Source organism: Escherichia sp. 93.0816 (genome assembly GCF_013368855.2).
GTDB classification, from domain to species: Bacteria; Pseudomonadota; Gammaproteobacteria; order Enterobacterales; family Enterobacteriaceae; genus Escherichia; species Escherichia ruysiae.
Map to the genome: position 1 here is coordinate 1 of NZ_JABWNC020000027.1, position 44,920 is coordinate 44,920.

Here is a 44,920-nt window from a genome sequence, read left to right on the forward strand (position 1 = left end):
GATTTATAGATATAAAGAAGTGATGTGAAAAATAATAACCGGACTTAGCCGGTTATTAACCTTATAGATTTATTGAACAGACTCTACAGCCTTACGATTGGTGTCAAATAGCGCATCAACGAACTGTGCCGATGACTCGCTAGATTCGCAATCCAACATTGCCCGTTCTTCATTTGCCACTTTCTTACACAGTTCCACATTCTCACCTATCGCTTTTCCTGCTTTTACGGCTGCCGAAAATTGATACATGCAAACTGATACATTCTGAGACGTTGAGCACACGTCATTCATCAGCGACTGAATGACAGGCTTATAGTCCATTGCATTTGCCGCAACTGAGCAAAGTAAAAATAATGGTGGTAACAATATCGATTTCATAACTCAAAAAGGCAAAATTCGTTCAACCCAATCGAACAAAACAACTATTTTTCTACCGTTCTCGACACGTAGTGTAACCTGACAAGCATCTGCGCCTGCTGACACCCCCTCAATTTCACGGCCATCCGCCATGTACACCCTTATAGATTTGTTTGCTTTGTAGGCTTGGTTGCAAATTGCAAAAAAATCGCGGCGTGATGGCCGATTATCGACATAATCAGGGTGAACTGTTAGTCGACCTTTGAAATCGTGAGCGATACTGTCAACCACACCTGATTCAATTGTACTAATGCGTTCAAGTGGGAGCCTTATACGATTTTCTTTGTCAAAAGGGGCTGGGCAAAGGTCAACTTTGTTACGAGATGGCATGAGGCCATAAACGTACATGCAAAACGCCTGGCCATCTTCGAGAGTGACCCTTACAGGAATTTGTTCTCTGCGCCAGAACATCAGTAGTTTTTCAACGTTAGTGTAATCTCGCGGCCAGAGTTCAGCTTGGATACCGTAGGTAATATCTTTGGTTGTCATGTCATCACAGAGTTGTTGGCAGAATGTCGATGTCACCAGAATTGCTGGTGAACACCCTGAACGCTTTTGTGTCTCCATTCTTCAGAGTCGTTTCTCGCTCTTGACGAGCGGGGTTTAGAGCACATAAACCTGCACCTTCAAGAGATGCACCCACAATTAATTCTCCGGCATTTAAATGGAAAGTCGCTTTTTCGCCTGTAGCCAGTTTTGCGACAGTTTCGCCGTTGATGAAAATGGAAGCATCACATCCAGCTCCTACAAAACCTGTGTCTCTCATTACCACCAACGTAGCTGGCGCTGCGCTTTGATACTTGAACACTTTGGCCTGCGGTGCTGGTTTGGCGTCATGGATTGATATTGGGCGTGATTGGCACGCGGTAAGCATCAACACTGGTAACGTTAGTAGAGGGAGAAGCGAGTATTTCATGATAGTTTTAGAACAGAAAGTGAACAGTATGGGAGACTTCATCTTTGTCTCCCTAATTGATAGCGTGATTATTTTAATCTGCTTAATAGCGTTTCGAGATCTTCCTTTGTCATATTAGAGTTCTCATAGATACGCATGATTTTCTCACGAGTCTTAGCGGAAGCCCCGACAGAAGATATAACCTTGTCAAAGTCGGCCATTGTCAATTGTTCCAGAATGGTATTTATGACTTCAGCCTTAGACATTTTGATATTTTTTTCTTTTAGTTTCACTTGAAACTTTCCAAGTTTGTCATTGGCCTTATCAGACAATGCTACCTGACAATAAGTTGTTTTCTTTTCGCTCATAACTAATCTCGTTTCAGAACTCCAAAATCGAATGCTCCATCAATAGGCAATACACCTTCTGCAAAGCCAGGTGTGGTGTCGATGATGTGTTTTCGCTCATAAGAGTGAGACAACAGGTATTTGTTGCTAATGTCAATGAAATCAGTGATAAAACACACGTTTGCCTGATTTTTTTTGGCTCGTAAGCCACGACCGACACGCTGCCTCATTTCAACTTCTGCTTTCCCACCACCAGCAAGAATGACCGCACCAACGCTTGGCACATCAACACCGACATCCAGAATAGTCGAGCCTATTAAAACATCTATTTCTCCAGACGCTAAACTGTTCAGCTTTGCTTGCCTTGTCGCCTGGTTAGATTCCCCATAGATGAAGTCAACTCTAAGGCCGGACTCTTTCATCATTTCCATCAGGATTTGCCCGTGGCGTTTAAGACGAACCAGAGTCATACAATTGAGAGAATGTTGCTTATAGAGCAATGCTTCGCGAACAATGGCCTCGTTACGTCCCAAATTATACACGATCCCCAACTGATAAGCCTTTTGGTAGGCGGTGCTCATACCAACTCTAAAATTGAGGTGTTTGTTGGCAAGTTCGGCCTTGATTCTGGCCTCGTCTGGCTTGTAGGCAACTTTATGATAAAGGAAGTACGGCTTTGCCAGAATGCCTCGATCAATCAGGTACTTTTCTGTGACTTTAATTTCAATTCGCCCGGCCACCGCCATCAGGCGCATGTTGGCTTCCGTCGAATCCTTCATGAACGGCGTGGCTGTAAGCGCCAGACGATAGTCTGCGTTCACACATAATCTGGCGATGTCATAGAAATTTGAGCCTGAAGACTCATGCGCCTCTTCCAGAATAAGAAGAGAGACACTTGAAAGGAAGCGTTTCACCAACTCCCGACGTTTGAGGTGGTAGCTTTTCTTATCTGGTGTTGCATCGCGTGGTGGTTCTTCGAGGAAACTTGCAAGAGTTTGAACTGTAGCGACGTTGATATGTCGTGATACCTGGAACTCACCCGAGCCAATGACTCCAACCTTTTGGTCTTTTAACCACGGTTCGCCATTTTCGGCGCGGTAGTCGATGGATCTCTGGAAGTTTTCGGCCATTTGAAACATCAGAACAGAGCGGGTTGTTAAAAATAATGTCATTCGACCGATACGTGCAGCTGCTTTGCAGGCAACGTTAGATTTCCCGCCACCAGTAGCGATCTGCGCAATCATCATTCCCTCTCGAACCAGTGTTTCCACAGTCTGATCCTGATACGCATAATCAGGATTGTATGGGAATGGGTTAACCGCAGGATTTGGTTTACCAAGCGCCGGGGCTTTGTCTTTGCGGATATGAACACATTTGATGCCCGCCTTGTTCAAGTTCGCCGCTACAGGCTTGGCAAAGCCAGCAGGGAACGAGTTTTTACTCCAGTTGAACATCGTGCTTGTGCCCTTCCAGTCGCCAGTCTCGACTTCGTAGCTCAACATCTGTTGCACCATTTGCTTTACCTTGTCATCTGCGCCAGAAATAAGCGCATTAACTGCGTTAGATACAATCCGAACAGTCATAAACCTCTTTCCTTAGTGCCTTTTGTATGTTATTTGGCTATTATAATAAGTAAGTGATTACTTAGTGGATTGTAGCAATAAAATGGATGTAAAAATCACGATTTTGCAGGTTGATGTTGCCAACCTTCGCCCGAATACCTGGAACACCAATTCGGTTGGTGCGCAGAATTTTGAAAAACTGAAAGGTTCTATCGAAAAATTGGGCTTTTTTAAGCCAATTTTGGCTCGTGAACTTGAAGATGGATTTTTTGAAATCCTCGGCGGCGAACATCGCTGGCGTGCTGCTATTGAGCAAGGAATTTCAACGGTTCCGGTGCTTTCTGTGGGCAAAATTAGCGATGTCGTAGCTAAACAGATGTCACTGGTGGACAACGAGCGATACGGTGAAGACGACCAAATCGCATTGCAACGCTTCATTGAAGAAATTCAGTCAGAACTTGACTATCAACTGTCTGAAATCGCCCCGTATGACGACGAAATCTCGATGGTTTTAGCAAAAGAGGCGGCAATCGACCTTGAAGCACTGGAGGCGTTGTCTCGTGGTAGTGATGAGCCTGTCGATACCGACAAACGAGAGAAAACCGAACGTGTGGGTGCGGAACATCAGACCATGCGCTTCAAAGTAACTTTCGATGCGTCAGATCGTGTTGCAGAAACCATAAAAAACATCATCAAAGAGCAGGCTATTAACACCGGTAATGAAATGGAGAACGCTGGTGAGGCTCTGGTGTGGCTGGTCGACTACTACAAGGAGCGTATGTAATGACCAAAAAGTTTGAAATCGTATATCGCGACCCGGCAGATCTTATTCCCTATGAGATGAATGCCAAAAAGCATGATGAACAGCAGATCCGAGATCTGGCCGCAGCCATTAAAAAGCGCGGATTTGACCAGCCAATTACGGTCGATAAGAACGACGTAATTATTACTGGCCACGGCCGCCGTGAGGCTGCAATTTTTGCTGGACTTGAGCGCGTACCGGTTATTGTTCGCGATGATCTCAGTGATGACGAGGTTCGTGCGAAGCGCCTTGAAGATAACCGACTTGCCAGCATTGATTACGATGCAATTAAGCTACAGAAAGAGCTTGAGTCGCTTGTTCTGGACGATATCGAGGTTTTCGGCTTTGAAGAGCGTGAGTTGAATGTTCTCGTTGGCAGTATGACAGAAGAAATGGACACCGACTCGCTAGTTATCGATCTTGGCGAAGAAACTAAACGACAGAAGGATGAACACACCGAGATCAGTCGTGAAGTTGCAGCGGAAGAAGTACGTGTTGTCGACGTATTGGGCTTTAAAACGCTTCCTGCTGGCTCTGCCATTGTTGTTGGTGATTTGCTTGCCCACATGGAAGAAATGACGGGAGAAAGCGGGGTAGACGCATTTGTGGCATATGCGGAGAAGATCTCTTCCGGGGAGATGGCTGCATGAGCAAATACATCATCAACGTATCGTTTCAGACACGCGTAAATAAAACCACGCGCACGTTGGAAATCGCTGAGTCGTTCGGGCTTGGCCTGGACGAAAAAGAGTGGACGCTTTACGACAATCTGGAGCTGGAAGTGAAGCAGGGCGATGTGGTGTACATCACCGGCCAATCCGGTTCCGGCAAATCCGTTGTGCTGCGCGAGTTGCAACGACAGATGAAGGATGAAGGGCTGTCTGTAGCCTCCATCGATGATTTTACCTTCGATAATGAGGTTAACGTCATCGATCAGTTGGGCAAAACGACCAGCGATGCGCTTGGGTTGTTATCTATGGCTGGTCTGAACGATGCATATCTGTTTGTTCGCAAGCCTTCTGAAATGTCAGACGGTCAGAAATATCGTCTCAAGATTGCCAAACTGATTGAGTCAGGCGCTAAAGTGTGGGCTGCTGACGAGTTCGGTGCTGTTCTAGACCGTGTAACCGCTCAGGTTGTGGCATCTAACCTCCAGCGTGCCGCTCGAAAGGTTGGTGCGACGGTAATGGTGGCGACGACTCACGAAGACCTGAAGAACGCGCTGCGCCCGGATATGCAGATCACCAAGCACTACAAAGAACGCGTGAAGGTGGAATATCACAATGGTAGTCATGATGAGGTTCATTTATGACGGACATCATCATTAAACGCTACCGCCCTGAAGAGTTTCCGCGTCATCTGGACTTTCTGGAACGAATGACTGTCACAAAGGGAACTGTAGAGGACTGGCACGCTCTTAAGTCGCTTCACTACAAAACAGACGGCAAACCTTTCGCGCCAACTTACTATCGCTGCGAACTTGATGACCGTCTGGTGGGCGTCGTGGTTATGGCTTACCCGAAACTACTGCTGGCACCTCGCCACCGCATGTTTCCTAAGTTGAAACCAACCACTAATACCACCGTGGCTAACCAGTACTGGGGTCGGTACGTGAATAACAACTTTGCGGTGATCAGTCGCTCAGTTGTGGATACTCAGTATCGTGGCGTAGGCGTCTCTTATCGAATGATTAACCTGGTTAGCAGGATGCATGACCGGCCAATCATTGAGATCCAGTCCTCGATGAGCAAATACAATCCCTTCGCCATGAAAGCAGGGTTTAAGTTCATCCGCCCTGAGCGACCGAAGAGCTATGAAAGTGCACTGCGTGTATTCCAGCGCCATTTCCGTTCCGACCCGGGTGATAACGAGGCGATCGTCAAAGAGTTGTTCGCAATGAGCGAGTCTCGTCGTCGCCGTGCACTGCGTGATCTGGTGGCGGACTACCACAAGAACAGTTCCCTGGCAAAAGCTGGGCGGAATCGTGGCACGACGATTCAGGACATTGCCGACAGTCTGGTGGACGAGGCCAGCATTGTGAAGCTGCTCAAGGACATTCACAACCTGAGCTTTACGTCTCCGTTGTATGGTGTGTACCGAAACCCTGACTTTGGCCGTCGACTGCCTGACACGCTGCCACTGCTGGCATTCGACAAACAACCTTTGGATAAACCGTTAGAAATTGCTTTACCGGCATAAGGATTTGCCATGACGTTAACCGATAAACAAAAGGACATCATCAAAACGCTCAATCTCGGTTATGAGCGAGGTCATCTACTTGACCTGGACGAATTGCTTGAAGTTTTGCCGTACAAGACAACCAAGCAAAGTATCCAGTTCTCAATTCGCGCTCTGATAAAAAAGGGGCTGGTGGAGAAAGGGCATACGCGCCAACGCAGTGACAATCGCTATCACCGCCGAACTCTTGGGTTAACCACTTTAGGTCGAGCCAAAGCGAAGTTACTGGTGATGTAATCGGTCTGGGAGCTTATTTAAAGACCTGCATCTGTATATATAAATAATAAGTAACTTATTAAATATATACGGAAGCAGGCTTCGTAAGACATGCCAGACCTAATTAAACACCCCAGAAAACAAGTTGGTTAGCAGATGCAGTAAACAAGTTGTTTTAGAGCGCATGGACGCGCTCTGTGTGTTTTAGAGGGATCTATGACGGTCGAAAAAGACGAGGTAAAAACTCGCCTGACACCAGCGGAGTGGGCCGAAGCTGAAGCCAAATGGACGTCAGGCGAATATACACTCTCAAAGCTGGAGGAAGAGTACGGCATTCGTCGTGAAACACTCTCCAGACATTTCAAAAAGCGAGGATTAGAGAAAGGCGCGGACTCTGTTGGGAAGATGGTTCGTGAGTCTCTTAAATCTGACGCAGAGCTTCGCGCTAAAGCCCGTGCGGAAAAGATAGAAGAACGTCGTACACGTTATGACGGCTGGGCGTATGCGTTGGGGCAGATGGTGATGGTCGAAGTCACTACGGCCAAACGTGAGGGTAAGCCTTTAGGGGCGATTGAGGATTCTCTCAAGAGCTTACAGAGAGCCAGTAATACCCTTGCAAAATGCTTTGAAGTTTCGTCCAAATCATTGGGCATGGATCATGCGGAAAATGACGAGGAAGAAATTCCGAACCTGGTATTTGGTGAGCTTACGCCTTCCCAGGTGGCGAAATTACGTCAGGAAGACGACGAGCCTGAAATCATCGATGACGAATTGCTTGAGACGTTGGAAGAAGAAGCTCTAAGCGAATTTGATGCGACAGATGATGGAAGTGAAGGGGAGGACGAATAATGGCAATCCCGTCCTCGCTCAGTCTTGTGCAACTGCATTCTGGACAGATGAAAGTCTTCCAGTCTCCGCATCGATTTAAAGTTGTTTGTGCTGGTCGACGCTGGGGAAAATCCCGGTTGTCGATCTCCACTATTATTCGTGCGGCGGCAAAGGAAAAAAAGCAAAGGGTCTGGTATGTCGCTCCTACTTACCAGATGGCTCGCCAGATTTTGTGGGACGATCTACAGGAAGTTCTGCCTCGTAAGTGGGTTAGGAAAAAGAACGACACCACGATGACAATCGTGTTGAAGAACGGTTCGGAGATCGCCCTCAAAGGTGCTGATAAGCCTGACACTCTGCGCGGCGTAGCGTTGCATTTTGTAGTGCTTGATGAATTTCAGGATATGAAGGCTGACACCTGGTACAAGGTGTTACGACCTACTCTTTCATCGACACGCGGCGGTGCACTGATCATTGGTACGCCAAAAGGCTTCTCGGAATTTCACAAACTGTGGACTATAGGCCAGAACGTAGAGCTGCAAAGAAAGGGACAGTGGAAGAGCTGGCAGTTTGTAACTGCCGATTCTCCGTTTGTACCTACGGCGGAAATTGAAGCTGCTAAGAACGATATGGACCCCAAATCGTTCGCTCAGGAGTACCTGGCCAGCTTTGAGAACATGTCCGGGCGCGTTTACTACCCGTTCGATCGTAACGTGCATGTAAAACCGCTTCAGTTCAACCCTCGGTTGCCTATATGGGTAGGGCAGGACTTCAACATTGACCCGATGTCTTCCGTAATTTTGCAACCTCAGCCAAATGGTGAGCTATGGGCAATTGATGAATTGGTGCTCTTTTCCTCTAACACGGCAGAAGTTTGTGATGAGCTTGAGAGACGCTTCTGGCGCTGGAAATCACAGGTAACGGTATTTCCAGATCCGGCAGGTGCTTATCGCCAACATGCTCGTGGGGAGTCTGACGTAGACATATTCAAAGAGAAGGGATTCTTACGTGTCGATTATTCGAAAAAGCACCCGCCAATTGCGGATCGTGTTAATGCTGTTAACCGAATGCTGATGTCCGCATCTGGAGATATCCGGCTGTATATCGATCCGAAGTGCAAGCATTTGATTGATTCACTGGAAAAAGTCATCTACAAGCCTGGAACACGAGATATGGATAAGACAGGTGGCATTGAGCATAGTGCAGACGCATTGGGCTATCCAGTACATCGTAGGTATCCAGTCAAAAACCGTGTTATTCTTGGTGGTTCTCGGTAGGTAAGTAATTATCTAAGGTTATTCAAATGGAATTGAACGACAAACAAATTAAGGATCTGGTGGCGCGACGCCACCCGGAATACGAAAAGAAAAAAGAACATTGGGACTTCCTCGCCAGCACTTACGCTGGCGGGCGTGGTTGGTTTACAGACAATATCTTTCGTTACTTTAAAGAGGGAGATCAGGAGTTTAAGGAGCGTGTTGAGCGTGCCTATCGCTTCAACCACACTCGTGAGGTGGTAAACCTCATCAACAAATATCTCTTTAAAGAAGACATTCATAGAAATATCGAAGAGGCACCAGAGCAGATCCGCAATTTCTGGAAACGTGCGACTCGCCAGAATGCCTCTATTGACTCATTTATGGCCGCCATTGATTTGCAATCGTCAATCTACGGCCGTATCTGGGTTGTTGTTGATAGCACAATGAGTGGTGATGTTGAGTCAGTAGCTGACGAGAAAAAGAAAGATGCTCGTGCCTACGCCTACTGGATTTCACCTCAGCAAATGCTGGATGTGGCATGGGACGACGACGGGAATATGTTATGGGCGTTAATTGTGGAAGTCGCTCGCGATGACGCAGATCCTTTTACTTCTACAGGTCAGGAATACCAACGTTATCGTCTGTGGACACAAAACGAGTGGTATCTGTTCCGTGAGGAAGTGAAGAAGGGGGCTGGTGGAGCAGGTCGTCGTCAGGCAAAAGTTATTTTAGAGGACAGCGGCGCGCATAATCTCGGCGTAGTTCCTGTGTTTCCTGTTGATTGTATTGGAGAAAGTGAATCACCGTATTTCAGCCCATCGTTGATCGATGATATCGCTTATCTTGATCGTGCGGTTGCAAACTATCTGTCAAACCTTGATGCCATTATTCAGGATCAGACATTTAGCCAGTTGGCTATACCGGTACAGTCGCTTTTACCTGGTGATGAAAACCACACTAAAGTGCTTGAAATGGGCACAAAGCGAGTCTTCACCTACGATTCTGAAGGTGGAAACCAGCCGTTTTATCTGTCACCAGACCCGAAACAAGCTCAGATGATCATCACTACGATTAAGACGGTGATTAACGAAATCTACCATTCAGTTGGTGTAGCTGGTGAGCGAACGAAGCAGGACAACGCACAGGGAATCGATAATTCATCTGGTGCCGCAAAAATGTATGACTTCCAGCGTGTAAATAGCTTGCTTGTCACAAAAGCAGAGCGTCTGGAAAGGGCTGAACGCCAAATCATGCTACTGGTTGCGAAATGGATGGGGGTAGATCTGGACGAAGACCACTCTTTAATTGCGTATCCAGAAAGTTTCGATATTCGTGGCCTTACTGATGAATTTTCTGTTGCCGAGAAACTGTCATTACTTCAGGCACCGGACTCTGTACGTCGTCACCAGATGGAAATGCTTATTGAGAAGATTTTCCCGAACATTACTGAGGCGATGAAAAAGGAATTTGATAAAGATCTCTTGAATTTTCCTCCAAAAAATGATCTAAATACCCTTGAAAATAAGTCAGCACTTACTTATGATCGTGGTGCAGCCCAAGAAAGCGGGCAAGATCAACCCCGAGGGAATGGGGACTCATCTACTCAAGAGAACGAGTGATAAGTAACAAAAGGAATTTTTATGAATCTGTGGCAAATGCTTTTGGCCCGTCGTGGTCTGATGGATGTCGCTGAAGCGCATGAGCGTGGAGGCGCTGGCGGTGTAGCTGCTGATAATGAGCAGAGTACACAAGATCCTGACAAACAGGGTGAACAAAAAGAGCAGCCGAAGGGCGATGACGAATACGCTGGCATGACTCAGGAAGAGTTACTGGCCGAACTTCGTAAAACCAAGAAAGCTGGTGCTGAACTGCTGAAGGAGAACATGAAGCGCAAAGAGAAAGAGCGCACATTGGCCGATCAGCTTGCTCAGTACGGTGATATCGATCCGGCTCGTGCTCGCCAGCTTTTAGAAGCTGAACAGGCCGCAGAAAACGCACGTCGTGAGGCGGAGCAAGCTGAACTGGAGCGTCGTGGTGAGTTCGATGCTGTTAAAAAACAGATGATCGAAGCACACCAGGCAGAGCTGGCACAGCGTGACGAACGTTATGCAGCACTGGAAAGTGAAAACGCATCACTGAAATCTCAATTAGTCGAGATGACCGTGGGCGCTTCCTTCAGTAACTCTCTCTTCCTACGTGACAAAGTTCTGATGACCCCGGCAAAAGCCCGCGTGATCTACGGTTCTCATTTTGAAGTGGGTGAAGACGGTAGCGTAGTGGGTTATGACAAACCGGCAGGTCACAAAGAACGAGCTGTTCTGGTTGACGGTGAAGGTAAGCCGTTGCCGTTTGAATCCGCGATTGAACGCATTGTGCGGGCAGATCCGGAAGCTGACGCATTGATGCGTAGCGAAGCCAAGCAGGGTGTAGGCTCACATTCCAAATCGACCTACACAATATCCCAACCGAAGAACAAGTCGACTATGGATAAGTTGGCCTCCGGTCTGGGGAAAATTGGACTTAAGTAACATCTAAATCAAAGGGAATTGATAGATGCCATTACTGCGTGAAGAAGCTGAAAAGCTGTCTAACAACGAACTTGAACAGGGTGTGATCGAAACTATCATCGATCGCGATGACCTGTTTGCCATCCTGCCTTTTATGAAAATTAATTCAAAGGCATATCTGTACAACCGTGAAAAAACGCTGAGTGAAGCTACCTTCATCGACGTTAACGACACCATCCCTGAAGGTGCAGCAACCTTCGAAGAATGCGTTGCGAAACTGCGTATTCTGGCTGGTGACGTAGACGTTGATAAATTCCTGGCGACCACTATGGCCGACACCAACAACCAGTTGGCTATTCAGGTTCGTCAGAAAGTTAAAGGTCTGGCTCGTGCGTTCCGTCGCAACCTGATTTTGGGTGACTCCAGCTCCAACAACAAGGCGTTTGACGGCATTCCACGCCTGATGCACGCAGATCAGAAGATCGATATCGCCGGTGCATCTATGACTTTCTCTATGTTCGACGAACTGGTCGATGCGGTGAAAGATCTTGGTGCTGACTGCATCATGATGCGTTCAGAGCACCTGCGTGCTTACCGTGCGCTGCTGCGTACAGTAAACGTAGGTCCGTCTGAAATCATGATGGAGAACTTTGGTCGTCCGATGCTGTGTCATAACGGCGTTCCGTTCATCATCAACGACTTCATCCCGACCGATGCTGGCAAAGCAAGCATCTACTGCCTGCATCTGTCAGAAGAGAACGGCGTTACTGGTCTGTATGGCGGCGATAACGCAGGTATCGTTGTTGAAAACATTGGTACTGTACAGAACAAAGACGCAGTACGTACCCGTGTGAAGTGGTACTGCTCTCTGGCGAATAAGCATGATAAGGCTATCGCTGCACTGACCAATGTAAAAATTTAATCAGTGTAGTAGATAAGTAGTTATCTATGTTAAAGGGTGGGCTATACGCCCACCCTTTTTGTAGGAGCGAGAAATGCCAGAACAAAAGATGAAGATTACGGAAGAGGCATTTTCGGATTTTACGGGGCATATGTGCCGTGCCGGATTTACCAATTCTATCTCCGATGAACCTTTAACCGAGCGGCAACAAAGTCAGCTATCTGCTTGTTTGCAGGCGGTTCCCCTCTCCCAATCCGTAAACATAACCCCGGCTTCACCGTCAGTTTTGGTTGGGAAAACTGTTCAACTTAGTGCAGGTATTAGTATGGGTAAGAGTGCCAGTTCATTCACCTGGAAGTCAGCAAATGACCAAATTGCAACCGTTAACGGCACTGGATTAGTAACTGGCGTAGCACCAGGCAAAGTAAAAATTACTGCAACTGATCAGGAAACCCAGCTTTCCGCGTCAGTGGAAGTCACCGTAAATCCGGTAGCCGTTCAATCCGTAACGGTAACGCCAGACTCAACCTCTGTTGAGAAAGGGAAATCAGTCAGTCTGAAAGCGAATGTTCAGCCGTCAAATGCGACGAATAAGGCTGTTACCTGGTCTTCAAAAAATGAAGATAAGGCAACGGTAGACCAGAGCGGGAACGTTACTGGTGTAGAAGTTGGCACTGCGACGATTGAGATCGTTTCCCAAGATGGCAGCAAAAAGGCAACTGCAACGGTGGAAGTAACTGCGCCTGTTGTGGCTGTTACCGGCGTCGAAATCGACCCAAATAGCACAACCGTTGAGGCAAACAAAACTGTTCAGCTGACCGCAAATGTCGAGCCGGCAGGAGCAACAAATAAAACCGTTACTTGGGAATCCAAAAATACCGAGTTTGCAACGGTTGATAGCGAAACCGGTGTTGTAACTGGCGTTGCGGCTGGTACTGCCACAATCGAGGTTACTACCCAAGATGGTAGCCACAAAGCGACAGCGACCGTAGAAGTCACTGCTGCACAGGAATAATCAATATTGGGCGGCGAAAGCCGCCCATGTAGAGAGAATGCGTTATGAAACCAGCAAAAATTGTTTTATTAGAACCGCAATTTTCCGGTTATTCGGGAATGTTGTGCGGCGTTCAGTTCGAGAACGGGGTGTCCGTAGCGGAGTTGCCTTTTATCGATCAGCAAAGGATTTGTGCCTCAATGCGAGCATCAACAGTCGAAGGCAAAAATGTTTCTCCGTCTGCCGCATACAGTGATCGTGGCGAGTTGACCGCAGACCTGATTACCGAGCCAGCAGCACCTGACATTGTGCCAATGAAACGTGGGACACCAGATGAACCGGCTAAACAGATCCAGACTTTCACACGAGAAGAGTTGGAGTCAATTGCAGACAATGAAGGCATTGCCGGTCTACGTGTGATTGGTAATCAGGTTGGTGTCAAAGCGAAAGGAATTGTCGAGATGATTGAAGGCATCCTGAAAGCACAAGGCGGTGAGTAATGGCGCAGATCGACTCGTATCGTAGCGGTGAAGCTGTTTCCCTTTCATTTGCCTTCAACGTGCTGGATATCGAATCTGCTACCTACACAGTAAAGGACAGCACCGGGGCTATTCTCGTTGATGGCGAGCCGCTAGAAATTACCAGCGGTCAAATGTCGATTCCGGTTGTCGTGTCGGCTGAATATAACCAGCTCTCTGAGAAAGAACGCGATCTGCGGTACGTCATTGTGAAGGCTGTTGCATCGGGTCTGACGCATGAAGAGCGGCAAATGTATGTTCTGCTGAATAGTTTTGAACTGTCGATACCAGAACAGTCGTTTGCAACTGTCGCTGATGCTCAAATGCAGGCGATCGATATGCTGAATGGGGACACTTTGCTGTCGGATGGTGAAGGCTTAATGCGCAAGCGTCTCATTGAGGCTACCAGACGAATTAAAACTTTACCGTTCTCAATCCGCAAAATTCTACGTATCGACTTTGACCGATACGATCGCCCTCAAAATATGCTGAATGTGTATGACATTCCGTGGGGAGCAGATGGAGCGTACCGGCATGATTTAGTCGATTGGGAAAAGATGACGCAGGAGAAGTTTGAAGAGTTCCCTGACTACTTCAAAGAAGCGTTGATGCTTGCCGTTGTCAACGAAGCGTGTGAGATCGCAAATGGCAATGATGTTGCCGCAGCACGAGAGGATGGCATTTTGTCAGAGTCAATCGGTGAAACAACCAACATGTACCGTACCGGTAAAGCTGCAAACGTGCATGTGGCTCGCAGTACCTGGCGCTTGCTGGTCAGTTACATCAACAACCGTATGATTGTTCGCCGTGCGTAACGCCAGTCGCATTATTTACTTTTGGTCGAAAGGGTTTTTGGCCAGTAATGAGAGCGACCGACAACAACAGAGAGAGAGCATGAATATTTCGTGGCAAACAGAAATTGCGATCTACCGCTTTGGCGCAAAGAACGTTTACGGCGAGGCGCAATTACAATTCGTCAGGAAGACGAATGTCGGCGTGGTTAAGTTCGAACAGAGTAATGAGAAATCGTCAGTTCGTGCTGATAGCTCTGGTAGTCGTGGTAAGGCGAGTCTGGAGCTGTTTGATGCTGTGTTAGTTGTCCCTTTAGAAGCGGCTGTACAACTTGATGATGTGCTGATCCTTGAAGGTCAAAAATTAAAGGTGTCCAGTGTTCATCGCCGCTGGGGGCTACGAGGAAGACCTGGGCATCTTGAAGTGGGGGCGAATATATGGGTCTGAAATACGATGCGCATCAGTTCAAACGTGCGGGGAATAGACTCAATAACAGCCAGAAAGCATTTAAGCGATATCTTATTCGGGACATGGAAAAGCTGGCGCGTTTGGTTGAGCGTCTCAGCCGTGCAATGGCTCCGCTGGAAACCGGATCTCTGGAGACAGCCATCTTTGCCAGGGTGATTAAAGAAGGTTATTCAGGGCTGCGCATTGAGCTTTCTGTGTCTGGAGCAAAACCACGTCAGGGGCATCCGGGCGTAGAAGTCGGTGACTATGCTAAGTACATGGAGCTGGGTAAATACCGACTCGGTTATCTTTCTCGAATGAAGAACGTGACAAACCCACCAATTGCCGGTGTTAAACCTCGTGTTGGGCCACACTTTCTGGAAAGAGCGGTGGAAATTAGCGAGAAGCAGTTCTCAGAAGCGATTCTTGAGGCTGCCAGAAAAGCCGGATTTACGAGAGGTTAATGTGTTTATTGAAGCGTTTGCAAGTTTGATGCAGAAGGCAAAGATTGGCACGGTCGGGACTGACATTTTCTGTCACTACTTGCCTGCCAATGTGAAATCTGGCGTCCTGCTTATTAACCCAAATACCGGTATCAGCATCGATCATGAGCTACAGGGCTTTTATCACGAATCATTCACAATCATTGTGCGTGGTTCGTCAATTACTACGACGGTTGAGAAAGCCAATAAAATCATTGAGATGTTTCCAGTGGAGGAAACGGAATCTGGTGGTGTTTATTTTCGACTTGTACGACCGATGGCGATGCCAATCATTTATCCCAAAAATGATGGGGCATTAATAGAAGCAGGCATTCCTGTTGAATTTGCTGGCTATTTATTGAATTAACTCAATTAGTAAGTATATACTTACCATTAGCGCAATGAATGCGTAGAATTAACGGAAAAAGGAGTTTTCCATCAATGTCTAATACCCATGTAAAAAACATCAAACTTGGTGCCTGTAAGGTGTCGTTTGGTGGTGTGGATTTGGGTTACACCAAAGGTGGTGTTCAGGTTGAAGTAGCCACTGAAACGCTGAAAGTCACCGTCGATCAGTTGGGGCAGACCGTAATTTCCGAATTAGTTCAGGGGCGCAACATTACCATCACCGCGCCTCTGGCTGAGTCTGTACTCCAAAACATGGTTGACCTGATGCCTGGTTCTACTCTGAGCGAAGATGACAACTCTGTCACGATCACATCTGCACAGGGCGTTAACCTGATTGATGTGGCGAAGGAGCTGGTTCTGACTCCGCAGGACACCACCGACTATGTGTTGACCATCCCGAAAGCGGCAACCGCGGGCAACTTCACTATGACCTACCAGTCTGATGATGTTCGTGTGTTCTCTGTTCAGTTCAGCGCATACCCGGATGATGAAGGCGTTCTGGGCAAAATGAGCGGTCCTAAACCGGTAAAAACTGTGTCGATCTCACCGGAATCTCCAACCGTAAAAGCTGGAGAAACTGTGCAACTGACAGCCGAAATCACTCCAGCTGATGCCGCAGACAAAACCGGTGTTTGGGAATCCGAAGACCAGGAAAAGGCCACGGTAGATCAAACGGGTCTGGTACGTGGTGTGGCGCAGGGTTCTACAAATATCTCCTTCACCAGCAATAGCGGTGGTAAGAAGGCAACTAAATCAGTAACGATTAACCCCGCAGATTAATCAGTAATTAAGCAGAGGCTCAGGATGGGCCTCTCTTTTAAAAGGATTTTAACCAATGACCAAATTACTCGATCTAGATTCCATTCTGCCTCCGAAGAAAAGCATCAAATTTGGCGGTCAGGAATATCCCATCGTTGAAATGACGGTAGGTCTGTTCGTTTCCATCAAGCAGATGGAAGGCAAAGATCTCATGAACATGTCTCCTGTTGAGCAAGTGACAGCTTATGCAGATCTGGTTCGTAAGGTTATCCCTTCAGTACCTGACGAAGTTCTTGAAAAACTGACTGTTCCGCAACTCCAGCAGATCTTCACCTTCGCTATGGAAGTGATTGATGAAGAAAACGAAAAAGCGGCTGGCGAAGGGGCAAAGTAATTTCCCGCGATGAATCCGGGACAAGGACCGTCTCAATAGATCTCGGATTCTATTTCAGTCGTGTAGTTGCTCACTACGCCGTGTCGCCATTAGAGCTACTGAACGTTCCTCTCACGATGTTCTGGATGCTCAGTCGCAATATAGACCGTCTGCGTGCGGAAGAGGATGTCCGCAACTTACAAGTCGCTCGTGCGTCCCAGGCGGATGGCGAGGCTGTGAAGGCGTTCATGGAGGGTTTGCAACTCAGGATTGGAAGACCAGTCGTAACAGATAAAGTCTACGATCCAAGCCAGGATAAGGCAGACCCTGACGCCAAAGAGCAACTGATGCAAATATTTGGCAGAGGATGACAAGGGAATGTCACAAAACGTAGAGTTTATCCTGTCGCTGGAAGACAAACAGTTTACAGCGTCAATCGATCGTGCGGGGAAACTGCTTACTCGATTTGGTGAGCAGGTAACAAAGCCTGCTCAAAAAATCCAAACCTTTGAACGCTCTTTGGGTTCGGTCGCCCGTATCATTGGCGTTCTGGAAAGCAAGCTCGATTCTACGGCAGATAAACTACAGGATGTAGCTGCCGGTTTTGAGCTTGCTTCAGATGCTACGCGTAAAATGCGTGGCAACATCACCAGCCTCAATTCTGGTCTTAAAGCCCTGATTGAGCGCGTCGATACGACAACTTCTTCAGTAGATAAACTCACCGCGTCATTGCGTAAAGTGCAATCAGAGCTAAATGATTTCTCTGATTGGGCGACCTATGCAAGCAAAAGCGCAAGCCGCTTTGGTACGGAGGTCAAAGAAGCCTCTGTGTCCGTGAGTGGCATGAATACGCGCCTTAATACCACGACGAAGCGACTCAGTAATTGGGGTGTCACAACGAGTCAGGCTGCCGAGGGACTGAAAAAGGTTCGTGAGCAGATGGACGAAGTTATCGGACGTCAGCAACTGATTAGCAAGCCGGTACGCGTTCGTACATCTGGAAGTGGCGATGGTGGTAGCGGGCGGCGTAGCGGCGCTTCTGGCCATAGCGGTAAAAGTAACGAAGGAGGTATGTTCTCTGGCCTTCGTGGCAACATTTTCCTGCTTGGCGAGATCGGAGATGCAGCCAGAACGGTTACTGACATCATGTTTGGGTGGCAGAAGCCTATTGTTGAAGCTGCGGCCGAAATGGAACGTATGCGGGTGATGCTTCGAGGGTTGAATAAGGAGAAGTCCAACCCGGGCCAGGCTGCCGCTGATGATATGAAGTACATCGTAGACATGGCTCAAAATGCGCCGTTCGCGATGCAGGCGTTAACAGACTCCTTCGTGAAGTTTCGTTCTGCTGGCTTAGATCCAACCGATGGTTCTCTGAAGGCGCTGGTGGACTCCGTTGCTCGTTTTGGTGGTGATAGTGAGCTGTTGAAACGTGCGGCTGTGGCCGTTCAGCAGATGTCCGGTAAGGGCGTTGTGTCAATGGAAGAGCTACGTCAGCAATTAGGTGAAGCCGTTCCTAACGCGATGCAGGCAATGGCAGACGCCGCAGGCATCACTATGGGGGAACTGACTAAAGCCGTTGCCAGCGGTACGGTTGAGGCAAAACAGGCGTTGTCTCTGATGTTTGTTGGTCTGCGTGCGGAGAATGAGAACGCAGCGAAAGACATGATGCAAACCTACACAGGTGCGCTGGCGCAACTTCAGACGTCATTCACGTTATTTGCTGATCGGGTTGGTCAGGCCGGATATCTGGATTCTCTATCGAAGGGGATGAAAGAACTGGCTTCAATCATGAATAGCGCCGAAGGGATTTCGTTTGCCAATTCTTTAGGTTCGGGGTTAACAACGGCAATCGATGGGTTGCGTCAGCTTGCTCAATGGTTAGCAAAGAACCAAGAGCTGGTAATTAATCTCGGTAAGGTCGTGGCCGCGATGGTTGCGTTCAAACTGATGCGAGCAGGGATCATGGGGGTAGTTGGCGCTGGGAGCCAGATGGTTAGCACCTTTGCCACGATGGCGACCGCCATACAGACTCCATTTAACCTCGGCGCTACAGCAGTAACTCGATTCAATCGTGCGGCACGTATGGGGCTGGCTCCGATCCCCTCTCTTATTTTCGCCATCCGTGGGGCGATTACGGGGCTTAAAGGCGCTTTTGCTGGATTAACGGCGTTCATTGCAGCAAACCCTATAGGGGCAGCATTTACAGTTGCCACTGTAGCTGTTGCTGGCCTAATCACGTACATGACCATGCTCCGCAGCGAAACTTCAAAGGTCGTTGACGAGATTAGGAAAATACCAGAGGCGATGACGGCGGCCAAACGTGCACAAATGGCCGACCGCGCAGAAAAGCTCGAAAAGCAGATTCTTGCTGATCAACGAGCATTAAAAACTGGTGAGGGTGTTAATTACGTATCTAACTCTGCCGGTGTTATCACTCACAAAGAGTCGAAGGCTGACATCGAAGCACGCCTGAAAAAAAATCAGGAAGAGTATCAAAAGATAACCGGCACGATAGCTCTTGGTGACGGCGCTGTAGCAAAGCGTTTGGCTAAAGAGGCTGCCGAATCTCAGATTGAGAAAATTCGAGCGGAAAACCAGATTTTTGCGGCAACATTCGTGAAAGCCCGGCAGGAGGCTCTGGACAAGATCCAGAAAATCAATGATGACGGTTCACTTTCAGATGACGAAAAGAACAAGCTATTGGCACCGTTACGTGAAACGGTAAACAAAAGCTATCTGGAGCCTGCGCAAAAACTGGTTGATTCACTTTCTTCTCGTAAGAATGCCACCGAGAAGCAAATAGCGACTCTTAATGATCAGCTTGAAAAAGCCAAAAAGGATGGAAATACCGAGCAAATCCAGAAACTGCAAGGCAGTATCCGTGGTTATCAGGAGCATTTGGAAGCCGTTGCTCAGGAGCTGACTCAGGCAGAGTTCGAGAGAGATAACGCGGCCAAAACTGGTAAGGGCGTAATGTCAAACCAGGGGACTGTTCTTGGGTTAGGTACAACTGATAAAGCCGCTCAGAAGGCGCTGGCGCAATATATGCGAAACCAGATGGATTCTGCGACTTATCAACGTACTTTGCCTGACGGCACTCCGATGATGGACTTCGAAGGTAAGCCGATTATTGGGCCTAAACAACTCAAGACGCAGCTTAATTTGCAGAAAGCATCCAGCGCCAGCTCTCTGGAGAAAATGAGCGATGAAGAGCGTGCCGCAGCCATTGCTGCACTAACTAAAGCTCGTGAACAGGATGCAGCAGCTGCCGAGAAAGCAGCCCAACGATCAGCTAACGCCTCGCAGCGTGCGGCCAAGAAGGAACAGGCAGCGCAACAGAAACTGGCAGCCGGATACCAGAAGGCTCTGGACAAAGCCGATCAGCTTATGGGGCAAATGGGTGAAAGCTCTAAGGCTACGGTATCGTTTGATCAGTCTCTTCGCGATACAACGAAATCGCTGACAGATTTGGCTAATGCGGTTCCTAACGAGTTCATCACTCAAGAGATGATCGACAAGGCGAAAAAACGTCTTGAGGACCTCAAAAATGCGACACCTGAATATCGCGAGATGTTTAATCGCCGCAATGTTGAGCAGATGATCTCCACTTGGGCACCGGAGGCGGATTCCATTATTAGTGCTGGCTATACGCCGTCTCGCGAAGAGAAAGTTGCTGATTTCGAAGACACCTACAACCGCAATCTCAAAGCGTTGATAGAACTTCGTGATAAGGCGTCTGATCCTAAAGTCGTGGCGCTTTATACAAAGAAAATCAATCAACTGATTGCTGCTGGCAATACCGCGCTTATTAAAGAGACGGGGACTGCGACGCAGAAGTTGGCACTGGAATACGAAAACTTGGCAGAGCAGATCGAAAGCACCTGGACTGATTTGTTTAGTGGCTTAACTGATGTCCTGACTGATTTCGTTATTAACGGGAAGATGAGCTTCTCCAGCCTATCTCAGTCCATTTTGAAAGATATCACCAATATGGTCGTGAAGTCGCAAATCACGCTGCCTCTAATGAACATGTTGGGGATGGGAACCACCGCAGCTGGTAGTTCACAGAGTGGCAATTTGCTCACTGGAGTTGCTTCCGCCGTTGCCAATCAAGGGGTACGAATGGGCAACACTGTTAACGGCGACAAGTCGGTGGGAGAAGCCACGAAGGAGACGTCCAGTTCGGTAACTGGATTGGGGCAAACAACACAGCAGACCACCAGCGCAATTGGCACTGCAACAAATGCGATTGGTAGCTGGGTATCAGGGCTATTTGATAGCACCGAAGCCAAAGATGCTGAAACAAAAGCAGTGAAGGACTCCATCTTCTCGATGCAGAACCTCAGCTCTGTTACCGGCGCTCTGTCTGCCGCGTTTGCAATGCTTGGAGCTAATGCTTCCGGCTCTGGTAATAAGTGGTTGAATTTCGGCGCGACAGTTGCATCTGGTTTGGTTTCAGTATGGGCTGGTGGTGGATTCGATGGATTGATGTCCGGTTCTTCTGGCTCAACTTCCGGGTTCAACAATCTGACCAGTTCTGCTGCCGATGGCACGAATGGTATTCCTGCAATTCCGAAGTTTGCAAATGGTGGCATATTCGGAAAAGACGGCGTGATCCCGCTCCGGGCATACCAGAAAGGCGGTATCGCCAACTCACCTCAATTGGCGTTGTTTGGGGAAGGCGATATGAATGAGGCGTATGTTCCATTGCCTGATGGTCGAACAATCCCTGTAACGCTCAGTACCGATGGTATGAGTGGAGGAGGAAATGTTCTTTCTCCGGTATCAATTGAGATCAACGTCCATAGTGACGGTAGCACAACTGAATCCGGCGATACAGAAAGCATATGGAACAATGCCGCTCAACGGATGAAAGCAATCGCGCTTGAGACTATCGCTCAAGAGAAACGCCCTGGCGGATCACTCAACCCAAACACTCAACGTAACTAACTATCGACTGCCCCGACCGGGGCAGTCTCACAAGGATGTGAGATGGAAAGACAAACGTTTAATTGGTATCCAGATTACGAATCTGAAAAAAGCGTAAAACCGAATGTAACGGTACTTAATTTTGGTGATGACTACGAGCAGCGACAGGCTCAAGGTCTTAATCGTATTAAAGAAGAATGGTCGTTAACCTTTACCAGATCATACAACGAAATTAATGCAATCGATGACTTCCTGACTGAGCGAGCAGGCGTTGAGTCGTTCTATTGGGTTAATCCAAGAGGAAAACGGATTGTAGTTGTATGTGACAGTCATACGGTCAAGCGATATCAGGGGTACTGTGTCTTAACAGCTACATTCAGACAAGTATTTGAGGCTTAAGTATCTAGATAAGTAAGTACTAATTTACTATCATTGTGGCGCTGACAGGATGTTAGCGCCTACTTATTTCAAGGATGAAACAATGGGAATTAAAGCTGATATTCAGAGCTTATCTCCCTCTGCACTCATTGAGTTGTTCGTACTGGATATGTCGAACACAACTTCAGGGGGGAAGCTATTCTTCCACGCCGGAACAAACGAACTGATGCAACCGGTCGTCTGGCAAGGAGTGACATACGAGCCGTGGCCAATCAAAGCATCAGGCTTTGACAAAACTGGCCAGGGAACGTTGCCACGTCCAAAAATTCAGGTATCGAACTTTGCCGGAACTGTCTCTGCGGAAGTTCAGGCAAACGACGATCTTGTTGGCTGCCGCATTATTCGCAAGATGACGCTGGCTCGCTTCCTCGATGCCGTTAATTTTAAAGACGGCAACCCAACAGCAGATCCAAACCAACATTTCCCGGATGAAATGTGGTTTATCGAACAGAAAACTCTCGAAACTCATCAGGTTGTCGAGTTTGAATTGTCCAGTGTGTTCGATTTGATGGGGGTGCAACTGCCGTATCGTCAGATCATTAAAAACACCTGCCCGTGGAAATACCGAGGGCCAGAATGCGGCTATACCGGTCCATATTTCGACAAAAATAACCAGCAGACGTCTATGTCTGGTGCGGATTACTGCACAAAACGTTATGACGCCTGTAATGCGCGTCGGAATTATTTTGCCGACGGTGTGATCCATTTTGGCGGATTTATTGGAGCTACGCGGTATGGGTAATAAAGCAATCCCTGAGCTTGGCTCTGACGTTATGCAGCAAATCTATCTCTGCGCCATAAATCGCTACCCTAATGAAGCGTGTGGCTTTCTGGTTAGAACTAATGGCGACAAATATCGCTTTATGGAAGCGCGGAATGTTTCGGAGAACCCGCAGAACACTTTTGTAATGCACGTTGACGACATTATGGCGGCAGAGGATGCGGGTGATGTTATCGCAATCTGGCATTCACATACTGATGAATCAGCAGAAGCATCTGATGCCGATCGTGCAGGCTGCGAAGCGACGGAAGTTCCGTGGATGATTCTGGCTATTCGCAAGAATGTTGAGGGAGATGCCCCTTTCCATTTTAGCGAGATGAATGTGATCACACCTGATGGTTTCGAAATGCCATACCTGGGCAGACCGTATGTATTTGGCGTATTCGATTGCTGGATGTTGTGTCGGGACTATTTGAAGCGTGAGTTTAACGTCGAACTAAACCCGAATGCACACCTGCATATTCCATCGTGGTACACCGGCGATAACGACATTCTCGATCAGAACTACCGTAACGAGGGATTGGTGCGTCTTGCGCCCGGAACAGAGCCTCAACGTGGGGACATCTTCTTTATCCAATACGGGAAAATGCCCGACCACTGCGCGGTTTATATCGGCGATGGAATGATTCTTCATCACCAGATCGACCGCCTTAGTTGTCGTGCTTATTACGGCGGAATGTATCAGAAACATACGACGCATCACTTGCGTCACAGAGACTTGCTCAAGGGAGATGAGACGTGTCTGAGTTAGTTCATGTGCAGCTTGGCGGCCCTATGGCCAAACATTTTGGCCGCCACTGGCATCTAAAGGTGCGCAATACAAAACAGGCTCTGGATTTAATTGAGGCCAACAAGCCTGGGTTTAAAGCATGGATGAAGCGCAATATCAAAACCTATGACCGTTACCACATCCAGATCACCAATAAACAGGGCCACAAGTGGTCTGTTGACGAAAGTGAATATCAGATGATGGGGCAGTCTGACAACATTGCCAAAATCCGCATTACACCTGTTCCGCGAGGAAGCGGTGGATCTGCTTTTGGGTGGTTTCAGACGGTAGTAGGGGCCGCTTTGTTGGTTGTATCGGCGGTAGTGATGCCTGCTTTAGCACCTCTCGGTTTGTCACTGATGATGGGCGGCATATCACAAATCATATCGCCGCAAGCCACTAACGAAAGTGTGAGACAGGCAGATAACTCGAACTCTTATTATTTCGACGGCCCTCAAAATACAGAAAACCAGGGCAACCCAGTACAACTTATCTATGGCGAGGAAATTCTGGTTGGCTCACAGGTTGTGAGTTCTTCAATCACGATTGACCAGCTAATGTAAACAAGGATTTTTTGAACATGGAACAGTTCAAGAAGAAAAAGCTACCGCTGTTTATTGCCGGTGCGGGTGGTAAAAAAAGCAGCAAAAGCTCCAGCCGTACACCGGTTGAAGCCGACGATACCGTAAATTCTCGTGCAATGGCCGCTATCCTCGATCTTCTTGGGGAAGGGGTAATTGGCGGCTTAGTAAATGGCGCAAGATCTATTTTTATCGACGATCTGCCGATTGTAAATGAAGACGGTTCCTCCAACTTCAGCGGAATCACATGGGATTTTCGCGACGGTTCGCAAGACCAAACTCCAATGTCTGGCTTTGATTTCGTTGAAACGCCTAAATCCGTCAATATCCAGTTAAAAAAAACACATTATGTAACGGTTTCAATCGATAACGATGAAGCTGATCGGGTTCGTGTCATCATGAAGTTTCCTTCTTTGCGAAGCATAGATAAAAAAACTGGTGACACGAACGGTACAACCGTTGAGTACAAGTTCCAGATAGCAAATGGCGACTCAACATTTGTAGATGTGGTCGCGGAAGGTGAAAAAAGCGTTGGCATTAAGCTAACAGCAAAGAAGACCGGCGTTTATTACCGTAGCTACGAGCTGAAGCTGCCTAAGCCTGGACGCGCATACAAGGTTCGTGTAGTCCGTATTACCGATGATAACAGTAGCCAGTATCTCTATAACGATACATGGGTGGATTCAATCGGGGAAATTGTCGATACACCGATGAACTATCCAAACTCTGTTTTGGTTGGATTGAAGGTAAACTCTGAGCAATTCGGCAGCACCATGCCATCTCGCTCTTATCTGGTGCGTGGCCTAAAAATTCGAGTACCTTCAAACTATAACGAGTCCAGTAACACTTACGCTGGGGTATGGGATGGCACTTTTAAGCTGTTGTCTTCTTCGAACCCCGCGTGGATTCTCTTTGATTTGCTGACCAATGCTCGATATGGCCTTGGTCAGTATGTGTCGGAATCTATGATTGACCTTGGCCAGTTGTACCAGATTGGTCGATATTGTGACGAAGAGGTCGATGATGGCTTTGGTGGCAAAGAGAAACGCTTTGCAATCAATACGCAGATCACCAGTCGACAGGACGCATACCGACTAATTCAGGATATTGCTGGAGCATTCCGCGGCATGGTGTTTTGGGCTGGTGGGATGGTTAACATCATGCAGGATAGCCCATCAGATCCGGTAATGATGTTTACCAACTCTAACGTCAAAGATGGATTGTTTACCTATAAAGGTTCTGCGCGTAAAGATCGCCCATCCGTTGCGCTCGTAACCTACAACAACAAGGAGGACGGTTATAAGCAAAACATCGAGTACGTTGAAGATCAGGACGCAATGCGCCGTTATGGTGAGCGTAAGACAGAAGTCGTAGCATTTGGCTGTACAAGCCGAGGGCAGGCTCACCGAGTTGGTTTATGGCTTTTATATACCGCCAGAATGGAGTCGGATGTAATTACATTTACTGCCGGCTTAGACGCGTCATTTCTGATGCCTGGTGAAACCGTTCTGATTCAGAACAAATATCGCGCAGGCAAACGTAACTCAGGTCGAATTGTGGCGTTTACCAAAAACAGCGTCACACTCGATGCGCCTGTGTCGTTAGCCAAAGGCGGCTGCTTTATTCGAATACTGAATCAGGAAGGCAAAATCGTTGAACGCGATGTTCTTGAAACTGGCGAAAATATAACAAAAGTTACGTTTTCAAAAGCCCTGTCTTCGGCTGAAACGCCTGTTTTGAACGGCGTCTGGACTATTACAGAACCAGACCTCGAACCTATGCGCGTTCGCATCGTTAACATCGCGCAGGGGGAAACGCCGGGTAGCTTTGACATCACCGCTGTTGAGAACAATCCGTCTAAATATGAGGCGATCGACAATGGTGCAACGCTTATCCCGCAAAATACGACGGTATTGGACCCGACTTACTCCAAGCCGTCTAATTTGCAAATCACCGAAGGGACTTATCTCTCAAGCCCTGGCAACCTGTCAGTAAAACTGACTGCAACATGGGAAGGGAAATCTCCAGAGTATTGGATCAGTTGGCGACGTTCTGATGAAAACAATGTATCGAACTGGCAATCGGCGCGTGTAACCGAAGAGCAATACGAAATCGTTAATGTTGCGGAGAATGGACGCTACGACTTCCAGCTGTATGCGGTTTCATTCAACGGTAAAAAAACAGAGATTATCAGTACCGTTTATCAGGTGCTGGGCACAATGACACCGCCAGATGCCCCAACGTCATTAACGGCCGTTGGAGACTATCGTAATGTGATACTGAATTGGGTTAATCCAGATTCGGTAGACCTTGATCACATTAATGTTTACGCGTCCCAGACCAATAATCTGGATACGGCGAAACTGATCGCAGAGTCTGCAAGCACCACCTTTACACATGCTGGTCTTGGGGATAGCGAAACGTGGTATTACTGGGTTCGAGCATCGAACAAGCGAGGTATGTTAAGTCCTCCGAACTCAAACTTGGGTACAGAGGCGACAACTCGCGATGTACTGTCGTTCCTGACTGGCAAAATTACATCTTCCGAGCTTGGTCAGGCTCTGCTTGAGGACATCAACAGCAAAGCCTCTCAAGAAGCCGTTGACGAGTTAAATGAGCATATCAACCAGAGCGTCGAATCTTTGGAGGGGGCGGTAAACGACGTTAAGGAAGATATAGCTGAATTAGATAAGCAGTTCAGCGATAACCTCGCGGATTTTGAAATAAAATTCAACGAGCGTAGCGATGCTTTGGAGAACGCACAAACCGAGCTTAAAGGTGAGGTTTCGGCAACGATCGACAAGGTCAATGAAGCGTTTGAAAAAATTGATGCTACTGATGCTGCAATTGTTGAAATCGAAAATACCGTATCTGAACACGATAAAGCTCTCGCTAATACAGTCGAGGCAATAAAGGCTGCAAGAGATGAAGCGGCGGCTCTTATTGCTAAGGAAAGCGAGGCTCGTGTTGAAGGCGATGCTGCAAACGCTAAACAACTGGAAGTGTTGCAGTCAACGGTAGAGGAAAGCTCCGCTGCCGTTGAAGAAATGAAAAAGACGGTTGCAGAGGTCGATCGTGCAAGTGCAGAACTGACTACGAACATTGAGGCGTTAGCCAAAACAAATATTGACCTGGCTCTTCGTCAAGATGAAGACCAGCACAAGCAGATGGTCAATAACGCGAAGATCGCAACAACACAGAAAACCTTTGCTGATGATATGTCTGCAATGGCTACGAAGGTTGAAGAAATTCGCGTAGAAATTGGCGAAGACATTAAGGCCAGTATTCTGGAAGAGTCCACCGCGCGTGCCGATGGCGATGAAGCGTTAGCAAAGCGTGTCACTCAGCTGCAATCTAAGTTTGAAGGAGATATCAGCGCGGCGATTAGTACAGAACAGGAGGCTCGTACATCTGCCGATGAAGCTTTGACGAAACAAATAACTCAGCTTGAGTCGAAAGTAAGCAACGATATTGTCGCAGCCATTAAGGAAGAGCAAGAAGCCCGAGCAACGGAAGATTCGGCTCTGGCAAGCCAGATCACCCAACTTCAGGCAAAAGTTGATGATGATATTTCTGCTGCAATACGCAGTGAGCAGGAGGCTCGTGCGAGCGGAGACTCTGCGTTAGCTAAACAAATAAACCAGCTTCAAGCAAAGGTTGACGGTGATATATCCGCCGCCATCACTCAGGAGCAGGAGGCCAGAGCAAGTGCTGACGAGGCGCTCTCACGAGAAATTAACAGCCTGCGAGCACAGACCGGAACTGATATTGCCGCAGCGGTTGCTGTAGAGACAAAGGCAAGGACTGATGCCGATAGTGCATTGTCCACTCAGATTACGTCTCTTACAGCAAAAGCTAATGATCTCGAGGCATCTCTTGCCAGAGAAACAACGGCTCGTGCAGATGGTGATACCGCTTTAACAAAAGAGGTTTCAAGTTTAAAAGCACAGACTGCGAAAGATATTAGTGCGGCCGTTGCAGTTGAAACGCAGGCTCGAACTGATGCTGACTCGGCGTTGTCATCTCAGATCACCAAGCTGACCTCTCAATACAAAGAGGATATTAAAGCGGCTGTAGCAACCGAAACGAAAACGCGTACAGAGCAAGATGCTGCATTGGCGACTCAAATCACAAACTTAGAGTCTCAAACGGCAGCCAACATTTCCGCGGCGGTAACAACTGAAACGACAGCGAGAACGCAGGCAGATAATGCTCTGAGTGGGCGAATCGATACTCTGAAAGCAGAGGTGGATGGAAATACCGCGATAATTCAACAGCAGGCAACAGCTATTGCTGATACCAACAAAAAAGTATCAACCGCGTGGACGTTGAAAATGGAGACTTCAACGAGCGGAGGGCAGAAGTATGTTGCCGGTATTGCGCTTGGTATTGACACCACTGGGCTATCTCAGTTTTTGGTTCAGGCGGACAGGTTTGGTTTGGTCAACTCTGTTAACGGGAAGATCACAACGCCATTTGTTATCGAAAACAGTATCGCCTATATGAATGGAGCGTATATCAAGGATGGCACAATCACCAATGCAAAAGTAGGCGATCTGCAATCTACCAATTTTGTTAGCGGTAGATCTGGATGGCGGTTCGGCAAAAATGGAACGCTTGAGATCAACGGTAATAGCGGCGGCAATGGGCGATTGGTTATAAATGGTCAGCGGATTGACGTTTATGACGATAACAACGTCCTACGAGTAAGAATTGGCCGTCTGTGATGGTGGAAAAAAATTTTTATATCGGTAAAAATAGGTAAGTATTTACCTAATGGCGGGCAAGGATAGCCCGCCAAATCAAGGAGCATATTCAACATGTGGTACAGGGAAGGTACTATCACATTTACACAGGGTAGCAATACTCTGGTTGGGGCAGGGACAGCCTGGAACGTAACAGCTAATGGTGTGTTGCCGGGGATGATCGTCATTGGCCCCGACAATAAGCTGTATGAGATCAAGCGCGTAACCAGTGATACGAACATTGTTCTCTCAGAACCTTATACCGGCGAAACTCAGTCTGAAGTTCCGTGCCGAATCATTACGACCTATGAAGGCGACTTAACACAGTTTAGCGCGCGCTTTACTGCGCTAATGTCGCGTATGTCGGCTGATTCCAAGTCCATGCGCAGTTGGTTGACTGCGCTGGATGAGGTGACAATCGAGCGTGAAGACGGTACAGAAGTGACCGTTAAGCCGCTAATGCAGATCGTCAACGAGCACAACGAAAACGTTGAGTGGTATAAAAATAACACTGACGCGATTGATGCTGCTGGCGACAAAGCTCGTGAGGCGGCGGCCAGTGCTGCCGCAGCAGCAGAAAGCGCCAATACCGCTGGAGAAAAAGCCTCTCAAGCGTCTCAAAGTGCATCCGCTGCGGCATCCTCACAAAGTGCCGCAAGTGCGAGTGCAACTGCTGCGAAAAAATCTGAAACGAATGCCGCAGCGTCACAACAATCAGCAGCCACTTCTGCATCCACCGCGACCACGAAAGCGTCAGAAGCTGCCACCTCAGCCCGGGATGCGGCGGCCTCAAAAGAGGCAGCGAAATCATCAGAAACGAACGCATCCTTGAGCGCCAGTAGCGCAGCTTCCTCGGCAACGGCGGCAGGAAATTCCGCGAAGGCGGCAAAAACGTCCGAGACGAACGCCAGGTCTTCTGAGACGGCAGCGGGACAGAGCGCCTCAGCTGCGGCAGGCTCAAAAACAGCGGCTGCGTCGTCTGCCAGTGCCGCGTCAACAAGTGCCGGGCAGGCCTCAGCCAGTGCCACCGCCGCCGGAAAATCGGCAGAAAGCGCCGCATCATCCGCTTCAACAGCCACAACGAAGGCTGGCGAAGCCACTGAACAGGCCAGCTCAGCAGCGAGGTCTGCTTCCGCAGCGAAGACATCCGAAACGAACGCGAAAGCGTCGGAAACCAGCGCAGAATCCTCAAAAACGGCTGCCGCATCGTCCGCCAGTTCGGCGGCGTCATCGGCATCATCTGCGTCTGCTTCAAAAGATGAGGCGACCAGACAGGCGTCAGCAGCGAAGGGCAGTGCCACGACGGCATCCACGAAAGCAACAGAGGCGGCAGGCAGTGCGACGGCAGCATCTCAGAGCAAAACTGCTGCTGAATCCGCTGCGACCCGTGCGGAAGCTGCTGCTGATCGTGCTGAAGAGATTGCCGGTGCAGTTGCGATGGAAGACGCAAGCCTTACAACTAAAGGTGTTGTGAAACTTAGCAGTGCTGTCGACAGCACCAGTGAATCGCTGGCCGCAACGCCAAAAGCAGTTAAAGCAGCCAATGACAATGCGAATAGCAGGGTGCCATCTAACCGAAAAGTTAACGGTAAAGCACTGACTGCGGATATCACATTAACGCCGAAAGATATTGGTACTTTAAATTCAGTAACGATGTCTTTCTCTGGCGGGGCTGGGTGGTTCAAACTGGCTACGGTTACCATGCCACAAGCGAGTTCCATCGTTTACATCGCATTGATTGGTGGCGCTGGTTACAACGTCGGCTCCCCACATCAGGCAGGCATTTCAGAACTGGTTCTACGAGCAGGCAATGGAAACCCCAAAGGGATTACAGGTGCTTTGTGGAAGCGTACAGCTGTCGGATTAACGAATTTCGCCTGGATCAACACATCCGGCGATACATATGATATTTACGTTGAGATTGGCAATTATGCGACGAGTGTAAATATCCATTGGGATTGTACTGCAAATGCGACAGTTTCTATTTATACATCGCCAACATATTCAGCGAGTAAGCCTTCCAGCGTTACCGATGGTGTTGTTTATACGATGTATAGCACACATCAGAAACCGACGCCGTTAGATATTGGTGCACTGCCAACAACCGGAGGAACAGTTTCAGGTCCGTTGTCTGTTACTGGTGGGATCACCGGAACATTAAATGGTAATGCAAGTACAGCAACGAAATTGCAGACGGCAAGATCTATCGGTGGAGTTGGTTTCGACGGTTCTGCAAATATCAACCTTCCAGGTGTAAATACTACGGGTAATCAGAACACCACTGGTAATGCTGCAACTGCTACAAAACTTCAGACGGCAAGAACTATCGGCGGCGTGAGCTTTGATGGTACTGCGAATATTAATTTGCCAGGTGTTAATACGACTGGTAATCAGAATACAACGGGCAACGCGGCTACTGCTACGAAGTTGCAGACTGCGCGTACTATTAATGGGGTGTCGTTTGACGGCTCGGCAAATATTTCCTTGTCGCCAGCAAATATAGGTTGCCCGGCATCTCCTACTGGTTGGTTAACTACAGGAAGTAATGGCGGAGCAATAACAACAGCACAGTTAGTGACGTTATTGCAAAATAATGGAGCATTTAACACAAAGTCATGGATTGCTCGATGTGCGTGGGCCTATGCCAATAGTGCAACCATACCAAATAGTGAAACTGGTTGTGGCGTTATTCCATTGGCAGGAGCTGTTATAGAGGTATTTAATAACGGTAGTAGCTCAAACAATTATACGATCCGTATAACAACGGCCACAACGACGAGTGTCTCTGGTGCTCTCACTAATGCGGAGTTTATCTATGTATTTAATGGCACAGATTATTCTCCAGGATGGCGAAGAGTATATAACACGAAAAACAAACCAACAGCCTCTGATGTCGGTGCATTACCTCTTACCGGTGGTACATTATCTGGAGGTTTGACATCTTCTGGCGAGATCATTTCAAAATATGCAAATGGTTTCCGCATTGCTTACGGTAGCTTTGGGTTCTTTATCCGTAATGATGGATCGAACACATATTTCATGCTAACAGCATCAGGAGACACATTAGGTTCATGGAACGGTTTGCGACCTATTACAATTAATAATACCAGCGGTGCTGTATCAATTGGTAATGGACTAAATGTGACTGGTGGCGTAAATGGTAGTTTGAACGGTAATGCTTCAACAGCTACGAAGTTGCAAACAGCGAGAAACATCAATGGTGTTAAGTTTGATGGCTCAGGCGATATCAACATTAATACATTGGTATCTCGTGGCCGAGTTACGGCGTTAAGCGGTTCTGCTCAAGGTACTGCTGGCATTCAAATGTACGAGGCGTACAGCAATAGCTACCCGACCACGTATGGCAACGTATTGCACATGAAAGGTGCGAGTGCTGCTGGTGAGGGCGAGTTGCTTATTGGCTGGAGTGGTACGAGCGGTGCACATGCGCCGGTTTTCATTCGCTCCCGAAGAGATACCACTGATGCGGCATGGTCAGCGTGGGCGCAGGTATATACCGCTAAGGATTCAATACCTGGTGTGAATACAACCGGTAATCAGAACACTACTGGTAATGCTGCCACCGCCACAAAATTGCAGACAGCAAGGAAAATTGCTGGTGTGGCGTTTGATGGCTCTGCCGATATTACTTTGACTGCGGCTAACCTTAATGCCTATACGAAAACAGAGGTAACAAACCTTCTAAGTTCCTATGTGAAGAGCAGTGCTCTTCCAAGTATGACTGTGCGAACTTCCTCTGTTTCAGGTGGGGATATGGGCATGAGTTTGTCCACATTCATTAGCCACCTAAAATCAAATGGGGCGTTTAGCAAAAGTTATTGGATTGGCTTTGGCGATGCTATGGGATTCAATGCTGGCAGTATCAACAATATAACGGGATTTGGTGCTGTAGAATTAGCAGAATCTATAATCGAAGTTTTTAATCTACCTAACGGTGATTATACAATTCGTTTAACAACGTCACATAAAGCTGACTACGGTGGAGTTACAAACGCAATCCTCGTTTATCACTACCGTAGTAATAGAAGTCCGTCAGGTCAATGGCTGAAATTTGCAGGTACTGTTGGGGCAACAAGTAACTGATTTAGACATTATTTATATGGCTGTGAGGTTTAAAATGCGATCTCACAGCCGCAATCATAGGGATATATTAGTGAGTTACTAGATACGAATTTGAACAGTCGTTAAACGGTATATGCATAGGTAGGTAAGTATATACCTATAATTGAAAGGAGAAGTGTGATATAAATCCGCCATCCCGATTTGACTTTTCATGGAGGAAAACATGTCGAACGAGATGGCGGGCGTTACAACAGAGCAAGTTGAGCGTATTGCCGCGATCGTTGCTCGGGAGGTTGTTGGCAAATTAGGTAAAGAGCTACGTGAAGAAATTGGCCAGGAGGTCAATGATCAGCTGAAAACCTACTTTGGTGATATGACCCCGGCGCAACATAGTATTCAACACTCCAATCTGGACAAACTCCTTAACCGGTTAGATTCCATCTCAAGTGGGTTCTTTGGCGGCATTGTTTCTAAAATAACGTCGTTCATTATTACCGCACTGCTTTTGGGGTTAGCCGCGTATGGCGTAAAAAGTGGACTGCAATAACAGGAGATCAAGGATGAAGACTCCGAGAGGCATTCGTAATAATAACCCCGGTAATCTTGATAAAGGATCACCGTGGCAAGGTCTGGTTGCGAATCCAGACGAACCGCGCTTTTGCACGTTTAAAGACCCTGTTTGGGGGATTCGTGCGCTGGCGGTGACTCTAATTACCTACCACGATAAACGTCGCGCAAAAGACGGCACAAGTATCGATACCATTCGTGAAGTTATTGAACGCTGGGCACCGCCGAATGAAAACAATACTGACGCCTACATTAATGAGGTGTCTAAAGCCGTTGGTGTAACCGCAGACATGATCATCGATCTGCATGATTACGACATCCTTCGACCTTTGGTTGAGGCAATCATTCGCCACGAGAATGGCCGAGGCCCGCTAAAAACGCTGAACACCTGGTATGCGGCAGAAGTTATTGAGGAAGGTCTGCGTCGAGCTGGCGTTGTTAAGCCGGTGAAAACCGTGAAGGCTGTTCCTGTAACTAAAGAAACCGCAGGCGCAACTGTTACAGCAGGTATTGGTCTGGCGCAGCTGGCCGATGTTATGCCGCAGGTTTCCGCTGCTATGGATAAAGCACAAGGTCATATCTCTAGCGGGGATACAGTACGCATCATCTTCGGTATTGCCACTATTGTTGTGGCAGGATTCATTGCCTGGTCGCAGGTAAGAAAACACCAGAAAGGGATGGTCTAATATGCTAGGCAGCCTGATGACAAAGCTAAAAGTTGCTTTGATTACGCTGGCTGCCGTTCTTTTCGTTCTTGTCGGCGCTTACACGATGGGCGGGAATGCGGCGCGACGAGCAATGGAAGAGAAGGCAAAACAGGAAGACAGAAAACGACTTCAAAACACAGTGAAAGTGGTGAATGAGACGAGCAGTAAAATACGTCAGAAAGATGCTTCTGCCGTTCATCGTGAGTTGTATGATAAGTGGGTGCGTCATTAAACCACAAACAGCCAGCGTGTTGTTCTGCGATGGGGCTGAGCCTATCTATATCAGCAATAATGATGTAATGACTGAAGAAACCGAACGCCAAATCCTTTTTCACAATACGATGGGAGAGAGGGTTTGTGGTTGGTGATGTCGAAGTTCCCCTCAAATGAGGGGAACACATTATTCTTCGAACAATTTTTCGATAGATTTTGTAGGATAGAACAAAGAACGCTCGTTGTTACCAACCAGCTGGATAAAGCCTAAACTTTTATAAAACGCCTTGGCTTTGTCATTTAACGCCTCAACGAAAAGTCCATGAATGCCTACAGCAAGAGATGCATTGTACACAACGCGCATTGCATGTGTTACAAGCATTGAGCCAAATCCTTGACCTTGAAGGGACTTGTCCAAAGCCAGCCTACCCAAAGTAACACTTGGAACATTCCGATAAGGAACCTTCTTTTGTTTGCTTCTTGAAGGTAAGGACTCCTTTTCAAAACAACTACCTGACAAAGTGTAATATCCTAACACTTTTGGCCTTTCTTCTTGAGTGCAAAGCACATAAGCACGAAGAATTTTTCCCTCATGCTGCCTTTTTAAGTGGTTGGCTAAAAAGGCGTTTAGTGACTCTTCGCCGCAATCAAAACCGTTTAGATCATAATCTTTCTCTCCAGAGAAAATCTCTATCGTTGTATTGCTCACGAGTAAACTACTCCATGCTTTTCAGACGATCAGCAGCTCGTTTCAGCTTGTCGTTCGGTGCCGGAGGATTGCTTATAGCGTCCATAACCAGATTCCAGGATTCTTCATTCAGAACTAGTCTACGGTGTTGCTCTATAACTTTCACGGCACGTTCAGATGCACTGCTAACCATAAACTGAGTAATGCTCTGGTTAGACATTGCGGCAGCTTCCTCGATGATGCTTTTATCGTCATCGGTTAATCTCAAATCGATGCGCTGCTTTTTTAGTGCTGACATGTATTCCTCCTGATGGCCGTGATGTAGGAAGGCCATCAATCTCCTCTGTTCAAACTGAGTTTTCGACTCAAAAATTACTTTAAAAGGCTATAGCCCATTACGTGTGCATTATCAAATTGTGTACGGCATATCACCGTACTTGTAATATAGAGGTCATTGTTACTTTTTTCAACAGACAAATACAAGCTATGATTGCCAATTGTTAATCACAACCTACCATTTAACCTTTACACCGCAGCCGTAGGCATTTAGGCTATATCACATATAAGAAAACAAGTTGTTTCAGACGATAATTATATACGCAAAGGGAACTCTCCAATGACCAAGATCTTTGTGGTTGGCGGCACAAAGGGCGGGCCTGGCAAATCCACCGTTGCCCAGCAAATTGCCGTTTGCCTGAAAGTCAAAAAGAAGAAGAAGGTTTATATTACCGATATAGATATTCAGCGCACGACAACGAGCTGGTGTGAAGACCGTCGACAGAACGAAGACCTTGAGCTGATTCCTTTTGCATACGTTCAGGATGACATCATTAAGCACCTAAAATCGCTTCAGGGTAGAGCTGAGTTTGTAGTGGTAGATGCTGGTGGCTTCGACTCCGAAATTCAGCGACAAGCGATGCTGATGGCTGACGTTATCATTATCCCGCTGCGTCCTAAGCGTCGTGATTTGAAATCTTTACGTGACATCGATCCTATTATCGACAATGTTCGCAATGTAAACGATAAAGTGAAGGTCCGCGCGGTCATGAACCAGTGCCCGGCTTTGCCATCACAAGTGTCTCGCATTCTGGCGGCTAAAGAGATTGTTGAGACGTTTGGAATCGAGTCTGCGCCAGTCAATCTATATAACCGCAACGTCTATGATGATGCGGAAGAGTCTGGTCGTTCTATCTTTGAAATGACCGGTAGCGAGCGCGACAAAAAGGCGGAAGCCGAGTTTGAAGAATTTGTAGATTATCTGTTGAGTCTGGAGGAAGAAGAATAATGTCCATGAAAATGGGTGACCTAGCAAAGCGCAAAGAGCCTGATGCACCGGCTAAGAACACAACTCCTTTGCGCCAACCAGTCAGACCACAGGGACGCCCGACTCGTGGCAAAGAGAAAATTAAAAGCCGCACAATGTCACTGGAGGACGAATACTTCGAACTGCTGGAGATGATGAAGTTCATCCCTCGCTTCGAGAAGTTCACTCGTTCTGACGTGATTCGAGCAGCCATTTTCCATCTGGCAGAGAAGTCACCGCAGGAAATCGAGGACATCGTGAAATTGAATGAGGCGATCACCGCTGCCGATGTCACGATGCGTACCGATGAAATCAAACGAGAGTTGATGAAGAAAGGTTAAAAATCATGCATTGGCGCGTACATTGCGCCAATGCATAACTACAGTGTCAGCTTTATGCCGCGCTAACACTATGTTCAGTCCTAACCACCCCAACCTTCACAAAAGGGCTACCGTAGCTTGGTGGCTTCTTGATTAATTTGCCTACATACAGTTTTCTAATATGCTCATCGGCTATTCTGCCAACAAATTCATAACGTTTTGTGTCGGGGCCAAGAGCTATATCCCTTGTAAAGTACTGCTGAGAACCGGCTTTGACCCAGCATTCAATCTGATAAACTTCCATTATTAGCCCACCATATGTAGCGTAGGCATATTTGAGATTCTCGTCTCTTGGAACCTTTGCCCATACGCCACGCGTAGCTTCATATAATGCCAGAGCGGACATTCCTGACTTGTAGGTGCTGTTTAGCAGGAAGGCAAGACCGGCGTGCTCAGGAGCAATTTCAGTTTCCTCTTGCAGCACTAAGTGATGGTAGGCGTCCAGTGATATTCTGCCCATCATGGAACCACTTCCTCGTACCTTATTCGTAAGCTCTCCGACCCCCATAAGGTCGATGCATGTCGCCTCAACAAGTTTGGCTGTGGTTTCATCCATACCATGACGAAGAATATCTATGCCTAATTTTTTATTAGCCAAAAGTTCTTTGATCCGCATGGATTTGGGAGAGTCATCGGGATACTTGATGTGATCGAGACAACGAGTCGATTTGCCTTTTCCTATGTAAAACGGTCTTTTCATCTTGTCTTCTGTATCATAGAGACAGTAAACATAGTATTTAGCCTTATCCAATGATCTCGCGTATACCGATAAATCGTCCATTATTGCATCTCTTAGCTACTGACTAATGCGTTCTATTTTACACATAAGTTTTTAATCAATTTAACAGGCTCAAAGTGTAGAGCTTCTGGGCGTCTAAGACGACAAGTTATGCCTGCTTCTGTATATATAAATAATAAGTAACTTATTAAATATATACGGAAGCAGGTCTTTTAAAAGACACCACCAGAACAACTCCCTTCCGTTTCCACTTCCAAAAACTGCCACCAGTCGCTATCATCCGCTCATTGTGATAAGTAAGTAACTACCTACCAGGTGAGCCACATGAGCCAAATCTTTTTCGATACCATCGACAACGACCAGTACGACTTCATGACAGAGTGGAATACCGCTGTTATGGACAAGTGGGTCGCTGAAAACATTGGTTTGTCGCGCTGTAAAGACGAGGCTGAACTCTTCGAGACGAAGTGGTTTGATTACCGCGACATGCATCCTCTCATGGCCACCTGTCTTTTTACGGAGGCATACAAACGTCAGTACTCAAATATCATGCTGACGCACGGTCGCGAACACTTTGAAACAGCTCCGTTCACCACCGGGTTAAAACGCCTGCCTTATCAGGAGTTGTCGACTGCCAATAAAACGTCGCTATGGAAAGCACGCCAGTTTGCTGACCGCTATTGCTGCTCATACGACTACTTTATCTCCACCGTTCTTTCCGCAGCTGCACGACGTCTGTGGGACAAGCTGCCTCGCCCACAGCATTTGTGGCAGCCAGAACTGATTGAGATATTTGAAGAGAAATTAGCCAGACGCGCAACAACCCGTCTGGATGACTCTCTGGTTAGCTTTAAGCATATAGGAGACATGCAGTTCAACCCGATTCAGGAAAGCTATTTTGAGTGGATTCTGGAGCGTTTGCGCACCATCCCTCGCAGCAAGCGCATACGCGCAATTTTCTCCGCTATCTGGCTAATGGAAATCGTTCCAGAGCGCCTTATTTCCGACCACTTTCCAGAAGAACTGGAAGAAGCACGGCGGTTTATTGATCCCCTATCTAATTAACTAATACTAGAAAACAATTTGTTTAAAAAACAAAGGAAAGCACATGACCGAACTTTGCCATACAGGACGCGGGCTGTCCGAAGAGTTTGATGAAGATTTCCAGAACAGACTGACGGCATATTTTTGTCGTGATCACGAGTTTCTTACTCGTGCGGGAGATCTGGTTGTGCCTAGCCAATTTGCCAATGCGGCCAATGCCATATTGGTTAATATGGTTTCGGGCTATTACCGTATGTACAAGAGCGCGCCCTCTTCATCTGCAATTCTGGATATGCTTAAGCGTGCGAAACGCGATAAGACTATCCGTGAGGAACTATTCGCCGATGTTGTTGCTGCGTTTAAGCGCATTCTTGCAGAAAAATTGTCCGATACCTCGTACATGGTTGACCAGGTATCAACCTTCGCAAAAAGTGTAGCGTTTGATGATGCTCTGATTAAGGCTGCTGAACTGAAAGAGAAAGGCGACTTTCAGGGGGCGATGGCAATCATGGCCAAGGTTCAGCAGATTGGATCGAACGAAGCGACCGGAATCTATGACTACTACACCTCCGCAAGTGAGCGATTGAAAGCGCGTGAATATGAGGCTTCAGAGGAGTATGTACCAAACAGTATTACAACTGGACTCCCTCTTCTCGATAGGTTGCTGTACCAAAAAGGCTGGGCAAAGCGCGAAATGGTGCTCTTCATGGGGTTCGCTAAATCCGGTAAATCGACCGCAATGGGTGAGTTTTCCATAAACGCAACACTTGCTGGCTACAATGTTCTGTATCTCTCGCTGGAGGTTCACACCACCATTTTATCCGACCGTTTTGATGCAAGATTGTCGGAGACAGAAATGTCCAAGTTGGTGGAACGGCGCGATGAAGTTCATCGTAAGTTGGCAGAGTTGGGAGCCACTAAGGGGATTGGTAGTTTGTGGGTTGTTGAGCGTCCGTCAGGAAGTATGTCACCGGCAGATCTGGACCGTATGCTTAACAGTATGAAAGCCAATGGCATGGTGCCTGACATGGTTGTTGTCGACTACGCAGATTTGATGCGTGCCAGTTATGACCTTCGTGATGATCGCGCCAATATTCGTAGTATCTACACCGATTTACGTGCTCTTTATGACAAGCATAACGTTGCTGGGATCACGGCATCGCAGACAAACCGTGAAGGTGGCGCGTCAGAAGTTGCCACAATGATGCACGCCGCCGATAACATCGAAAAAGTACGTATTGCTGACCTGGTAATAACGATCAACAAAACCGAAGAAGAAGAAGCGAAAGGAGAGGCTCGTCTCTACTTTGCTGGTTCACGTAACCAGCAGGGAGGGATCAGCATTCGCGTTAAACAAAACCTCGAACAAATGCGCTTCATTGAGCGAATCTTAGACGTTACCTAAAAAATAAGCGTGGAGAACACCTCCACGCTTGATTCATTGGTGAAACAACTTTTCTTTTGCCAAACCACAAAAGAAAAACACATGAGCCTTTATGTTATATCAACATTTAGGTTGGTCACAATATTGCCTGTTAAAAGTGGAATTATCGTGAGCGAGCTGAAAGAGCTAATTACCGAATTAGATTTTGAACAATGGTTGGATACTGAAGGTATCGTTTATCGACGTGGAGGCGTGAGTACTCGCGGTCGTGAAGTGAATATCAAGGAGTGTCCGGTATGCGGCAGCTCCAACTGGAAGGTATATTTCAATCTGACCAGTGGCGTCGGTAAATGCTTCGCTGGTGATCATCCCGAAGAGATTCAGTTCAATAAGCTGGTCTTCCTCAAGCACTACAGCGGCAAATCACGACGACAGTTCGAGGAATATGTGCAGAACGCCCTTCTTTCCCAGGGGTGGGCACCAAAGAAAGAAGAGCTAGTGCTTGCAAGCACAGTCGAGTTAGAGGGGCCAGTTGCACTCCCTCGTCATTACGAGCTTCCTATAGATGGCCGTCTTCCAGACTATCTGGTTGAACGAAACATATCGCCTGAAATGGCAAAGTATTTTGACCTACGATACTGCGTCGAAGGCAAGCACGCCTATGTAGATCCGTATACAGATCAGGTTAAAGGACAGATATTCGATATGCGAATACTGATACCGGTTTACGATCTGGATGGGGTAATGAAGACATTTCAGGGACGAGACATTACCGGTACAGCAGAACGCCGCTACCTCTTTCCTATGCAACTTCCAGCTTCAGGTAAGTTTCTCTACAACGGCCATAATGCAGTCGGCAAACAGACTGTAGTTGTCTGTGAGGGGGCGTTCGATGTTATGGGGGTTAAACGAGCTATTTTTGACGAAGAAACATTACGTGATTACGTGGAACCAATAGGAACGTTCGGGATGCATCTATCTGGTAACACCACTCAGGATGCAGAAGATCAGTTAGGCGCGTTCCTGACGCTCAAGGCGCGTGGGTTACGTAATGTGATCATGATGTGGGATAGTGAAAAGCAAGCTATACGCAACACTATGGCCGCAGCCAGGCGACTGACCAGTATCGGTCTTAATGTCAAAGTTGCGTGTTTGGGTGAGGAAGGACTCGACCCGGGCGGTGCAACGCCAGAACAAATTATCAAAGCCTATTATCGGGCAAAACCGTATACCAAACAGTTGGAGTTGCAAAGCAAGGTTTTGGGCATTAAGGCGCTATCGTAACAAGTGCATCTAAAATAAGTAGATGATTACTTATCTTTCTGTAAGAATACTTTCATCTGTTAGCTAGGAGTTGGTATGAAAGACGAAATTCAGAAATTAGCCTGCGACATCATTGATAAAACTGGTTTAGAAATCAGCGAGAGCAATCGACTAGACATCATTGAAAAAGCGGTAAAAACAGCAATGGATCATATCGCCACTCGTTTGGTTGAGATCCCGCTACCAGGGCTACCTTATCTGAAAGTTGAGTTACACGTATGGGGTGAACCTTCTTGTGCACGGCGTTCTGCATTAGTTGTTTTTATTAGCAAAGAAAACCCGCTCAGTCTTAAAGTGCAGGTTGGTGCATGGATGGATGGCAAAGTGATCTACACAAATACCGTTTTTTGTGCGCCAAACGACAGTATTATTGAAGAGGCTATTCAGGAATCACTTCTAACTATGCATAGCTTAGTTTTGCTGGAAGACAAGCAAAACTACGAAGAGTACTTACGGTCGATAAAAGGTGAGAGAACATTGTCACTTAAAGCCGATTTCGTTACCCCGACAAACCTGTTGGAAGTCTTGCTTAATAAAGGGGCTAATGATGCCGTAAATGTAATCAGAGAGAGTGAGTATGCGTCTCTTTGCGACATGTGCAAAAGCCAGTTGGATCTGGTGCATATCGTTATTGATGCTGGGAAGGCATGTGATGGCGTAATGGCGGAATTTGCTGGGAAGATGGTCAGGATTGCTAACGAATTACCGATGATAGAGCAAGAGGCTAAATCATACGCCACCAATCATGTCACAGAGCTTCTTGTCCCCTATCGCTTAGAAAGCAATCAGCGCAAGATGGTTAGCTGGGGAAGTTGGTAATCTCTCCGTGCGTCGTTTTTACGCAAATAACGATAGGTAAGTACAAGATTATTTATGGCGGTAGTTGTGAAAGCTGATTTGTCAAAAATCCCCTCTATTTCAGGAAATAATGGTTATTCACTTCGTTGTGAGGAAGTAAAGATAAACGGTGAGTCGGCATATTGCAGCTACTCCGTTTGCCAGCACACCATTCTTGCCTTCAAAGAAAACCGTCTTCCTCGAACTTCATTCCAGTCGTGCGCAACCGCTATCAAAGCAGGCAAATGCAAGGCGTTAAAAATGATGGTTGAAGAGATTCGTAAAGGAGAATCTCTGTATTTCGAAGATATGACCGCGCTCATTAAGGAGGTTGAAGAACGGAATAAACAAGCCAGAACTATAAAACGAAAACGTGACAGTGTAACGATTAGTAGCATGGTTAAGAAGAGCGCCACATCACAAACAGCGATCACTGACGTGTATGCGGCGTTGCTTGAAGAAACAACAAAAGAAACACATGAGCAAATCGATCAACATATGGAGGCAAAACAACAATGAAAAAGTTGATCGCACTTAAGCATAAGCTGGACGAAATGAAAGCTATGGGAACCAATGCAAAAAAAGAGGCATTGGCCAACATGGATGACTTCGAGCAAAGCATGGTTTCATTGATGCTCAACCCTTTCATCCGTTTTGGGGTAAAGAAATACAAAGTGGCAGAGCCGCTTAGTGAGTCCGTCCCAAGTGACGAAAAAGCCATTGATATACTGAATAAGCTGGCCTCTCGCGAGCTGACGGGGAACGCAGCAATAGCTGCTGTTGAGTCTATCGTGGCGTCAATGTGCGCCGATGGGCAGGACGTGTTCCGTCGTTTCCTCTTAAAAGATCCGAAAGCTGGCGTTGGGATTAGCCTATGCAACAAGGTTTTTGAAAATCCCATTCCGAAATTTGAGGTGCAGCTGGCGTCACCGTATAAAGAAAAAGGCGACAAATACCCCTTCAAGCCAAATCCTAAAGCCAAATGGCCGATGATTGGCAGCCTTAAGCTCGATGGTTTGCGAGTAATTTGTGAGGTTATTGTTGACGAGGAAGAGGTTAACTTCCTTTCTCGTACTGGTAATCCAATCACGTCTCTCGATCACCTAAAGCCAGCAATGCTCGAATTAGGCAAACTCTCAGGCCACAAACACATCTTCTTCGATGGTGAAGGAACAGCCGGTTCATTTAACCAGTCCGTATCTGCATTGCGCAAAAAGAACGTGCAGGCAATTGGCGCTATTTATCATGTTTTCGACTTCTTCCTACCGGAATGGCGGGCACAGGCTAAATCCAAAGAGTATGCAAAGACAGGTATGAAGCTGAAAGAGCGCCTGGCTATTCTCGTGGCGTTGTTCAAAAACGATCGCAGTGAAGGCTACACACAAGACATTCACCTGCATCCGTTCTATATCATCCATAGCCACGAAGACTTCATCGAACGCTTCATGAAACGCCTGGACGATAACGAAGAAGGGGAGATGGGCAAAGATCCGAACTCTGTTTACGAGTTTAAACGTACCCGCAGCTGGTGGAAGTTAAAAGACGAAGATTCAGAAGATGGTGAAATTATCGATTTTGAGCCGGGCGATCCGGACTCTGGTTTTGCCAACACGCTTGGAAAAATTGTTATTCGTCTTGAAAACGGCGTCATCGTTCGTGCGAGCGGTATTAAGCATAAATATCTGGACGAAATCTGGAACAACAAAGAGAAGTACCGTGGTCGTATTGTTGAGGTTCATTGTCACGAGAAAACACCGGATGGCAGCTTACGCCACCCCCGACTGAAATGGCCGCGTTGCTTACGCGATACAGAAGATCGAATCGGAGATAAAGAATGATGCTCGGCTGGATGATTGCATTTTTAGCAGTTGGTTTTTTCATAGGTATTGTGGTGATGTCCAGTTGCATCAATGACTACATTAAAAGCGGTGTTATAGAAAGACGCGGTCGTATTTATCGCATTGTAGAAATAACCAACACCCTGAAGGAGATTAAGGATGATCGTATTAAGTAAACGGGAGAAGGAAACGCTTCATGAAATCAGTAAGTGGCCGGAGTTCCCTGAGTACTGGAAGCCTAAAACGCGAGCTAAGTTAGAGCGTTTAGGGTTGGTTGCAAACGTTTCTGAAACGTGGTGTTCGGCCAACTACCAGTTAACTGATAAAGGGAAAGTATTGCTACAGCAATTAGTAGAATCAGGAGTGTTAAAATGATTCCATACATCTCATTAGCTTTTATGGGTGGCTTCCTTATCGGCTTCGGCATCTGTCGTGATTTAATTAAGCAGGAACTTAAAACCAAAACACTGTGCATCGGAAAGCGTGTGTATCGGGTAGTTCATGAAACAAAGGTGAAAAAATGAGCAATTTAACTTCTTGGGAATGGTGGTTGGCCACCTATTTCTTAGCGGCCGGAGTCGCATTCGCCTTTTACGTAGGTCAGTTAGTCGTAAAACTGTTGCTGATTAAATTTGCTAGTCATAAACGTATCGATGATGGTCTGTGGCGTCTTGGCACCCTGGTGGAAACTCGCTACGGGCAACTTAAGGAGAACGAAACCATTACTATCCAAGCGAAACGATTCACTGCCACCATCACAAGAACACCTAGTCGTAGAGTGGCCTTGATCAAAAAAGACACAACAGACAAAAAATACAATGATAAG

49 protein-coding genes are annotated in these 44,920 nt (G+C 47.2%); 41 read left to right on the forward strand and 8 right to left on the reverse strand.

Annotated features, from left to right (window positions below):
- Positions 1-69 precede the first annotated feature (69 nt).
- The 5 genes from HEM79_RS19835 to HEM79_RS19855 are packed head-to-tail and all read right to left on the reverse strand — an operon-like array spanning position 70 to position 3,242.
- Positions 70-366: a hypothetical protein gene (locus HEM79_RS19835; RefSeq protein WP_223571414.1), complete on the reverse strand. Its 297-nt coding sequence runs from the start codon at positions 364-366 to the stop codon at positions 70-72.
- Positions 367-381: 15 nt separating this feature from the next.
- Positions 382-906: a hypothetical protein gene (locus tag HEM79_RS19840; protein ID WP_000208379.1), complete on the reverse strand. Its 525-nt coding sequence runs from the start codon at positions 904-906 to the stop codon at positions 382-384.
- Positions 907-910: 4 nt separating this feature from the next.
- Positions 911-1,375, reverse strand: a complete 465-nt coding sequence (locus tag HEM79_RS19845; RefSeq protein ID WP_000841769.1) for a hypothetical protein — start codon at positions 1,373-1,375, stop codon at positions 911-913.
- A gap of 26 nt (positions 1,376-1,401) precedes the next feature.
- On the reverse strand, positions 1,402-1,680 hold the full coding sequence (locus HEM79_RS19850) for a hypothetical protein (RefSeq protein WP_001291060.1): 279 nt from the start codon (positions 1,678-1,680) through the stop codon (positions 1,402-1,404).
- Positions 1,681-1,682: 2 nt separating this feature from the next.
- On the reverse strand, positions 1,683-3,242 hold the full coding sequence (locus HEM79_RS19855; RefSeq protein WP_039052494.1) for a DEAD/DEAH box helicase: 1,560 nt from the start codon (positions 3,240-3,242) through the stop codon (positions 1,683-1,685).
- Positions 3,243-3,324: 82 nt separating this feature from the next.
- On the opposite strand from HEM79_RS19855, the gene HEM79_RS19860 reads away from it, so the two are divergent.
- The 29 genes from HEM79_RS19860 (at position 3,325) to HEM79_RS20005 (ending at position 34,577) form a co-directional block, all read left to right on the forward strand.
- The gene (locus HEM79_RS19860; RefSeq protein WP_000382660.1) at positions 3,325-4,005 is read left to right on the forward strand and encodes a ParB/RepB/Spo0J family partition protein; all 681 of its coding nucleotides are present in this window, start codon (positions 3,325-3,327) and stop codon (positions 4,003-4,005) included.
- Complete coding sequence (locus HEM79_RS19865; RefSeq protein WP_000161986.1) at positions 4,005-4,673, forward strand: ParB/Srx family N-terminal domain-containing protein; 669 nt, start codon at positions 4,005-4,007, stop codon at positions 4,671-4,673. The genes HEM79_RS19860 and HEM79_RS19865 overlap by 1 nt, the downstream gene beginning before the upstream one ends.
- Positions 4,670-5,335, forward strand: a complete 666-nt coding sequence (locus HEM79_RS19870; RefSeq protein ID WP_001717191.1) for an ATP-binding cassette domain-containing protein — start codon at positions 4,670-4,672, stop codon at positions 5,333-5,335. The genes HEM79_RS19865 and HEM79_RS19870 overlap by 4 nt, the downstream gene beginning before the upstream one ends.
- Positions 5,332-6,222, forward strand: a complete 891-nt coding sequence (locus HEM79_RS19875; protein WP_000129633.1) for a hypothetical protein — start codon at positions 5,332-5,334, stop codon at positions 6,220-6,222. The genes HEM79_RS19870 and HEM79_RS19875 overlap by 4 nt, the downstream gene beginning before the upstream one ends.
- A 9-nt stretch (positions 6,223-6,231) precedes the next feature.
- Positions 6,232-6,498 carry a hypothetical protein gene (locus HEM79_RS19880; RefSeq protein WP_000176292.1) on the forward strand — a complete coding sequence of 89 codons (267 nt, stop codon included), beginning with the start codon at positions 6,232-6,234 and terminating at the stop codon, positions 6,496-6,498.
- A gap of 195 nt (positions 6,499-6,693) precedes the next feature.
- Positions 6,694-7,326: a DNA-binding protein gene (locus HEM79_RS19885; protein ID WP_176241412.1), complete on the forward strand. Its 633-nt coding sequence runs from the start codon at positions 6,694-6,696 to the stop codon at positions 7,324-7,326.
- Positions 7,326-8,582: a phage terminase large subunit gene (locus HEM79_RS19890; protein WP_001007300.1), complete on the forward strand. Its 1,257-nt coding sequence runs from the start codon at positions 7,326-7,328 to the stop codon at positions 8,580-8,582. Before HEM79_RS19885 ends, HEM79_RS19890 begins: the two co-directional genes overlap by 1 nt.
- Before the next feature lie 26 nt (positions 8,583-8,608).
- Complete coding sequence (locus tag HEM79_RS19895) at positions 8,609-10,183, forward strand: phage portal protein (protein ID WP_096306838.1); 1,575 nt, start codon at positions 8,609-8,611, stop codon at positions 10,181-10,183.
- Between the two features lie 21 nt (positions 10,184-10,204).
- Entirely contained in the window at positions 10,205-11,092 is an 888-nt protein-coding gene (locus HEM79_RS19900) for a DUF6651 domain-containing protein (RefSeq protein ID WP_001055285.1), read from the forward strand.
- Between the two features lie 25 nt (positions 11,093-11,117).
- Complete coding sequence (locus tag HEM79_RS19905; protein ID WP_001130338.1) at positions 11,118-11,993, forward strand: major capsid protein; 876 nt, start codon at positions 11,118-11,120, stop codon at positions 11,991-11,993.
- A 73-nt stretch (positions 11,994-12,066) separates the two neighbouring features.
- Positions 12,067-12,987 carry an Ig-like domain-containing protein gene (locus HEM79_RS19910; RefSeq protein WP_001308872.1) on the forward strand — a complete coding sequence of 307 codons (921 nt, stop codon included), beginning with the start codon at positions 12,067-12,069 and terminating at the stop codon, positions 12,985-12,987.
- 44 nt (positions 12,988-13,031) lie between these two features.
- Positions 13,032-13,466, forward strand: a complete 435-nt coding sequence (locus tag HEM79_RS19915) for a hypothetical protein (RefSeq protein ID WP_000801187.1) — start codon at positions 13,032-13,034, stop codon at positions 13,464-13,466.
- On the forward strand, positions 13,466-14,299 hold the full coding sequence (locus HEM79_RS19920; RefSeq protein ID WP_000057118.1) for a hypothetical protein: 834 nt from the start codon (positions 13,466-13,468) through the stop codon (positions 14,297-14,299). The genes HEM79_RS19915 and HEM79_RS19920 overlap by 1 nt, the downstream gene beginning before the upstream one ends.
- 79 nt (positions 14,300-14,378) lie before the next feature.
- The gene (locus HEM79_RS19925) at positions 14,379-14,723 is read left to right on the forward strand and encodes a hypothetical protein (RefSeq protein ID WP_001027663.1); all 345 of its coding nucleotides are present in this window, start codon (positions 14,379-14,381) and stop codon (positions 14,721-14,723) included.
- Complete coding sequence (locus HEM79_RS19930; RefSeq protein WP_000523628.1) at positions 14,714-15,187, forward strand: hypothetical protein; 474 nt, start codon at positions 14,714-14,716, stop codon at positions 15,185-15,187. Before HEM79_RS19925 ends, HEM79_RS19930 begins: the two co-directional genes overlap by 10 nt.
- Position 15,188: 1 nt before the next feature.
- The gene (locus HEM79_RS19935) at positions 15,189-15,572 is read left to right on the forward strand and encodes a minor capsid protein (RefSeq protein ID WP_000469440.1); all 384 of its coding nucleotides are present in this window, start codon (positions 15,189-15,191) and stop codon (positions 15,570-15,572) included.
- Positions 15,573-15,646: 74 nt separating this feature from the next.
- Positions 15,647-16,393, forward strand: a complete 747-nt coding sequence (locus HEM79_RS19940; RefSeq protein ID WP_000072377.1) for an Ig-like domain-containing protein — start codon at positions 15,647-15,649, stop codon at positions 16,391-16,393.
- A 55-nt stretch (positions 16,394-16,448) separates the two neighbouring features.
- Entirely contained in the window at positions 16,449-16,766 is a 318-nt protein-coding gene (locus tag HEM79_RS19945) for a hypothetical protein (protein WP_000163861.1), read from the forward strand.
- 125 nt (positions 16,767-16,891) lie between these two features.
- Positions 16,892-17,116 (forward strand): hypothetical protein, encoded by a 225-nt coding sequence (locus HEM79_RS19950; RefSeq protein ID WP_000952686.1) that lies wholly within the window; start codon positions 16,892-16,894, stop codon positions 17,114-17,116.
- Positions 17,117-17,123: 7 nt separating this feature from the next.
- Positions 17,124-21,695: a tape measure protein gene (locus tag HEM79_RS19955; RefSeq protein WP_023485626.1), complete on the forward strand. Its 4,572-nt coding sequence runs from the start codon at positions 17,124-17,126 to the stop codon at positions 21,693-21,695.
- Between the two features lie 42 nt (positions 21,696-21,737).
- Positions 21,738-22,073: a phage tail protein gene (locus HEM79_RS19960; RefSeq protein WP_000442112.1), complete on the forward strand. Its 336-nt coding sequence runs from the start codon at positions 21,738-21,740 to the stop codon at positions 22,071-22,073.
- An 82-nt stretch (positions 22,074-22,155) separates the two neighbouring features.
- Entirely contained in the window at positions 22,156-22,854 is a 699-nt protein-coding gene (locus HEM79_RS19965; RefSeq protein WP_000511445.1) for a phage minor tail protein L, read from the forward strand.
- A complete protein-coding gene (locus HEM79_RS19970; protein WP_000526939.1) occupies positions 22,847-23,644 on the forward strand; it encodes a C40 family peptidase in 798 nt (265 codons plus the stop codon). The genes HEM79_RS19965 and HEM79_RS19970 overlap by 8 nt, the downstream gene beginning before the upstream one ends.
- Positions 23,632-24,225, forward strand: coding sequence for a tail assembly protein (locus tag HEM79_RS19975; RefSeq protein ID WP_001293195.1), 594 nt, complete (start codon positions 23,632-23,634; stop codon positions 24,223-24,225). The genes HEM79_RS19970 and HEM79_RS19975 overlap by 13 nt, the downstream gene beginning before the upstream one ends.
- A gap of 17 nt (positions 24,226-24,242) precedes the next feature.
- Entirely contained in the window at positions 24,243-28,970 is a 4,728-nt protein-coding gene (locus HEM79_RS19980) for a phage tail tip fiber protein (RefSeq protein WP_089689318.1), read from the forward strand.
- Positions 28,971-29,063: 93 nt separating this feature from the next.
- A complete protein-coding gene (locus HEM79_RS19990; RefSeq protein ID WP_445297809.1) occupies positions 29,064-33,092 on the forward strand; it encodes a phage tail fiber protein in 4,029 nt (1,342 codons plus the stop codon).
- Positions 33,093-33,294: 202 nt separating this feature from the next.
- The gene (locus tag HEM79_RS19995; protein WP_000064175.1) at positions 33,295-33,618 is read left to right on the forward strand and encodes a hypothetical protein; all 324 of its coding nucleotides are present in this window, start codon (positions 33,295-33,297) and stop codon (positions 33,616-33,618) included.
- Positions 33,619-33,631: 13 nt separating this feature from the next.
- Positions 33,632-34,324, forward strand: coding sequence for a hypothetical protein (locus HEM79_RS20000; protein ID WP_012640731.1), 693 nt, complete (start codon positions 33,632-33,634; stop codon positions 34,322-34,324).
- A gap of 1 nt (position 34,325) precedes the next feature.
- On the forward strand, positions 34,326-34,577 hold the full coding sequence (locus HEM79_RS20005) for a hypothetical protein (protein ID WP_000901559.1): 252 nt from the start codon (positions 34,326-34,328) through the stop codon (positions 34,575-34,577).
- Positions 34,578-34,745: 168 nt separating this feature from the next.
- Here HEM79_RS20005 and HEM79_RS20010 read toward each other — a convergent pair whose 3' ends face one another.
- Together HEM79_RS20010 and HEM79_RS20015 are read right to left on the reverse strand one after the other, a co-directional pair.
- The gene (locus HEM79_RS20010; RefSeq protein ID WP_000072677.1) at positions 34,746-35,267 is read right to left on the reverse strand and encodes a GNAT family N-acetyltransferase; all 522 of its coding nucleotides are present in this window, start codon (positions 35,265-35,267) and stop codon (positions 34,746-34,748) included.
- 7 nt (positions 35,268-35,274) lie between these two features.
- Positions 35,275-35,544, reverse strand: coding sequence for a type II toxin-antitoxin system TacA family antitoxin (locus HEM79_RS20015; protein WP_001351987.1), 270 nt, complete (start codon positions 35,542-35,544; stop codon positions 35,275-35,277).
- A gap of 318 nt (positions 35,545-35,862) precedes the next feature.
- On the opposite strand from HEM79_RS20015, the gene HEM79_RS20020 reads away from it, so the two are divergent.
- Entirely contained in the window at positions 35,863-36,531 is a 669-nt protein-coding gene (locus tag HEM79_RS20020; RefSeq protein WP_000161228.1) for an AAA family ATPase, read from the forward strand.
- A 5-nt stretch (positions 36,532-36,536) separates the two neighbouring features.
- Positions 36,537-36,890 carry a hypothetical protein gene (locus HEM79_RS20025; RefSeq protein WP_160378290.1) on the forward strand — a complete coding sequence of 118 codons (354 nt, stop codon included), beginning with the start codon at positions 36,537-36,539 and terminating at the stop codon, positions 36,888-36,890.
- Between the two features lie 52 nt (positions 36,891-36,942).
- On the opposite strand, the gene HEM79_RS20030 is transcribed toward HEM79_RS20025, so the two are convergent.
- A complete protein-coding gene (locus HEM79_RS20030; protein WP_000342417.1) occupies positions 36,943-37,710 on the reverse strand; it encodes an LEM-3-like GIY-YIG domain-containing protein in 768 nt (255 codons plus the stop codon).
- Between the two features lie 282 nt (positions 37,711-37,992).
- Here HEM79_RS20030 and HEM79_RS20035 point away from each other — a divergent pair, with 282 nt between their 5' ends.
- The 10 genes from HEM79_RS20035 to HEM79_RS20080 form a co-directional block, all read left to right on the forward strand.
- Positions 37,993-38,733, forward strand: a complete 741-nt coding sequence (locus HEM79_RS20035) for a hypothetical protein (RefSeq protein WP_097497799.1) — start codon at positions 37,993-37,995, stop codon at positions 38,731-38,733.
- 43 nt (positions 38,734-38,776) lie between these two features.
- Positions 38,777-40,117 (forward strand): DnaB-like helicase C-terminal domain-containing protein, encoded by a 1,341-nt coding sequence (locus HEM79_RS20040; RefSeq protein WP_000137333.1) that lies wholly within the window; start codon positions 38,777-38,779, stop codon positions 40,115-40,117.
- Positions 40,118-40,264: 147 nt separating this feature from the next.
- Entirely contained in the window at positions 40,265-41,380 is a 1,116-nt protein-coding gene (locus tag HEM79_RS20045) for a DNA primase (RefSeq protein ID WP_064759150.1), read from the forward strand.
- Positions 41,381-41,455: 75 nt separating this feature from the next.
- Complete coding sequence (locus HEM79_RS20050) at positions 41,456-42,238, forward strand: hypothetical protein (RefSeq protein ID WP_053900122.1); 783 nt, start codon at positions 41,456-41,458, stop codon at positions 42,236-42,238.
- A 54-nt stretch (positions 42,239-42,292) separates the two neighbouring features.
- Positions 42,293-42,775 carry a hypothetical protein gene (locus HEM79_RS22780; RefSeq protein ID WP_250112757.1) on the forward strand — a complete coding sequence of 161 codons (483 nt, stop codon included), beginning with the start codon at positions 42,293-42,295 and terminating at the stop codon, positions 42,773-42,775.
- Positions 42,772-44,094 carry an ATP-dependent DNA ligase gene (locus HEM79_RS20060; RefSeq protein WP_115441009.1) on the forward strand — a complete coding sequence of 441 codons (1,323 nt, stop codon included), beginning with the start codon at positions 42,772-42,774 and terminating at the stop codon, positions 44,092-44,094. The genes HEM79_RS22780 and HEM79_RS20060 overlap by 4 nt, the downstream gene beginning before the upstream one ends.
- Positions 44,094-44,270, forward strand: coding sequence for a hypothetical protein (locus HEM79_RS20065; protein ID WP_085949093.1), 177 nt, complete (start codon positions 44,094-44,096; stop codon positions 44,268-44,270). Before HEM79_RS20060 ends, HEM79_RS20065 begins: the two co-directional genes overlap by 1 nt.
- Positions 44,254-44,469 carry a hypothetical protein gene (locus HEM79_RS20070; RefSeq protein ID WP_000636536.1) on the forward strand — a complete coding sequence of 72 codons (216 nt, stop codon included), beginning with the start codon at positions 44,254-44,256 and terminating at the stop codon, positions 44,467-44,469. The genes HEM79_RS20065 and HEM79_RS20070 overlap by 17 nt, the downstream gene beginning before the upstream one ends.
- Positions 44,466-44,618 carry a hypothetical protein gene (locus HEM79_RS20075; protein ID WP_000613553.1) on the forward strand — a complete coding sequence of 51 codons (153 nt, stop codon included), beginning with the start codon at positions 44,466-44,468 and terminating at the stop codon, positions 44,616-44,618. Before HEM79_RS20070 ends, HEM79_RS20075 begins: the two co-directional genes overlap by 4 nt.
- The coding region (locus HEM79_RS20080) for a C-type natriuretic protein (protein WP_183082710.1) at positions 44,615-44,920 on the forward strand (306 nt) is incomplete at its 3' end. The genes HEM79_RS20075 and HEM79_RS20080, both read left to right, overlap by 4 nt.

Coding starts and splice junctions, on each gene's coding strand:
- HEM79_RS19900 (WP_001055285.1), top strand. CDS start 10,205: ATGAATCTGTGGCAAATGCTTTTGGCCCGTCGTGGTCTGATGGATGTC.
- HEM79_RS19860 (WP_000382660.1), top strand. CDS start 3,325: ATGGATGTAAAAATCACGATTTTGCAGGTTGATGTTGCCAACCTTCGC.
- HEM79_RS20000 (WP_012640731.1), top strand. CDS start 33,632: ATGAAGACTCCGAGAGGCATTCGTAATAATAACCCCGGTAATCTTGAT.
- HEM79_RS19865 (WP_000161986.1), top strand. CDS start 4,005: ATGACCAAAAAGTTTGAAATCGTATATCGCGACCCGGCAGATCTTATT.
- HEM79_RS19910 (WP_001308872.1), top strand. CDS start 12,067: ATGCCAGAACAAAAGATGAAGATTACGGAAGAGGCATTTTCGGATTTT.
- HEM79_RS19895 (WP_096306838.1), top strand. CDS start 8,609: ATGGAATTGAACGACAAACAAATTAAGGATCTGGTGGCGCGACGCCAC.
- HEM79_RS20015 (WP_001351987.1), bottom strand. CDS start 35,544: ATGTCAGCACTAAAAAAGCAGCGCATCGATTTGAGATTAACCGATGAC.
- HEM79_RS20035 (WP_097497799.1), top strand. CDS start 37,993: ATGAGCCAAATCTTTTTCGATACCATCGACAACGACCAGTACGACTTC.
- HEM79_RS20050 (WP_053900122.1), top strand. CDS start 41,456: ATGAAAGACGAAATTCAGAAATTAGCCTGCGACATCATTGATAAAACT.
- HEM79_RS19945 (WP_000163861.1), top strand. CDS start 16,449: ATGACCAAATTACTCGATCTAGATTCCATTCTGCCTCCGAAGAAAAGC.
- HEM79_RS19870 (WP_001717191.1), top strand. CDS start 4,670: ATGAGCAAATACATCATCAACGTATCGTTTCAGACACGCGTAAATAAA.
- HEM79_RS20025 (WP_160378290.1), top strand. CDS start 36,537: ATGAAAATGGGTGACCTAGCAAAGCGCAAAGAGCCTGATGCACCGGCT.
- HEM79_RS19995 (WP_000064175.1), top strand. CDS start 33,295: ATGTCGAACGAGATGGCGGGCGTTACAACAGAGCAAGTTGAGCGTATT.
- HEM79_RS19990 (WP_445297809.1), top strand. CDS start 29,064: ATGTGGTACAGGGAAGGTACTATCACATTTACACAGGGTAGCAATACT.
- HEM79_RS19960 (WP_000442112.1), top strand. CDS start 21,738: ATGGAAAGACAAACGTTTAATTGGTATCCAGATTACGAATCTGAAAAA.
- HEM79_RS19980 (WP_089689318.1), top strand. CDS start 24,243: ATGGAACAGTTCAAGAAGAAAAAGCTACCGCTGTTTATTGCCGGTGCG.
- HEM79_RS19925 (WP_001027663.1), top strand. CDS start 14,379: ATGAATATTTCGTGGCAAACAGAAATTGCGATCTACCGCTTTGGCGCA.
- HEM79_RS19950 (WP_000952686.1), top strand. CDS start 16,892: ATGCTCAGTCGCAATATAGACCGTCTGCGTGCGGAAGAGGATGTCCGC.
- HEM79_RS19890 (WP_001007300.1), top strand. CDS start 7,326: ATGGCAATCCCGTCCTCGCTCAGTCTTGTGCAACTGCATTCTGGACAG.
- HEM79_RS20030 (WP_000342417.1), bottom strand. CDS start 37,710: ATGGACGATTTATCGGTATACGCGAGATCATTGGATAAGGCTAAATAC.
- HEM79_RS19880 (WP_000176292.1), top strand. CDS start 6,232: ATGACGTTAACCGATAAACAAAAGGACATCATCAAAACGCTCAATCTC.
- HEM79_RS22780 (WP_250112757.1), top strand. CDS start 42,293: ATGGCGGTAGTTGTGAAAGCTGATTTGTCAAAAATCCCCTCTATTTCA.
- HEM79_RS20075 (WP_000613553.1), top strand. CDS start 44,466: ATGATTCCATACATCTCATTAGCTTTTATGGGTGGCTTCCTTATCGGC.
- HEM79_RS19840 (WP_000208379.1), bottom strand. CDS start 906: ATGACAACCAAAGATATTACCTACGGTATCCAAGCTGAACTCTGGCCG.
- HEM79_RS19845 (WP_000841769.1), bottom strand. CDS start 1,375: ATGAAGTCTCCCATACTGTTCACTTTCTGTTCTAAAACTATCATGAAA.
- HEM79_RS19930 (WP_000523628.1), top strand. CDS start 14,714: ATGGGTCTGAAATACGATGCGCATCAGTTCAAACGTGCGGGGAATAGA.
- HEM79_RS19970 (WP_000526939.1), top strand. CDS start 22,847: ATGGGTAATAAAGCAATCCCTGAGCTTGGCTCTGACGTTATGCAGCAA.
- HEM79_RS20060 (WP_115441009.1), top strand. CDS start 42,772: ATGAAAAAGTTGATCGCACTTAAGCATAAGCTGGACGAAATGAAAGCT.
- HEM79_RS19875 (WP_000129633.1), top strand. CDS start 5,332: ATGACGGACATCATCATTAAACGCTACCGCCCTGAAGAGTTTCCGCGT.
- HEM79_RS19885 (WP_176241412.1), top strand. CDS start 6,694: ATGACGGTCGAAAAAGACGAGGTAAAAACTCGCCTGACACCAGCGGAG.
- HEM79_RS20005 (WP_000901559.1), top strand. CDS start 34,326: ATGCTAGGCAGCCTGATGACAAAGCTAAAAGTTGCTTTGATTACGCTG.
- HEM79_RS19955 (WP_023485626.1), top strand. CDS start 17,124: ATGTCACAAAACGTAGAGTTTATCCTGTCGCTGGAAGACAAACAGTTT.
- HEM79_RS19940 (WP_000072377.1), top strand. CDS start 15,647: ATGTCTAATACCCATGTAAAAAACATCAAACTTGGTGCCTGTAAGGTG.
- HEM79_RS19915 (WP_000801187.1), top strand. CDS start 13,032: ATGAAACCAGCAAAAATTGTTTTATTAGAACCGCAATTTTCCGGTTAT.
- HEM79_RS19920 (WP_000057118.1), top strand. CDS start 13,466: ATGGCGCAGATCGACTCGTATCGTAGCGGTGAAGCTGTTTCCCTTTCA.
- HEM79_RS19965 (WP_000511445.1), top strand. CDS start 22,156: ATGGGAATTAAAGCTGATATTCAGAGCTTATCTCCCTCTGCACTCATT.
- HEM79_RS20040 (WP_000137333.1), top strand. CDS start 38,777: ATGACCGAACTTTGCCATACAGGACGCGGGCTGTCCGAAGAGTTTGAT.
- HEM79_RS19850 (WP_001291060.1), bottom strand. CDS start 1,680: ATGAGCGAAAAGAAAACAACTTATTGTCAGGTAGCATTGTCTGATAAG.
- HEM79_RS19855 (WP_039052494.1), bottom strand. CDS start 3,242: ATGACTGTTCGGATTGTATCTAACGCAGTTAATGCGCTTATTTCTGGC.
- HEM79_RS19905 (WP_001130338.1), top strand. CDS start 11,118: ATGCCATTACTGCGTGAAGAAGCTGAAAAGCTGTCTAACAACGAACTT.
- HEM79_RS20070 (WP_000636536.1), top strand. CDS start 44,254: ATGATCGTATTAAGTAAACGGGAGAAGGAAACGCTTCATGAAATCAGT.
- HEM79_RS20065 (WP_085949093.1), top strand. CDS start 44,094: ATGCTCGGCTGGATGATTGCATTTTTAGCAGTTGGTTTTTTCATAGGT.
- HEM79_RS20020 (WP_000161228.1), top strand. CDS start 35,863: ATGACCAAGATCTTTGTGGTTGGCGGCACAAAGGGCGGGCCTGGCAAA.